We start from the raw sequence: 57,671 nt of genomic DNA, 5'->3' as shown, positions 1-57,671 counted from the left end.
GTTCACCGATCGGCGGCTCCTCGGCATTCGCCGTTTGCAGCCAACCTACCTTTCCTGCAAACCCCTTATCTCCGAGCGCTCCCCCTCCGAGAGAGGTAACGGCCAGTACAGCCGCAAGCGCCGATAGCGTTACCTTATTTCCAAGCTTCATGTCCTTCACCTCTGTTTGGGATGATTATGAAAAAAATCGTTTGGAAACTCTTCTTCCGAGCGCCGCATATAACGATGCCCTGGACTAGAATTGTAGAACCGGCATTCGTTCCTTCACGCCTTTGCTCAGGCTCGGACGGCCTACGGAATAATAGGCGAAATCCGTTCCGGCAAGGTGTTCTTCCTTGAACATGTTGCGCCCGTCGATTAGAATGGGCTGCTTCAGCACTCGCTGGAGCCTCGCCAAGTCGACGCCGGCAAACTCGTCCCATTCCGTCAGCAGAATCAAAGCGTCCGCTCCTTGCGCCGCCTCCTCCGCTTTATTGCACCATTCTACCCCCTCCTTTCCGAAGATCGCACGAAAGTTGGGCAGCGCGATCGGGTCGTACGCTTTCGCCTTCACGCCCCGGTCGACCAGATGCCGTATAATTTCGAGCGCCGGGGAATCCCGCACGTCGTCGGTATTCGGCTTGAACGCCAGCCCCCACACGCCGATCGTCTTGCCCGGCAGCTCGCTTCCGAAGATCGCCTCCAGCTTGCGGATCACGTTAAAGCGCTGGTCCTGGTTAACCTCCACGACGGAACGGAGCAGCTTGAACTCGTAATCGACATGCCCGGCGATCTGGATCAACGCGCGCGTATCCTTAGGAAAGCAGGAGCCCCCGTAGCCGATGCCGGCCTTCAGGAACGACGGCCCGATTCGCTTGTCGTAGCCCATGCCTTCCGCCACCTTCGTCACGTCCGCGCCGACCTTCTCGCAGATGTTGGCGATTTCGTTGATGAAGGAAATTTTCGTGGCGAGAAACGCATTCGACGCGTATTTGATCATTTCCGCGCTACGGATATCGGTCACAATAATCTGCTCGGTCAGCGGCTCGTGCAGCCGGATCATTTGCTCTGCCGCGCCTTCGCATTCCGCACCGACGATGATTCGATCGGGCCTGAGCGTGTCTTCGACGGCGGAGCCCTCGCGCAGGAATTCCGGCAACGAGACGCTGTCGAAGCGCATAATCGTGCGCGAACGCATCAGCTTCGCCAGGCGCTCGTTCGTACCGACCGGGACGGTGCTCTTGACGACTACGATTTTGTAGCCGTTCATCGCCTCGGCAATTTCGATCGCCGCTTGATCGATATAGGCAAGATTGGCCTCCCCGCTAGGGAGCGGAGGCGTGCCGACCGCGAGCATGATGATGTCGGAGCGGCGCACCGCGAACGCCAGGTCGGTCGTGAAGACGAGATGGCCTGCAAGCCTACTTTCGGCAGCCATCTCCTTCAGTCCCGGCTCGTAGATCGGAATGCCGCCGGAGTTCAGGACGGCGATCTTCTCCGGATCCTTGTCCACGCAGACGACCCGATGGCCAAGCTTTGCATAGCAAACGCCCGAGACGAGTCCGACGTAGCCGGTGCCGATTATCGCAATGTTCATACCCGCAACTCTCCTCTGTTTATGAAGTCGTGCCGTAAGGCCCATCGGGATGACGCAGAAGCGCCAACGCTCCCTCCGCCGCGCAAATCTGCAAAATCTCGTCCCAGTCGAACGCGAGCCGGACGATGTCCTCCTCGATTAGCTCGGATCCGGTCTGCACCTCGATGACGTCCAGCTCCTCCCCGGCCTCCGCCCTCAAGCTGTGTCTGCAGGCCCGCGGAATCTTCACGACGTCTCCCGGTTTCACCGAAAACCTCCTGCCGCCGAGCACCATCTCCCCGCGACCGGCGGCGATCGTCCACACCTCGTCCCTAAGCTCATGATATTGGTAGCTAAGGTTGCGGCCTGGCGCGACGCGGATGCGCTTCGTCAGCACTTCCGTTCCGTCCGGATATTTCAAGTAATCGAGCACTCGGTAGCCGCCCCAGCGTCGCTCCTCGTACATCGGGCGCTGCTCCGAATGCTTCATCACTTCCTTAATCAACGGGCTGGCCGCTTTGTCCGCTACCAGAATGCCATCCGGGCTGGCCGCAACGACAACGTCGGACAGGTTCAGCAGCGTGATCGGAATGTCCAGCTCGTTGACGATGTGCGTGTTGCGCGAATCGCCGGCGATCGTTCCGTTGCCGGTCAGCGGACTGTCGATCTCCTCGGTCAGCGTGTTCCAAGTGCCGAGGTCCTTCCAATCCCCCTCGTACGGCAGCGCCACGATCTGTCGGCTCCGCTCCGCGATCTCGTAGTCGAAGCTGATTTTCGGCAATCTGCCGTATTGCTTCAGCAGCTCGTCGTACTGAATCGGCAGCTCGTACGCGATTAGAATGTTGATCAGAAAATCGAGCTTAAACGCGAAAACCCCGCAGTTCCAAAGCGCAGCCCGGTCAATCATCGCTGCCGCTTCTTCTTGGCGGGGTTTTTCCTTAAAGCTGCTTACGTTGACGAACGGCTTGTCCGGCATAGCCCCGTCCTCCGGCTCCGGTACGATATAGCCGTATTTCTCGGAAGGAAACGTCGGCTTCACGCCCATGAGCGCCAGATCGGCGCCCGACTGTCGCAATGCGGGATCCAGCTCCTTCGTCTTAACAAAAAACGATTCCTCCACATACGGATCGACGGGCATAACGACGCATGTCTCGTTCAAGCCTACGCCTTTAACCGAGTACAAATATACGGCGGCCAAGGCGATCGCGGGAAACGTATCCCTTCTCTCCGGTTCGACGACGAGCTCGACCTCGCTGCCGAGCTGGCTCTGAATCATCTCCGTCTGCGACCTGCCGGTCGCGATCACCGCGTCGTCGCGGAGACCGGCCGCCGCAATCTGCCGCCATACCCGCTGGACCATCGATTCCCGTTCGCCCCTCCCGTTGTTCAGCACCTTCAGAAACTGCTTGGAACGGGACTCGTTCGACAGCGGCCAAAGTCGCTTGCCGGAGCCGCCGGATAGAAGCACGATTTTCATGGCATAGCCTCCAATCTTACGGTGGGAATTTCGTTCGTCCAAGTATGATAATAGCTGGAATTTTTGCCGTACGAGTTGTCGAGCAGGCCGTTGGGCTTATCCATCAGGCAGGACAGGATATGCCCGTGCAGCCTGGAGGTTTTCACTCGCCGATACGCACTAAAGCGCTTGATCGCCTTCTCCACCAAATAATCGCTGTACCTGTCCCAGATCGCATGCAGCGGCATCGCCCCGCTGCTTCTGGCCATCATTTTCCCGATCATCGAGATCGACTTTTTCTCCACCTTGTTGTACAGGGAGCTCCAGTCCAAGTAGTCGCCTTGAACGTTCGTCTCCAGCCGTCCCTGCTCCCCCGTCCGCTCGATGTCGGTCCGGAAAAAGCAGAGCAGCTCCTTGCCGGGGCTGGTCGTTGGCCGAATCGGCCACAGCTGGTGAGCCATATCGGGCGATAAGTAGATGGAGCAGCGGTCGAATTTCTTGGCCGCCATCGCGTAAGACGACGGGTCGCGGACGAACAGATGAACGTCCCTGTGCTTGTTGAACACGAGCGCCGACCGGTCGAACTGCTCCTCCTCCCTATAGAAAATCGTCTGCGGCAAAATAACGATGCGATGAAACGGATACTGGGCCACGATTTTCTCCCGCAGTCTCTGATGCACCGGGTACAGATCCCCGAAGTTGCCTCCGCCCTGCAGCACGATAATCTGATTTCCCGGAATGCTCAGCCTGTCAGGAAAATCAAGCACGCTGTACCGCGCCCTTACGCGAATGCCGTTGTCTCTAAAAAAAGCTTCCGCCCCTTTCATGATCAACAGATCGCCGCCGTTATTGTAAACGGGATAGTCGATGTAATAGATGCTCGATCCGGGAGGAATCGCCTGCAAAATTTGGCGAAGCCGCTCCTTCAGTCCGTCCATCGGATGAGCTATCCGTTCAGTTGGCATGTCCACTCTCTCCTTTGCGGCGTCCTCTCTCTCTGACCCGCTCGATCAGAAATCCAAAGTCGTTTTTGTCGAACAGTAAGCTGCCCGCCTTGACGCCAAATGCCATCCGCATCGCGATCAAAGTGACGGTCAAGCGAATCGCGGCCCCGATCAACAGCGCTAGCGCGATTCCGTTCAAGCCATACAGCGGGGTGAATACAAAAAACAATCCGATCGTGGCCGCCAGCGAAATCGCCTGTCTGACGAGCACGAGTCCGGGCCGTCCAGCCGCGTTGAACGCCGAGGCCAGAATCCAGGAGCCGCCTCCGATGATGCATTCGACGGACAGCAAATAGAAGGCGCCCTCCGCTTCCAGGAACGGCTCGCCGAACAGAAGTCCCATCATGAACCGCCCGATGAGCAGACTTGGCGCAAGCACGATCGCCATGACGAGCAGGGACAGCCGGAACGCCCGTCCTACGGTGTCCACGATCCGCGCGTTATCCAAACCGGTTACCCTCGGAAACACGACGCTGGAAACGGCGGTCTGCACGACGTTGAAGACGCGGGACAACGCGTAGACGACCGTATACAGGCCCAACTCCTTGGCCGTTAGCATCGAGAGGATGACGAGCTTGTCGAACTGGGAATACAGCGTGCCGAGCAGCTCTACGCCGAACACCTTGCTGCCGTAACCGAACAACGCTTTGGCTGCCCCGGTATTCCGCAGGCCGCCGAACCAGTCGATCCGCAGCGCGTCCCTCATGCCGTACAGCGACCAGACCAGGACGAGCGAGCTCGTCGCCAGAAACGCGGCTGCGGCGGAGACGAGGCTGAGCTGGCCCGCCGTCCATAGCGCGAGCAAACCGAGCAGATTAAACAGCGGGCCGTACAGCCGCACGCCGTTGTACACGTTGAAGCGGTTCATGCTCTGCGCCAGGGCCCCCACCAGATTGGCCGCGAGAATCGTCGGCAGCATCAGCGCCGTAAACCAGCGGGCCGCCCGCACGACCGGTTCGGGATAGTCGGCTAGCCAGATCGGAAGCCCCTGCCAGGCGACGAACCCCGCGACGAGACTGACGGGGATCTGGAACAGAAAGCCGGCCCTGACGAGCTCGCCCCCGCCGGCTTGCGATTGCTTCAGATTGTAAATGAGCGAGGTTGGTAGCCCGAAACCGACCAATCCCGCCAACAGCGTCGGCCAGAACAGGATGGCGGACAGCTCGCCCTTGCCGACGACGCCGAACATACGGGCGGTCACGATCGACGTCAGCGTGGCGATCACCATCATCAGAAAGTTGGTCGCGCTCGTGCGCAGCATCGTCTGGACGAGTCCGCCACCCTTCCACGTCCTTTTGAGCGCAAGCTGCGCCATCGCCTTAACTCCTGCCGCCATAGCGAAGAATGCCGACCAGCGCCCCGTTGCGGTAACACACCTTCACGATCTGCCGGATGAATCTCTTATATTGGAAAATCGACAGCAGCGACGTCCCGATCGCCTGAACCATGCGAACGGTATGCTTCAGAACGGCTGTCGCCCCCGCATCCCGCCGCTTGACCGCATCGCTCACCCCTTGCCAGAACATCCGCTTCAGAAACCATTTCCTCGTCGTGCGTTCCTTGGCGATCTTATGCCTGACCGAGGCGTAGGGCGTGTAGTAGACTTTGTATTTGTCGCGAAGCCGGGCGATAAGCTCGCTCTCCTCGCTCGACAGCAGGTTGCGGCCGACCCGGCCGAGATCCTCTCGGAACGGCTCGATTTCCTCAAAAACGCTGCTGCGGAACGCGACGTTCGCGCCGTAGGGAATCGCGGGAGCGGTCATCTCCACGACGACGTCGGAAAAATCGAGAATAGTGAAGACCGAGCGATGTTCCGCCGGAATCCAGCCCGGCTCCTCGTCTTCCCATAGCGGATCGATCTTGCCTCCGACGCAGCCGATCGCCGGATCCCTCGCGAAGACGTCGACGATATGCCGCGCCCATTGGCTTCCCGCCAGCGCGTCGTCGTCGAGAAACAGAATCAAATCCCCTTTCGCTTCGCGGATCGCCCGGTTGCGGGCCGTCGACAGCCCCAGCTTCGGCTCGTGCACATAGCGGATCCTCGCGCCGTGCAGCTGCCGCAAGCCATTCACCGTCTCTGCCGTATTGTCCGTCGAGCCGTTGTCCACGACGACAATCTCGAGCTCCTTCTTGTCGAAGTCCTGGACCAGAACGCTGCCGATCGCTTCCGCCGTATCCTTCGCCCGGTTGTGGGTGCAGATGGCCACCGTTACCTTCATCGTTCATCCCGCCCTTGATACACGTTTTTGATCCGCTCGGCGATCGGCCCCCATTCGAGCTGCCGCAGCGCCCGTTCGTAATCCGGCGACCTCCCTTCCTTGACGCTCCGCATAGCCGTCTCCATCGCTCCCGCCAATCCGCCGGCGATGCCGGGATCGTAGCGGATAACCATACCCTCCTCGAAATATTCGTCGATAAAGCCGTTGTCCGGCATGACGACCAGCTTTCTAAAGCTGAGTCCGAGAATCGCAGAGCCGGATGTCGTAATCTCCTTATAGGGCATCACCATGACATCGGCGGCTCCGAGCAAGTCGGCGACTTCCTCGTTCGGGATAAACCGCATATCCAGAACGAGATTCCGGGTATCCTTCACGTTACGAAGATATGCCTCCATCTCCCGGTCCGCCTTGCCCGCGATAATCAGGCAGGAGCTTTCCGTTTGGACCGCGCGATACGCTTCGATTAGCTCCTCGACGCCTTTGTAGGCTTTGATGGCTCCGAGGAATAGATAGACTTCGGCGTCTTTGCCGATGCCGTACAGCCGTCTAACGTCCGCGCCATTCGGCTTGTACACATCCGCGTAGTGGCCGTGCTTCACGACGGTCAGCTTGCTTGCCGGTACGGCGAATTCCGCCATCGCCTGCCGCTTGGCCGTTTCCGACGCGACAATCAGCCCGGAGCAGAATCGGCAGATCAGCGTTCGCATCGCGCGCTCCATCCGCCTATATTTCACCTCGTGGGGATACAGATTGTGCAGCGTCCAGATTAGCCGCACCCGCTTCGCCTTCAGAACGAGCAGCGTCGTCAGGAGAAGGGCGGACTTGGCGACGAACAGCAGCGGATTGCGATTCTGGTAGGCATGGTGCATCCAGTGCACGTGGACGACGTCTCCCGGCTTCGCCCGCGCCACCCGCAGCGCAAGCCTGCCGTGCGTCAGATCCATCACTTCCACCCCTGCGCCGCAAAGCGAATCGGTCAATAAATTGTTATACAAATTCAAATTGCTGTACTTGGGCCACATCCATACTCTCATCTCGTATACGCTCCTTGCGCGCTCCTGCGAATCCAGCCCTCCGGCACGGAGAGCTCGCGAATGACCTTGGCCGGAACGCCGCCGGCCAGCACGTTCGCGGGAATATCCCGCGTAACGACGCTGCCCGCGGCGATTACGCTGCCCGACCCGATCGTGACGCCGGGCAATACGATGCAGCCTCTGCCGATCCAGACGTTGTCCTCGACGACAATCGCCCGGCTCCCGGAACGGTCCTCCGCATCCACCGGGTGGAAGTTCGCGTCGATCAGATTGACCATCGGGCCGATGATCGTATGGCTGCCGATTCGAATCGAATCCGTGCAGCCGATATCCAACCCGTAATTGCAAAAGACGTTGTCGCCGATCCACAGCCTGGCCCCTTTGCCCACCGAGATGGACGACGGGAACGGCTTGGCGTGGAAGGAGACGCTTCGTCCGACGATCAGCTCTCCTTTGTTCGCGATCGACAGCTTGCCCGCGATCCGGCTCAAGCGCCCGGCCGAATCGGCCTTGACCGGAAACACGACAGCGCCCTTCAGCACGGCCAGCAGCTTACCGATGCGAATCTGACGAAACGGGATTCCCATACGCTACCCCGCCGACTCCGCCGCGATGCCCCCGGCCAACAGCGAACGATAGGCCGTCTCTACCTTTCTGGCGATCGCGTTCATATTAAACTCGTTCATAACAGCGGCATATCCCCGTTCGGCAAGCTCCTGATAGTCGACGGTTTTGCTGTAGACGAGTCGGATCGTCTGGTACAGCGCTTCGACGTCCCCGTCCTTGACGATCCAGCCGCCCTTCGTCTCTTCGACGATTTCCGGAGCTCCTCCGGAATCCGATACGATGACCGGCGTACGCACAAGCATCGATTCAATAATGACTCTTCCGAACGGTTCATTCAGCGAAAAGTTGATCGTCAGATCGCACTCCTTCATCACGTCCAGCGGTCTCGGGCTATATCCGTAAAAAACCACGTTCTCCTCCAGCCCGTAGTCGCGGACCTTGCGGACCAGATCGGCATAATAGCTCTCCGATCCGTCGACGGACGCGTCGCCCACGATCAGCAGCTTCCAGTTGTAGGCTTTGCCGTCGGCGAGCTTCTTGACGGCTTCGATCACGAGATCATATCTCTTCCATTCCACGATCCGTCCGAACATCCCGATAATGAGCGTATCGTCCTCCATGAACGCGCGGCTTTTCGGCATTCGCGCCGTCTCCGGATCGACGCCGTTGTATATGATCGTCTTGTTGGCGCCTTGGACGGAGCTCGCGACGAATCGCGAAATGCAGATCACCTGATCGAAAAACCGGGGCAGCACCCGATTGAACATACGCAGATGGGTGTAGTCCCTGTGGTGCCAGACGAGCTTGCTGCTCGCCATAAACTTCAGCGGGGCCGCGTACCACGGCGCTCGCCACCCGTTGGCGTGAATAATGTCGATCCGTTTTCTCTTCACGAACGCCCGCATGCGCAGAACGGTTTCCAGATAGCCGAAGCCGAGCCTCTTCTTAATGCTGTTAAGGCGCAGCGGAAAAAGCTCGTACTCCGTTCGAATCTCGTGCAAATAGGAAGCGTCGCCGGGGCAGAGCAAGTAAATCCGGTACTTGGATACGTCCAAATAATTGATCAGATGAATCAGGCTCTGCTCCGCGCCCCCCTTCTTGTCCGCATGGGTCACGAACAAAATATTCGTTCTGCCGCTGTTCATTCGCTTCACCCGCTTAGCTTGATATCCTGACATTTAACGATTGCAGATACCTTCTGAGAACTTCCTTGTGGTCGTATTGCCCGCGTATAAAATGCTGCGACGCCTCCAGCAAAGCTTGAGCTTTGGCAGGATCGGCAAGCAGCGTCCTGATGTGCCCGAGAAAATGCCGCGGCTCGTCAGCCAGCAGCATATGCTCGCCGTCGATCAGTCCGGTGCCCTCGCAGCCGACCGAGGTCGAGACGACCGGCAGGCCGTTCTGGATCGCTTCGATCGTCTTCAGCTTCACGCCCGCTCCGTTGCGCATCGGATTTACGAACAGATAACCGTTCGCGTAGATGTCCTCCAGGTTAGCCGGCGTGTCGTGAACTTCAACATTCGTCAGATCGTGCGCTTCGAGCCAGCCCAGCCCCTGGTTGCGGCTATTGCCGGCCACGACGAACTTGTAGCCCGGCACGTCCAGCAAACCCGGGTGAATATGCGCCAAATACCACTCGATCGCTTCCCGGTTGTTGGGCATGAACAGCGATCCGACGAACACGACGTGCCGCGTCCGAAACGAGCCGACCCGGAATGCCTCTCCGTCGACCGGGGGCGGCAAGAACAGGCTTTGGGCCGTCGGATCGAGCGCGCGGAACCGTTCGAACTCTTTGTTAGAGATGAACAGATACTTGTCGATCCTCGTCCGCATCTTTTTTTGCAACGCGGCGAATTTGCCGCTTTCCATCCGATAGTACAGCTTGTGAAGCAGGCTTGTGGCGCTCCTCGCCAGCGCCTTGAAATAGACCGCCTCGTCGTTGTGCACCCGCAGGATCGCCCTTTCGCGCCTAATCCGCGGATTGTCCAGGATCGGGTACACGTAGTCGCCCTCCAGCAGCACGTAATCGTAATCGTCCGCCAGCGGAATCCGGCCAAGCTCGGCCCTTGATTGAGCCTGCATCGGGGTAACGCGAAGCGCGTCGGCGAGCTTGCTCTTTCGCGGACAGAGCACGATCTCCTCGACGTAATTTCTGACGGCCTTGATGTCCGCGTCGTCAGGCTGCTGCTTGCCGCATACGACAAGGTGCAGCTTGCAGCCGAGCTCGGCGAGCGCCTTGATCCTTCCCCATGTATCCACCCTTAAGCCGTGGTTCGGAGGATACGGAAAATCGCTGCATACGAGCAATATTTTCATGTCTCCGCCCTCCTTGTCGTGGCATAGCTAATAAAAGCGAAAAACAACCAGATTTCGTATTTGATCTCCAGCGCGACGAAAAGCAGAGACAGCAGCACGAAAATCAATGCGGGAAACAGGATGGAACTGGTCTTCGCCTTCCCTAGCAGATTTGCGGCAAGTTGATAGAAGAAGACGACGGCCGCAATTCCTCCGAACATCACCCATTGGAAAAAACCCGACTTCACGCCCACATTCCGATCCGTGTCGGAATACTGCAGCAGTTCCCCCGCGTTGATCTGACCGATGCCGAACGTATCGTAATAAAACCGCGACATCACGCCGATCGCACCGTCCACGTACTGATTGAAATACATCAAATAAGCTCCCGTGCCCACGCCAAGCGGATGATGGGCGACGGTGGCCAGCGCGATGAGAATCGTGCCCATTCTCGTATAGGACGACGTGTAGTTCTCGATGTCATTGCTTAACGAGCCCAGCACTCCGGCGGAAAAATGGGTAACGAACAAGTACATCGCCCCAGCGGCCGCTAAGAGCAGAAGGAAGTTTCTCTTCTTCCGAAAATCCAGAAATTTCGCCATCGTGACGACGATCGTCAGCAGAACGACGATTAGAAACCCCTTCGAGCCCGTCACGAATAAATAAAACAGAAAAAAACCGGCGACGAACGCGAAGGACAGCGCTTTGGCCGGTCCGCTCAAATACCGGGATAAATAGACGATAATCGCCGAATAGACGACAACGATCGTACCGGTCGTGCTGCTCTCCGAGGTGAGCAGCCTGACCCGCCAGTAAGGTTGGCTACCCGCATGCAACGGCGCCAGCGCGTTCGGAATGCTTGCCAGCTCCGCCGCCATTATGACCGCCAGCAGAGCGACGACGGCGAAGAAGCAGGCGTAAAGCACGCGCCTGCTGGCAATCTTCGCGAACAGCAGCTGCATATGCCTGACGTAGAGCAAAATCAGCACGAAATAGGTCAGCACCTTGACCGCCTTACCCAGCAGGTTCTCCTGCCCGAAGCTGTAGCTGCCTTGCAAAAATTGCGCGAGCACGTAAGCGACGCTGATCAAGCTCAAATAAACGATAAAAACGAGCAAATACCGCTGCAGCTTCGAACCGTGCATCACCCGCTTATGCTTGGCGAGCAGCGCCGCCTCGCAGGCAACAAACAGCGGAAGCAGCAAAATGATCGGCGAGCGCCCGATTTCGCCGATGACATTGACTAACGGGAAATCCTGATAGACGGTCAGCAACAGCAAGAAAACGAGATACAGCGCCCAGAGCAACTGGTTGCCGCCGGTTTTGCCGTCCATGACCCCGGACATTGCCGGATCTTTGCGCATGTTTCATTCACCTGCTCTCCACTCCCGCGCTTAAACGTATTTCTTGACGGTTGCGGAATACCGTTCGTCCGGCCGGCTCAGAACCGCATCGTACAGCCGTTCGATCTGCTGATTCATGAGTCCGGAATGGAATTTCTCGTTGAAAATGAGCTCGCCTGCCTGCCCCATCTCCTCCAGCTTGCGCTTGTCCAGCGTCTGCAAGATACCGGCGAGCTGCTCCTTGCGCTCGAAATCGAATACGTACCCGTTCAGGCCGTGTCGAACAATCTCCGGAAGCGCGCCCCGGTTGCTGGCGATGACCGGCTTGCCGTTGCGCAGCGCCTCGATCGCGACGATGCCGAATCCCTCCCAGCGGGACGGAACGATAATGGCATCGCAGGCTTTCATGTAGCGGTCGATCTCCGAATGCTCCACCCAGCCGAGGCGGATCGCGTTGTCCGGATACCGGTGCTCGCTCTGTTTCAGCACGGAATCGCCGGCCAAATACAGGTCGATGTGCGGAAATCGCTGTTCGTTGAACACGTCGAGCAGAAGATCCAGCCCTTTCTGCCGATCAAAGCGCCCGACGAAGAGGAGGTTAATCTTGTCCGGTTTGACGGGAATGGGCGAGAATCCCGCATCGGCGGAGGCATCGGACACGCCGTTATACACGACGACCGATTTGCGCGGGGGCAGCCCATAATTCAGAGCCATCGCATATTCGTGCTTCGAGATGTGGATAATGGCGTCCGTTCGCAGCGACAGTATCTTCTCCGCCCATGCGAACAGCTTGCGCTTCCAGGATTTAGTATCCATCAGAAAAGCCCAGCCGTGCGAGCAATAGACGATGACGGGACGCTTCCTCTTGAAAAAAAATAGCGTTCGCAGAAAAACGCCCGCGAACGTCCCGTGCACATGTACAATATCCGGCTGAAGCTCGTGAATCTTTTTGCGAATCTCCATCATTGCTCTAAGAAAATAGGCCGGCTTCCGCCTGTAAGGATACAAAATGAGACGCTCGGGACTGATCTGCAGCGAATGTCGGTTGGAGTTATGCTCGGAGGCCATCAAATAAATGTCGTGATGACCGGCCTGGTGCTTCATGACCTCGTTAAGATGAGTTTCGACTCCGCCCTTCGTAAACTCGGACAGATGAAGGATTTTCGCCATTGTATCGCCTCCGTTGTCTGTTTAGAATGCGTCCCGGGAGCCGGCAACGGCCTTAAACGTTCTCAGCATGATTTTGAGATCGAACCAGAGACATCTCTTCTCGATATAGGCGATGTCAAGCTCGACCATTTCCTTAAAGCTGAGACTGCTTCTTCCGCTTACCTGCCACAATCCCGTACAGCCCGGCGTGACGGATAGCCGTCTTTTGTCGCGCTCCGTGTATTCCTCCACTTCCCTGGGTAGAGGGGGCCGGGGGCCGACGAGCGACATTTCGCCTTTGATCACGTTGAACAATTGCGGCAGCTCATCGATGCTCGTCTTGCGAATGAACCTGCCGATCTTTGTCACACGCGGATCTTCCTTCATTTTGAACATCGCGCCGTTGATCTCGTTGCGGTCGAGCAGCTCCTTCAGCTTGTCTTCCGCATCGGTATACATCGAGCGAAGCTTGTACATGCAAAAGGGTTTCCCGTCCTTGCCGATTCTCGTTTGGCGAAAAATAACCGGACCTTGCGGGTCCTCCCACTTGATCAACGCAGCGGCGACGGCCAGCATCGGACTTATCAGCACCAGCCCCGTCAGCGATCCGATCAGGTCGACGGTCCGCTTCATCGCGGAATAGAGGGAGAATGTCCTCCGCGTTTCCCGTTTGCGCAGGACAGTCGGGCGGTAATTCGAAGATGCTCCTCCTATCGCTTCGTCCCGGTAATGCGGACCGGTATTCATCAGGTATCGCCCCTTCCCGAAATTAATTGCTTCACCAGTTCGCGGTCCATGATCTCCTCCAGTTCTGTCATCAATACGTGCCTTAATTCGCGATTGCGCAGCGCGAAATTGATCGTCGTCATTATGAAGCCGATCTTCTCGCCCACGTCGTACCGGACGCCTTGGAAATCGTACGCGTAAACGCCCTGATCCTCGTTCAATTTCTGAATCGCGTCGGTTAGTTGGATTTCTCCGCCCGCGCCCAGCTCGTGCCGGCCCAAATATTCGAAAATTTCGGGCGTCAGCACGTACCGGCCCATAATGGCCAGATTGGAGGGAGCTTGTCCTTGAGGCGGCTTCTCCACGAAGCGGTTGACCCGGTACAGCTGCCCCGTCCTTTCGCCCGGATCGACGATGCCATAGCGGTGCGTCTGATCTACGCCTACCGTCTGCACGCCGATGATCGAACGACCCGTATGCTCGAACTGTTCGATCAACTGCCGGGTGCAAGGCACCTCGGCCTCTACGATATCGTCCCCGAGCAATACCGCGAACGGCTCGTCGCCGATGAAGTTGCGCGCGCACCATACGGCGTGTCCCAGCCCTTTGGGCTCTTTTTGCCGGATATAGTGCAGATTGACCTGGGAGGATTTGCGGACCTTCTCCAAAATGTCCAGCTTCCCTTTCTCCTCCAGCGTGTGCTCCAGCTCGAACGCGATGTCGAAATGGTCTTCGATCGCCCGTTTGCCTTTGCCTGTGACGACGATAATGTCCTCGACGCCGGACTCGATCGCTTCCTCGACGATATATTGGATGGTCGGCTTATCAACAATGGGAAGCATCTCTTTGGGCATCGCTTTCGTGGCCGGCAAAAAACGGGTGCCGAGACCTGCGGCGGGAATAATCGCTTTTTTCACTCTCACCATTTTGATCTCACCTATCCTTTTGATTTATGTCTGATTCAATGCCGAATCCGCTTCTCTGAACCTCTTCGTGATTAAAATTGGACTTTTGGACTTCCTTGCAAATCAGGGTTAAAAAGTTCGATTTTCAGCACCGAGAAGGTTGGATGAAGACCGGTGATGAGGAACGGAGTGTAGGCAAACCTACATGAGTACCGGAAGATCCGGCTGAATTCAAGATTCGACGCCGAATCTGCTTCCTCGAACCTCTTCGTGATCAAAATTGGACTTTTTGACTTCCTAACATGGGCATCGAACCCTTCCTCACGTCACACCCTCGACGATATACGTCTAAGGTCGGCTGACCCACAGCATGACCGAGTGCCTCCGGTGATAGAGGTGCAGGAGACATTACCTTACGTGCAAGCGTTCCTCGCCTAAAGCCTTCGCTCAGGCATCGTTTCGATCGCCGTAATAGTAGTAATAGCTATCCGAGTGTTTACGCGGAACGTTGTTGAGCACGACGCCGATCAATCTGGCCTTCACATGGTCCAGTGACGCTTTCGCTCTAAGCGCGACGTCTTTCTTCACTTTGCCTGCTTCGACGACGAGAATGACTCCGTCGCTCTGGGCGGCCGCAATCTGCGCGTCCGTTACGTACATCAGCGGAGGCGTGTCGATGATCACGACGTCGTATCGTTCCCTCGCGGTCTCCAGCAACGCGGCCATCCGCTTGGAAGCTAGCAATTCCGACGGATTCGGCGGCGTCGGACCGGCAGAGATGATCGCCAGATCGTCGGTATTTGTTTGCTGGATCACGTCCTGCAGTTCCTTTTGCCGGAATAGGGCGGTCGTTAGGCCGAGCCGGTTCGATTTTCCGAACAGATGATGCTGCGACGGCTTACGCATATCCGCATCGATCAGCAGCACCTTCTTGCTTGTCTGGGCGTAAGCGACGGCCAGATTGGCGCACGTCGTACTTTTGCCTTCTCCCGGCTTGGAAGAGGTGACCACGATCACTTGCAGCGTCTGGTCGATCGCCGAATACTCGACGTTGGTCCTCAGCATTCGGTACCCTTCGGAGATCGGGGATTTGGGATTCGCGTCCGTAATGACGCTCCACTTATAACGAGACATGGTTTTCCCTCCTGTTCGTTTGCAACTGCACTTTGCCGTTTCCTCGATCGGAAGAGTCCTTCTCTTTGAACCTCGGAATCGCGGTCAGCACCGGAACTTGGAACAGCGTTTCAATGTCCTCCTCCGTTTTGATCGTGTCGTCCAAATATTCCAGCAGGAAAGCGAGACCCACGCCGAGCATGAGCGACAGAAGGAGCGCGGCTGCGATGTTCATGTTCGGATTTGGAGCGACCGGACCGCGAGCTTCTTGGGGATCGGCAAAATCCAGAATGGACACGTTGTCGACCTTCATCAGCTCGGGGACCGATTTCTGGAAAACGACCGCCACAGCGTTGGCCGCCTTGGCCGCCCGCTCGTAGGAATGGTCGCGGACGGAGATCGACATGACCTGCGTTTCATTCACCGAGCTTACGCTCACCTTGCTGATCAGTTCGCCATACGACAGGTTCAGCTCTGGATAATCCTTGCTGACGCTTTTCATAATGCGCGGCGTCTTAATAATTTCTTTGTAGGTTTTGATGAGGCCGATGGTGGAATTGATGGAACCGACATCGATGCTGGGAAGCAAAGAGCTGCTTTCCTTGTACTGGTTGACGATCAGCTTGGCCGATGCCTGATATTGCGGCGCGATGAAGTAGTAGGAATAGATGCCGACGCTCAAGCAGACGACGGTTGCGATCAGGGCGATCAGGAGCAGTCTTTTTTTGACGATGAGCCAGTATTGTTTCAGTTCCATCTTTTTTCCTCCGTCGCTTGTAAGTTTTCTTGCTCTTCAGAATTCGAAAATCAGTTCGATTAGAATAATAAAATTTAAAAGTTATTCAAAACGAGAACTTTTGGGCCAATTAAAAACGACTGCATCGTCCTTTGATCGGAGCATGTCGTTTTTATCGGAGATCGTGCTGAAGGGAATAGAACGCAATTTCCCCGGCCCTGCATGATCGAAATGATCCGGACGAAGCGCCGCTCCATCCGACAAATCCATTCGTTTCACGAACAAACAAAATCGCCTATCCATCGTCGCAAGCTTGGCCGGAGTCGTTCATATCGGCCGCTTCCGGTCTATGCCACGCGACGTTCATAAAGTCTCTGATCGTTCCGCCATTCAAAATATACTCCACCATCGTCTTTGCGTCGGCCTCTATTCCAAGCTTCCCTAACGTCAGGGAAACAAGCTCGGCCACGTCGACCGTTCCATCCCGGGGATCGTATCCGGTGTAGGCCAGAAGCTCTTCCCACGACCACGCGCTTGCGGAGTCGTGTCGGCGGCTCAGAGAAGCGTCCTGCGAGAGTCTTTCCAAAAAAAGCTTAAGCCTCTCCTGCTTCTGCTTCAGCGCCGGATTCGAAACGTTCATCTCCAATCACCTTCGCTTGCGGTAGAAGTTTTGAACTTTTCTCCTCTAACCGATTCGTCATCGAGTCGTCGTCAACCGGGTTCGCCGCGATTTGAACTAAGTATGACATAGAAAATCGAAATTCAAGAGGGATTAAAGACATGATGCCTATTAGCCATTCCTGCTCATTTTTAGAAGTCGACCGCAACCGGAAAACCGACTATTCAGAGTGCCAAGGCGTCGTTTCGTTCAATGGAAGCGCTCTACTTCCGCGAGGTCCTATTCAGACTATAGACCCGCCGTTCAGAAACGAACCCGCTTTCGCCCGCCCTTGCCCAGTCAAGGATTTCGAATATTCGTGCCGATGGTTCAGACTCTAAGCCGAGAAAAAAGGCGATTTCAAACATGGGAAAAGAGGGACTTAGGACAGTCATTCGAAAATCTCTAGGAGGATTCAACCATTTTACGGAGGGATGCAACGTTTTACCCACTAAAAACATCGTCAATTTGGAATCGCTTACAATTGGATTGAAATCTAAAAAAATTCGGCAATTTGCCCGAATCTTCCCCTTCGCTTATTCCTTTTTTCATAATTTTCCTCCTATTCGGTCGTCATCTGTCGCCCGTTCGTCTTTTCGAGTCCCGATTGCTTCACCGGTTACTTGCTTCTCCAGCATTAATTTCGTTCCGATTATCACGATGACCCGGTAAAAAAGGAGAGCAAGCGTCTCAATAAAGTATCCGACGCCGTGGCCGACGGAGGACTATCGAAGGGCATGTCGTCGGCAACGCATCGGGCATTGCGCTTGTAATACGCCTCCCATGGTTCGCCCATGCGCTGGCGAATCGCCCCATAGGCCTCCCGCATTCGAAACCCCCTTCGCTCATGATGGTGGGCGTCCGACGACACAACGTGAATGAGCCCGCTCTCGCACAGCGTCCATGCGGCTTGCCGGACCTGCCTCCCGAAGTCGCCCAACAGCGAATGCGTCGTCATTTGCGCGCAGGCGCCGAGCTCGACCAGTTCGGCAAGCAGACGAGGATGCTTGACGATTTCCGCATTGCGCTCAGGATGCGCGATAATCGGCCGCAGGCGCAGCACGCCAAGCTCATGGATCAGCTCTTTCATATCCTTGGGGACGTGCGAGAAAGGCATTTCGATCAACACGTAAGCGGAATCGGCCAGCGTCAGCAGTTCCCCCCTATGCCATGCCTCCAGAAGGTCTCCATGCACGCGAATTTCCTGCCCCGGCGCGACCGTGACGGGAACGCCTGCATCCGCCAAACGCTCATTCGTTCGGTTAACGTGTGCCCGAACTTCCACAGCCGGGTTATCGTAACGACCGTTCGCATGATGAGGCGTAGAGATCAGCTTCGTTATGCCTTCGGCCGCGGCCGCTTTGGCCATGCTCAATGTATCGTTCCAATCCGCTGCCCCATCGTCAAGGCCCGGCAAAATATGCGTATGAATATCGATCATGCGAATCGTCGCCCCCTTAATCGAATGAATAGGGTCGGCTTGCCCCAGACAAACTCGACCCTATTCTAGCATATTGGCTCGCCCGAAGGAATGCGCGCGAAGTCGGAACCTCCGCACGCCCTGGCCATAAAAAAGGAGCGCCCGGGAGCGCCCCTATACGAACTATTCAGAGATTACAGACGAGCTTCCAAAGCCTTCTTCTGCTCTTCAAAGCCCGGCTTGCCGAGAAGCGCGAACATGTTCTTCTTGTACGCTTCGACGCCCGGCTGGTCGAACGGATTGACGCCAAGCAGGTAGCCGCTCACGCCGCACGCGATCTCGAAGAAGTACACCATGTAGCCGAATGTGTGCGGACTCATGTCCGGCAAGTTGACGATCAGGTTAGGCACGTTGCCGTCCGTATGGGCGAGCAGCGTTCCCAGGAACGCCTTCTTATTGACGAAATCAAGCGTTTGACCGGCCAGGAAGTTCAAGCCGTCCAGGTCGTCCGCGCTTTTCTCGATCGTGATCTGATCGGACACTTCGCCCACCTGAAGCACCGTCTCGAAAATAATCCGATTGCCTTCCTGAATAAATTGCCCCATCGAGTGCAGGTCGGTAGAGAAGTCGACGGAAGCCGGGTAAATGCCCTTGTAGTCCTTGCCTTCGCTCTCGCCGTACAGTTGCTTCCACCATTCGGAGACGAAGTGCAGACCCGGCTCGTAGTTGACGAGAATTTCGATCGCTTTGCCTTTGCGATAGAGCGCGTTGCGGACAGCCGCGTATTGGTACGCTTGGTTTTCGCTCAGGTTAGGGTTGTTGTATGTTGTAGCCGCGTCTTGCGCGCCCTTCATCATCGCTTCAATGTCGATGCCCGCCGTCGCGATCGGCAGCAAGCCGACTGCCGTCAGTACGGAGTAGCGGCCGCCGACGTCGTCCGGAATGACGAACGACTCGTAGCCTTCCTCGGTCGCCAGCACCTTCAATGCGCCGCGCGCCTTGTCCGTCGTTGCATAGATGCGCTTGCGCGCTTCTTCCTTGCCGTATTTGCTCTCCAGCGCTTCGCGGAAAATACGGAAGGCGATGGCCGGCTCGGTTGTCGTTCCGGATTTGGAGATGACGTTGATCGACCAGTCCTTGCCCTCCAACGCTTGCAGCAGGTGAGTAACATAAGTCGAGCTGATATTGTTGCCGGCGTAGAAAATTTGCGGAGTTTTGCGCTGCTCCTTGGACAGCGTATTGTAAAAGGAATGCTGCAGCATTTCGATTGCCGCGCGCGCGCCCAAGTAGGAGCCGCCGATGCCTATAACGATCAGCGCGTCCGAATCGGACTGGATTTTCTTCGCGGAGCTCTGAATGCGGGCGAATTCCTCTTTGTCGTAGTCGAACGGCAGGTTGATCCAGCCCAGATAGTCGGAACCCGCTCCGGTTCCGTTATGTAATTGCTCGTGAGCGAGCTTGACGGCCGGCGCCAGATTGTCGATCTCATGTTGACCGACGAATTGCAGCGCTTTGGAATAATCGAATTGAATCGTTTTGCTCATTGCTCTCTCCCTTTCTCTCTCGACCTCGAAGGGTCTGGGTCATGCATATTAGCTATAGGATACTGAATTATTGAACTTCATACAAGCAGGCTACGATGAAGGTTTGATGAAGATATGCCGATCTCGCCCCACATAAGAAAAAATGACTCTCCATAAGTCGCTTATGGAAAGTCATTTTACTTCAGCGCAATTTGTCGCAGCTTGCCGTCCAGCTCCCTCATCCGGTCATCGGGATGGGGAACGGGGAGCGCTTCGTTAACGATACTAAGAGAATAAGACGAAGCTCTGGCCGCCAGCTTCTTATCGCTCAACTGTGGAAAAAGCTCCAGAATCGCCTCGCGGCACTCTTGTCGCGCCAGCATTCCGCCGATGGCCACATCAATGCCGTAGCGGCCCGCGTCTCGCGCCTGCGGCACGGAATTGTCTTCATCGGACGAAAAATCTCCCAGCACCTCGCGCAGCCAGGAGACGCTGAGCGCAAACCATTCGGCGAACCGCGGGTTGACGTTCGAACGGTAGCCTCCCGACGTATGCGTCTTCGCCAACGACAGACCGTGGCCGCCGCTTTGGAAAATATGCGCCTCGAACGGAATGCCCTTCTCGTCCAGCGCCCGCATGAAGCTTATCGTATTTTCGACCGGAGCCGCAGTATCGTCGCAAGCCGCAAACAGAAATGCAGGCGGCGTCCGTTCGTCGATCTCACGATGCACGGACGGAATAGGAACGGCCAGCACCTCGCTCATCGAGGACAGAATGCACGGATAGCCCAGTAGGAGCGCATTCGGCCGAACGCGCCCCATCGTGCCGAGCGCGGCTGCCAGATGGCCGCCCGCCGAAAAGCCTATGGCCGCGATTCGTTCCGGATCCACGCCCCACCCGGCGCTCCTCATGCGGATGACGTCAAGCGCCTCTTCCGCGTCCAACAGCGGTTCGGGGAACTCGGTTCGCACGGAATAACGCAGCACGAACGCTTGAAAGCCTTCCGCCAAATACGCCATTGCGACCGGCTCGGCTTCGCGGTCCGAGAGGCCGCGATAGCCGCCGCCCGGAAATACGAGCACCGCCGGCCGAAGGGCCGCATTGCTCAGTTCGGGCGAAGCGTCGAGCAAGTAAGCCGTCAGCTTCACTTCCGCGCGTCCGCGCAACGCAATCGTTTCCGTCCTCATTTGCGCGGCGGCATCAGCCAGGCATGGGCGGGATCGTTGTGGAATTTCCACGTGCGAACCGGCCCGGCCATGACGTTCAAATAATAAACCTCGTAGCCTGGGGGCGCCGACACCGGATGATAGCCCTTGGGCACCAGAACCGTTTCGCCGTCGCGTACGGCCAGCGTCTCGTTCAACGTCAAGTCGTCGGTGTAGACGCGCTGCACGGCAAAGCCTTGCTCGGGCTGAACGTGGTAGTAGTACGTTTCCTCCAGCAGCGATTCGTCCGGCAACGCGTCCCGGTCGTGCTTGTGCGGCGGATAGCTGGACCAGTGACCGGCCGGCGTAAACACCTCCACGACAAGCAGGCTGTCGGCCGCTTCCGACTCAGGCAAAATATTATGAATCAGCCGCTCGGTAGAGCCGCTGCCGCGAAGCTCCACTCCGACGGCGTCGGGCTCGATCAGCCGCGCCGGAAGACGCGTCGTGCCGGGAGCGAGACATACGGCCAATTCCAGCTCTGTCAAAGCCGTAACCTCGTACGTATCGTCTGCAGGAACGTATACGGAATACGGCGGTATTTTCTCGAATACGCTCATCCGCTGTCCGATGCCTACCCATATTTCACGGTTGGTCCGAACGTCCGCTCTGCCGCTCAGCAGCACGAGACATGCTTCGTTGTCGCCCGTGCTCCGGCTCAGCGTCTGACCCGGAAGCAGGCGGAACACCTCGAAGCCGACGTATTTCCAGCCCGCCGAAGCCGGAGTTACGGCCAGCACGCGTCCATCCGCGCCAGGAGTAGATTCCGGCGTTACGATCAGCTTGCTCATTCGACATTCCCTCCCCGATCCTGTGCGACGGCTCCCGAGCTTACCATCGAGCAGTCACCATTTTTTTGCGCGTGTAAAATTCCACTCCGTCCGGCCCGTTGGCGTGCAGGTCGCCGTAGAACGACTTTTTCCAGCCCGAGAACGGGAAAAACGCCATAGGAGCGGGTACGCCAACGTTAATGCCGAGCATGCCGGCGTCGATCGTCTCGCGGAATTGCCTTACTGAGCTTCCGTTTACGGTGAACAGACAAGCGCCGTTAGCGAAGTCCGAGCGGTTGGCGATCTCGATAGCCTCGTCCAACGATTCCGCCCGCATAATCGACAGCACCGGAGCAAAAATTTCGTCGCGCCAAATGCTCATCTCGCAATTCACATCGTCGAAAATCGTCGGGCCGACAAAATAGCCCTCTCCGCCAACAGCCGCATCCTCGCGTCCGTCCCGCAGCAGCTTCGCTCCTTCTTGCTCGCCCGCAGCGATATAGCCAAGCGTTCTCTCCTTATGGGAGTCCCGAATGACCGGCCCGAGAAACACGCCCTGCTCCAAGCCGTTGCCGATCGTAATCGCATCCGCCGCCTGCTTCAGCTTGTCGGTGAGACGGTCGGCAATGTCGCCGACGGCCACGACGACCGCACAGGCCATGCAGCGCTCTCCCGCAGAGCCGAACGCTGCGCTCACGATCTGCGTAACGGCGGCGTCGAGGTCGGCGTCCGGCATAACGATCGAATGGTTTTTGGCGCCGGCCAGCGCCTGAACCCGTTTGCCGTTCGCGCTTGCCGTCTTGTGGACGTACTCCGCCACCGGCTGCGAGCCGACGAACGAGACGGCCGCAATGCCCGGATGCTCAAGAATGCCGTTAACGACGTCGCGTGCGCCATGTACGAGATTGAATACACCGTCCGGCAAGCCCGCTTCCGCGAACAGCTCGGCCAGCCGTTGGGCCAGCAGCGGAGTCCGCTCCGACGGCTTCAACACGAACGTATTGCCGCAAGCGATCGCGAGCGGGAACATCCAGCACGGCACCATCATCGGAAAATTAAACGGCGTAATGCCGCCGATCACGCCGATCGGATAACGGTACATGCCGGATTCCATGTTCGAGGCGATGTCGGGAAGCTGCTTGCCCATCATCAGCGTAGGCGCGCCGGCCGCGAACTCGACGCATTCGATGCCGCGCTGCACTTCGCCGTAGGCTTCCGCGTAGCTCTTGCCGTTCTCCTGCGTAATGATGCGCGCCAGTTCCTCCCAACGCTCCACGAGCAGCTGTTGGTACTTGAACAATACCCGCGCGCGCCGCGGAACCGGCGTGCGGCTCCATGTCCGGAACGCCTCTTGCGCTGCGCGAACTGCAGCATCGACCTCTTCCTTGCTGGAGATCGGCACGTTCGCAATGACTTCGCCCGTCGCCGGATTGTACACCGGCTCCGTTACTCCAGATTCGGACGGCACCCATTTGCCGCCGATATAGTTGCTAAGCGCCGCGGAACCGGCGGATTCGTTGTAATTGGTCATCGGTTTCATTCCTCTCTTCTTCTATACGTGCATTTAGGTAGCGGTAATCTCTCCACGTTCGCATCTGGCGATATAATCGTGAACCTGCTCGGCCGTAGGCATCGCGTCGGAGCAGCTATGGCTGGAGATGACGATACACGCGGCCGCGCTTCCGAACGACATGCAGCGCGCGATCTCCCAGCCCTGCATCAATCCGTACAGGAATCCGGCCGCATACGAATCGCCGGCGCCGAACGTTTTGACGACCTTCGCCGGATAGCTGACGGCGCGATGGGACGCGCCATCCTTCGTATAGGCGATGGAGCCTTCCTTACCGTGCTTGATGATGACGATTTTCGCCGCGTAGTTGAACCACTTGGCCGCCGTAATCTCGTCCAGACGCTCCGGATTGCGCTCGAACCGCTCCATCATGTCGAACTCTTCTCTCGTGCCGACGATGATGTCGCATTTTTCCGCAACCAGATTGTAATAGACGGCCGTCTCGGCATCCGACGACCACGTATAAGGACGATAATCGATATCGAAAGCAATCGCGACGCCATGCTTGCGCGCATAGTCGATCGCCAGAAACACCGCTTCCCGCGAAGGGCTTGCGGCCAGCGCCGTGCCGGATACGAGCAGCATTTTTGCGCCGGCAATCAATTCCTCCGGCACTTCCTCCGGCTGAAGCTTCAGGTCGGCGACATTGTCGCGATACATCAGAATACTGCAATCGCTCGGACTCTTGATCTCCGTAAACGCAAGCCCCGTCACCGCTCCGGTCCGATCCGTCGTCACCCCGGAGGTCGAGATGCCGTTGCGCTCCAGATAATCGGTAATAAAACGTCCCATCTGATCGTTGGCCACCTTGCCGACAAAACCGGTTTTCATCCCGAGACGGGCCATGCCAATGGCAATGTTGGCCGGCGATCCGCCGACGTATTTGGTGAACGTGGACGTCATTTCCATCGGGCGATTAATCTCATTGGCGTTCAGGTCGATGCACAGTCGGCCAATGGCTACGAAATCCGTCTGCTTGGAACTGTCGAATGTAATATAGCTCATAATGGCTCCTCCCCCGGCTCAGTAAGGTCCCGCTTCCCGGATTTTTGCTTTCATCGCTCCGTGCGCTTCCGCCACTTTATCCGATACCGATACCTCGGGAACGTCGACGCGCCACCACGATTCGTAACCGGACGTATTCGTTCCCGGTACGACGGGAATTTCGATCAGCGTCGAGATCGTCTCGGCTTTCGCCAGCCGCAGCGCCTCACGCAGCTCCTCGGCATTTCCGGCCTTATAGGCTTTAGCGCCAAGGCTACGGGCATGTGCGGCAAAATCGATCGGCATATAGTCGCCGGTCAGACGTCCTGTCTGCTGCGAGCGATAGCGGAACTCGTTGCCGAAGCCGTCGCTGCCGTGACCGCGCTGCAGATTGTGAATGCACTGGAAGCCGTGGTTGTCGAACAGCAGAACGGTAATTTTCCGGTTCTCTTGCAGACTCGTCACCAACTCCGAATGCAGCATGAGATAGCCGCCGTCGCCGACAAGCGCATAGACCTCCCGCTCCGGTTCGGCAAGCGCCGCGCCGAATGCGCCGCTGACCTCGTACCCCATACAGGAGAAGCCGTATTCCATGTGATAAGTTTTCGGCTCGGACGAGCGCCATACGCGGTGCAAATCTCCTGGCAGGCTGCCCGCAGCGCAGACGACAACCGAAGACGGTTCGATCGTCTCGTTAATGACTCCCAGCGCCCGCGTTTGGGATAGCCCGTCAGGATGCTCTTCCGCATACAACCGGTCGACTTCTGCGTCCCACTCCCGCTTGCGCGATTCTAATACGCCCGCATCATATGCAGTACGGTATCCTTGCGCCGTCAGCGTCTCGCGCAGCGCCGTCAACCCTTCGCGTGCGTCGGCGGTCAAGGCCGTTCCGCCAAGTTTGGCGGCATCGGAGCCGTTCGCGTTAATGCTCAACACCTTCGTTTCACCGAAGCGGAAAGCCGACTTCGACGACGTTGTGAAGTCGGAATAGCGCGTCCCGACGCCGATGATCAGATCCGCTTCCTTCGCTTGAAGGTTGGCGGACAGCGAGCCGGTCACGCCGATCGCTCCCAGGTTCAGCGGATGATTCCACGGCAGCGCGCTTTTGCCGGCCTGCGTCTCCGCGACCGGAATGCCCAGCGCCTCCGCGAATTCGCGCAGCTCCTGTGTCGCGTCCGAATAATGCACGCCGCCGCCCGCGATGATCAGCGGACGCTTGGCTTCCGCTACCAGGGAAGCTGCCAATTGCAGCGCCTCTTTCGAAGGAGGACGACGGTCGATGCGATGAACCCGTTTAGCGAAAAATTCCGCCGGGTAGTCGTAGGCTTCCGCCTGCACGTCTTGCGGCAAAGCCAGCGTCACCGCTCCAGTATCAGCCGGATCGGTCAGCACTCTCATCACCTGTTGTGCAGCCGTCATCAGCTGCTCCGGACGAACGATCCGGTCCCAGTACCGACTGACCGGCTTAAATGCATCTGCCGCGGACACCGTGTAATCGGAGGCGACTTCGAGCTGCTGCAGCACCGGGTCCGGTTGCCGCGAAGCGAAGTTGTCGCCGGGCAGCAGCAGCACCGGAATTCGGTTCACCGTTGCCGTTGCCGCAGCCGTCACCATGTTCAGTGCTCCAGGGCCGATGGACGACGTGCACGCATAGATCTGCAAGCGATTGCTCTGTTTGGCGAACGCCGTCGCCGCATGAACCATACCCTGCTCGTTCTTGCCCTGAACGTACTGCAGCTCCCCCGGAGCGCGCTCCAGCGCCTCGCCGATCCCCGTCACATTGCCGTGCCCGAAGATGCCCATGACGCCGCGAACGAACTTGCTCTCTCGCCCGTCTACCGACACATACTGATTGTCTAAAAAAGCAAGCAGCGCTTGCGCCATCGTTAATCGTACCGTTTTCATGTCCGTCTCCTTTCTTATTTCCGCTTCATTTATCGTTGATGCGTTCCGGATGCCACCGAGGATGAACTCCACAAGATAACGCCGGACTAGTTACGGTTTCCCAGAGCGTTGGACAGTTCGCCGACCTCTCATCCACGCTTCTTACGGTCTCCCAGACCGTTAGACAGTCCGCCGACCTCTCATCCACGCTTCTTACGGTCTCCCAGACCGTTAGACCGTCCGCCAGCCTCTCATCCACGCTTCTTACGGTCTCCCAGACCGTTAGACCGTCCGCAGACCTCTCATCCACGCTTCTTACGGTCTCCCAGACCGTTAGACCGTCCGCAGACCTCTCATCCGCGACTCTTACGGTCTCCCAGACCGTTAGACAGTTCGCCAGCCTCTCATCCACGCTTCTTACGGTCTCCCAGACCGTTAGACCGTCCGCAGACCTCTCATCCACGCTTCTTACGGTCTCCCAGACCGTTAGACCGTCCGCAGACCTCTCATCCGCGACTCTTACGGTCTCCCAGACCGTTAGACAGTCCGCCACCAGCTCAGCACGCTGCCTACTTCATCCTCGAGACATATTCGGCCAGCATCCGCGCTCCGAAGCCGGTTGCGCCGACGGCGTGTTGTCCTTTGGCCGACGAAGCTTCCTTCGTGCCGCTCATATCGATATGCGCCCATCTGAGGGAGGGATGAACAAACTTGCGCAAAAACAGCGCCGCCGTAATCGCGCCCGCCTCGCCGACCCGGCTGATGTTGCTCGTATCGGCGTAATCGCTGGCTAGATAAGCCTCGTATTCGTCAATGAGCGGAAGCTGCCAGACGCGCTCTCCGAATGGCTCGCCCGCTGCCCGTACATCCCGCGCAAGCTCATCGTCGCCGAGAATACCGGCCACTTTAGTGCCGAGGGCTCCTACAACGGAATAGGTTAACGTTGCCACGTCGATCGCCTGCTCTGCGCCAATGCAATGGGCGTAGATCAAGGCATCAGCCAGAACGAGTCGCCCTTCCGAGTCGGTGTTGCCGACCTGAACCGACAAGCCGTTCGCATAAGTAATGATCTCTCCGGGCAGCAGCGCGCGGCCCGAAGGGCTGTTCTCCGCCGCCGGCACCAGTACCGCCGCATTCACGGATGCACCGCTGCGGACAAGAATGTCGAGCGCGGCCAAAGTCGCCCCTGCTCCCGCCATATCCATCCGCATATCGCTGATATCATGATCGCGCTTCAAACTGATGCCTCCGGTATCGAAGGTAATGCCCTTGCCGACCAACGCAACTAAAGGCTTCGACGAGTCGGAGCAGTAGCGAACTTCGATAAAAACCGGCGGATGCTCGCTCCCCTTGCCTACGGCTGTCACTCCTGCGAAGCCCATTTGTTCCAATTGCTCGCCTTCGTACAGAGTCACTTGCGCCTCAGTATCGGTAAAACGCTCCTTCACCCTTGCCGCCAGGTCGAGTGGACGAAGACGGTTCGGCGGCTCGTTGATCAGATCGCGCGCCCAAATCGTGCTCTCCGCCCGTATGCTCCCGATACGAATCGCTTCCCTAAGCGCCGCGTCGTCGCCGACAGCAAGCCGGATCGTCGCAGCCGCGCGGGCCTTGGCGTCCTTCTTATACTTGTCGAAAGAATAAACGCCGAGCAGCGATCCTTCTACCCAAGCCTCTACCTCATCCGTTCCTCCATCGCAAGAAGGTCGCCCTGCAGTCAGCCCCGCAAATATCAAGACGGCCGTTAGCCGATTCTCGCGAACCAGCGCGCGGCCCGCTTCTCCTGCGGCATCCCGCAGCACATGCAGACCGTACTTGGCCGCTTCGCCTAAGCCGACGAAGAGAACGTCGGGCCGACCTTCTGCACCATAGAGCCAGGTCGTCGCATGTCTGTCCGCCATACGAGGCAGCAGCTTGGAAGAAGCCAGCCCCTCTGGCATCCGCTGAAGACTTTCCGCAAACACGGGAACGATCATCGTGTCGACTCCCACAGTATCGCCGTTCCCACCGGTTCCGCTCCCGACACCCGCAGCGCTTGCAGCGATCAGTTCGAAGTTCATCGCACGATCCCTCCGTCCGCTTCGACGATCCAGGTCTCGAAATCGCGGCGCCCTTCCGTCAGTTGAATCACGCGAGCGCCGCGCTGCAGCTTGCCGTAGCAGTTGTAGCCCGTTACTCGACCGTAACAGAGGCGAATGCCGTGAAGCGTGCCGCAATAATCGTTGTCGTGATCGTGGCCGACGAAGGTCCCCATCACATCGCCCATCTGCACCATGGCGCCGAACAAGCCGGTGTTGATTTTCGGACATTCGACCCGCTCTTCCTTCGTGCCCGTTGCCAGTCCGGCCTCCCACACCTCATCGTACTCTGGCACGGGAATGTGGAAAAAAGCGAGCGCCGGCAGCGGTGCCGCTGAGACAGCCTTTGAAACTGCCCCTGAGACTGGCCCTGAAACTGCCCCTACGTCTACAGCTGTCCCCGACCCTGTCGTTGCCTCCGGCCCTTCCACTGTCGTTGACCCTGCCGTTGTCTCCGGCCCTGCCACTGCCGCCGATCCTGTCGCAGCCCTCGCCTCGGGCCCGATTCCCGTTCCGGCCCGTTCCGCCAATTGTCGAGCCTGCTGCGTATACCAATTCACCTGGTCGGTGTGAATCCAGGCGTATCCGCCGATCGGCTCCGGAGCGTTAATGCCGGAATCGAAGAAGTAAAGGGCCGCAGCCACAGCCGCTTCGCCTTCGCTTCCTTGCACCGTTAATACATAATTGCCGGTCCCATGGATGTCAGCAGGGCCGGCAACGGAAAGGCATTTGTCATTTTCCTGCTGAATGGCCAGCAACTCTTCGTGAGTCACGCGCGCTTCGGCGTCATGATTGCCGAATACGGCCGCCCAAGGAAGCCCGGAGGCGACAACCGGCGCGAGCGCCCGGCGAAAGCTCGCTTTAGGATCGGGAACGCCGTGGCTCCAGATCATATCGCCGGTCAGCACGATCAAATCCGGCTTCTCCGAGGCGATGATCCGTTGGACGAGATCAGCCGTCTTGCCGTCGCTGATCCGGTCCTCCTCCTTGTCGTCCCCGAAATGCATATCCGTAAATTGGACAATTTTGAATTTGCCGTCCCCATTAAATTTCAAGCTCATTTTTCTCCTCCTCGGCGCTCGTGCTTCCCCTGTCGACGCTCATCCCTCTTGACCGCCTGCACTTCACTTTCGCGTCTGCAAACCGTCCCGTTAACTCACAGCTTCCCAACTGTCCGTCGTATGCCCGATTTTCTCCGCAATGAACTTTTCCAGCGAAGCCCCGTCCGACGTTCCCGTATTGCCTCCGTACTGGCTGACCGACATCGCCCCGCAGCCGTTGGCGTACAGCAGACTTTGCGCTGCGCTGCGTCCGGACAGAAAGCCGTAAATGTAGCCGGCGTTGAACGAATCCCCCGCTCCCGTCGTATCCCTTACAGTTACCGGAAAGCTGGAGCGGTACGTCGTCGATCCGGCGACTGCCGCAACGGCGCCCTTGGAGCCGAGCTTAAGCACAATATGGCGGCTGTGCCGAGTCAGCACCTGCAGACAATCCTCTATAGTGGAACAGCCCGTGTAGTTCATAGCCTCCACTTCGTTCATGAAAAAGACGTCCACCTCGCCCATCAGCTCAAAAATGCCGTTATACCACTCCCCGGTGTCATCCCAGCCTACGTCGATTGAGGTCGTCACACCCAGCGCCTTGAGTTTCCGGGTCATCTCCATGTAATCCCGATGGTTTTGGCTTCCACGATATCCGGTCAGATGAACGTGGCGACCGGCGGCAACGCTGTCCATATCCAGCTCCATCAGGCTCATCTCCGCGTTGGTGCCGGCATAAGAAATAAAAGAGCGATCCTTCTCTGGATTGATCGCGATGGAGATGCCGGTATTGTTCTTTTTGCTGGTACGAATATATCTGGTATCGATTCCATAACGAGAAAATTGACTCCGGACATATTGCCCGAAACCATCTTCTCCAAGAATCCCGTTAAATGCGATTTTTAATCCGAGCTTGGCCAGCGCCAAGCTGAACAAAGCCGCTCCCCCGCCGACATGCAACGTCATGTTGGGAACGAATACTTCCTGGCCGGGGCCGGGAATTTCCTCGCACCCCGCAACGACCAGATCGATGTTCGCATCGCCGATAACGATTGCGTCATATGATTTCACAGTTGTCACTTCCCCATTGGCTTGCTTATTCCTGTTCCAATCCTTTTATTTCGTCCGCTTGCCGTTCCTGGCTGCGCGAGCTCTCCCGAACGACCAGGCGATGCTCGAGCACAACGTCTCCGTCCGGAGGCGTATCGCCGGCAATCAACTTGAGCAGCACGTCCATCGTCACCCTGCCCATCTGGTGAATCGGTTGCTCCATCGAAGTCAGCGTTGGACGGACAAGCTCGGTCAATTGGCTTCCGTCGAAACCAATGATCGCAATATCTTCCGGCACTCGCAGATTATGATCCCGAATGCAGTTGATGGCGCCGACCGCCATGTCGTCGCTGACCGCGAATACCGCCGAAGGCGGACTGCCCGCGCTCAACATTTCCTTCATCTGGTCGTAGCCGCTCTGAACCTTGTAATCGCCAAAACGGATATGCTCGAACACCAGCTTCTTGCCGAAGTCCGACATCGCATTGCGATAGCCGCTGTACCGATTCTGGCCGGAGGTCACGTCCCGCATGTCTCCGCCGATAAATCCAATCGTCTCGTGCCCCTGCTCGATCAAATAACGCGTTGCATCATAAGAGGCGGCATAGTCGTCGACGATGACCGAAATAAACTTCTGATCCATCGGCTTAACGCTGGAGAAGATGACCGGCGTGTTGATTTTATGAATAAATGCGCGAATTTGCTCGTTTATTTTCTCGTGCATAATAATGATGCCTTCGACACGCATTTCCTGAAAAACGTTTAAATATTTGTACTCTTTGTCGATGTCCTCGCTGATGTTGCAGACAAGCAGATGGTATTCGTTGGCGCTCGCACGTTCCTCGATGCTGCTCAAAATCGTCGAATAAAAGCTGGATGTCAAGTCGGGCACGATGACTCCGATGAGGTTCGTCTTTTTGCGCACCAAGCTGCGGGCGATTTGACTCGGAGCGTATCCCAATTCTTCGATGACTCGGTTCACTTTCGCTTTGAGATCGTCTTTAACGTATTTCTCTCCGTTCAACACTCTGGACACGGTCGTCACAGATACGCCTGCCATCTTGGCCACATCTTTGATCTTAACCTGCATCTCATTCACCTCGTCGCAAACTAAAAAAGCATCCAACTGACATAATTCGCCGAAGCCGCCGCCAACTCCTTCCAACTTCCTACTAAATCATTCCTTTTCCACGAATAGCGGTTGAGAAAATGCGGAATATCCGCCTTCCAAATACACTGCCACGCGTACGTATCCTTCATTGCCTTGGCATTCGTACTGCGCCTGCGAAATTCGGCCGGTCGACTCCTTGAGCACTTTGCCGTCTTTGCCGAAGAACGTCACATATTTGTACATTTTGTCGAGCAGCTCGTTCGAGCGCAGATCCGCTACGATCGTATTGCCTTCGACCCGGATGCCTTCAAAGCCGTATCCCGTCGAGACGTAAAAGTTGCCGGCCTTGATCGCGCGAATGATCGCTTCTGTCGTGTTTTCTTCCGCCATGACGACATTCCAGGCGCGTTTCTCTTGGCCGTATACGTGGGAATCGTCGTTGCCGAAGCCCCATACCCGGTAGCCCGTGGAAAGAATCGCATCCCACTTGTCAAAAGCGATATCGTATTCCGGATTGCCGTCTCCGTTATATACTTCCACGCCGAGATAACGATCCATCGCCAGCATATCTTCCAGATTCCAATAGTTGGAGAAGAAACGATTCGGATGCACAAGCACCGCAAACCCGCCGTTCTCTACCGTCAGATCGACGAAACGCTGGTAATTTTCAATCGTAAACTCGTTGCTGTAGTCTTCCATGATCTTGTGGGGCGGCTGTACGAGAAGCATGTGCGTTTGGCGGCTGCTGACCTCGATCGCTTCGAATACGGTCGGAATTTCCCGTTTGCCCTCGTGCTTCGTAATTTTGTCGTGATCGGAAATGCCGAGAAAATCATACCCGCCATACATTTTATATACCGTTTCTAGCGGAAACCAGCCGTCGCTGTTCGTCGTGTGGTTGTGGAAGCTGCCCTTCAGCCATGTCCCTTGGTTCGTATAAGGGTTTGCTATTTTCATCGCGAATTCCCCCCGCTCTCTGTTCCGAGTTCAAATACCGGTTATTCCTTCATGGAGCCGATCATAATACCTTTGGCAAAATATCGTTGAACAAAAGGATAAATCATAATGATTGGCGTTACAACGACAATAATCATCGCCATCTTCAGAGAGTTGCCCGTCACCTGGATGCGGTCGATCAGATGATAGGAGCCTGCCGCCTGTTCCAGCGTTTCGCGCATGGCTTCCGCGCTCATGAGCATTTCCTGCATCAGCGTCGTCAGCGGACGAAGATTGGCCGATCTCACGTAGAACGCTCCCGTAAACCAGTCGTTCCAGTGGCCAACTGCGTTAAACAACGCAATAACGGCAAGAACCGGTCGGCTCAAAGGCAGGATGATGCGAGTGAAAATCGTGAAATCGTTGTATCCGTCAATCCGAGCCGACTCCTCCAGGCTCACGTGGATCTGTTGGAAAAAGGTACGGAAAATGATCAGGTTCCAAGCGCTGTACAGACCCGGGATAACGTACACCCAGATGTTATTGGTCAAGTAGAGAGATTTCAGCAACATGTAATACGGGATAATGCCGCCGCCGAACAGCATGGTGAAAAACACAAGCATCGTCAGAAATTTTCCGCCGGGAATCGTCTTGCTCTTCAGCGCATACGCCGCCATCGCCGTCAGAAATACGCTTGCGACCGTACCGACAACGGTACGGAAAATCGAGATGCCAAATGCGGTGGCGATATTCGACGACTCGAACACCTTCTCGAAGTTTTCCAGCGACCAAATGCGCGGCCAGAAGTAAATGCCGCCTCTTTCCGCATCCCTGCCCGGATTAAATGCCAGAGCCGTAATGTTCAAGAAAGGAAGAATGATCGACAAGCACAGCGCAACAATCAGGGCGTAGTTGATAAATTTGAACAGTTTCTCGCTTGTACTTGTCTTATAAAATTCGTTACCCACGTACTCCCCTCCTCTGGAAAGGCAGGCGGTTTTATCCGACCGGATAAAACCGCCCTGCTTGATAACTTGCGTTATTCTGAATTAGAATGCGCGATACGAAATCTTCGTGTGCGGATCTGCGTGCTTCTGATCAAGCAGTTTCAGATAGTCGTCCAGTCCGGCAGCCTGCATTTGCTTCAGAGCGCTGTCGATAACTGCTTTTCCTGCTTCCGGAGTTTTGCTGTAGTAAGCTTTAACCAGGCTGTCTTTGTAGTTGTCGAACGCCGCTTTCAGCTCGTTGCCTCTGGCGAATTCGCCCAGGAACGCGTTTGGAGAATAAGCGTCGAAGACGTTGGCGTTCGCGCGCTTCGCGTCCCAGTCCCAATACTTCGCGATTTCCAGCGCGCCTTGGCTCGTCGAGTCCTGCAGCTTATCGCCATACTCCATTTCTCCGAAGTCGGCCATCCAGTCGATGTCGGTGCTGCCGAGCAATTCGCCCCAGTAGTTCTTAACGCCGCCGAAGCCAAGCGCTTTGGCTGCATTCGAGTCATTCGTGCGTAGATCCATAACTTCTTGCTTCACGAGAGGGTTGCCGTCAGCGCCTAACGTATAGTCGCGGCCTTCCAGACCGTATTTCCACAGAAGCTTGCCTTCGCGCGTAGCCAAATAATCCGCGAACTTCATAATGTCTTCCGGATTTTTCGTCGTCGACGGAATCGCCCACGCCGAGTAGCCCGATTTGAATGCGACCTGCATTTGATACTCGCCGTCAATGCCGTTCAAAGGACCCAGCGGCAGATAGTGCATATCTTGGTTGAAATCTTGATAGTTGTGCATGTTGGCGATAATTCCCCATGTGCCGTTAAGCGCGCCTTCCGTCGATTGCGATTCGTCCAGCGTGAAGAATTCCGGGTGAATCAGCTTTTCCGAGAGCAGCTTTTGCACATATTCGACTTTCTTCATCACAAGCGGGTTTTGCGCCTCGTGCTGCATCTTGCCGGATTCGTCCGGACGGATCCATTGATTCTCTTCGCCCCACTCCAGATCGCCGAACAGCTTGCCGATTTCCTGTCCGCCCCAGTAGTTCGGGCCGATCGGAACTACGTCTTTGCCGTTGCTGTCTTTGAAGCCGCCTTGTTTGATCTTCTTCGCCAGCTCGTAAAGCTGATCCGTCGTCTTGATCGTGCGTGGATCAACGCCCAGCGCGTCAGCGATGTCTTTGCGAATGTATGGTCCTCCGGCATATTTGCGGGAGTCGTAACCGCCCTCGCGGTTGACGTTCATGTGAATGAAATAAGTAGAGCCGTTGAATTCCGGACGGAACATAACGCCGTATTTCGTATCGTTAGGCAGAAAATCTTCCTGCAAATATTTGCTGTATACTTTCGTATCTTTCATGAGCGGAGTCAGGTCGGTGAATACGCCTTCACGCGCCGCCTTCAGCACGACCGGCATTTCCGGGCGTCCGCTGTTGTTCAAGTAGAACGCGATGAAATCCGGCAAGTCGTTGGCTGCGATGCCCGCAATGAGTCCGTCGATCGATTTGCTGGCTTTCATGATCTCGATCTCGAAGTCGATACCTGTTCTTTTCTTGATTTCGGCTTTGATCTCCGGGTTCATATCTTCCGTGTAATCGTCGGTGCCCATGAATACGAGCCCTTTGATTTTACGATCGGCGATCCAGGTTGCCGGTTTGTCTGCCGGAGCGACCGAAGCGTCGCCGCTCGGACTGCTGCTTGCATTGCTTCCGCCGTTATTGCTGTTGGAACAGCCCGTGATCAGCATCGTCGCTGCCAGCGGAAGCGCCAAAAACTTCGCCCATTTCTTATTCACGCGTATTTCCCCTTTTCGCTAATTTGTTTTATGAAATACGTCTAAAGACGTTTTCCACCACTGAGAACTTGTCGAATGGAATCGTTACCACAATGCGGTATCGGATACCTTGCGAGAAATTTTGTTCGCTAGTACGACCAGAATCAATCCGATTACCCCTTGCATCATGCCGACTGCCGTTGCGTAGCCATATTGCCCGCCCTGCAAGCCTATTTGAATAATGTAGGTATCAAGTATATCCGCTAGATGCATATTCCCCGGCGTTCGCAGCAGGTAAAGCTGATCGAAACCGGCGGACAAAATGTTACCCAGCGACAAAATGAACAGGATGACAATGGTCGGCGTAATCGACGGAATCGTAATGCTCCACACTTCCCGCAGTTTGCCGGCGCCGTCAATCTTGGCCGCCTCGTACATGTCGGGATTTACTCCGGCGATGGCTGCCATGTAGATGATCGAGTCCCAACCGATCGACTTCCACAGATGACTTCCGAACATGATCTGGTAGAAGTAGTCCGGTTCCATCATGAAGAAGGTGCTTCCGTCTCCGCCCATTCCGGAGATAAACTGGTTAAGCAAACCTGTGTCGGGAGCGAGAATGCGTTGGACCAAACCAACGACGACGACCCAGGAAATAAAGTGCGGCAAGTAAAGAATGCTTTGAGAAATATTTTTGAACCATTTGTTCCGAATCTCGTTAAACATCAAGGCGAGAATGATCGGGAACGGCAGGTACAGAAACAGCTTCATTCCGCTAATAATCAGCGTGTTCTTGATTAACATTCCGCTTTGATAGGAATTAAAGAAGGTCTGGAAGTAATCGAAGCCGACCCACGGACTTCCTAAAATCCCTTTGTTGAACTTGTAATCCTTAAAGGCAAGGAGCAGCCCGCCCATCGGAATGTAGTTGAAAATGATAAAGAAAACGATACAAGGCAACACCATCATGTATAGGTACCGGTGCTTCAGTATTTCCTTCCAGAGCCTCCGTTTTGGAGCCTGCAGCGCCGGCGCGGCGTTCGTTTGCTTCATTGGCGGGAATCACCTTCTTTTCGAAATTTCGTCTGGTATCGATTCCATAATGAGTTTCAAAAACTTTATTAGCTCCCCGTTCGATCCTCCCCCTTTACAGAATTACCGGTTGTTGAACGTCCTGCAAAAGCTTTTCTCCCCTGAAAATGGAACTACTGTCAAAGAGATCGTAGCTGATTTGGAGACTCCGTACAACCCCATTCGGTTAACCGAATGTAAAAACTGTGTAAAAGCGGCGAAAAACTAATTCTTTGGAAATTCAAACCGGAAGCTTTCGCCTGTCTGAGCCTCGTACTCCTCTTTTCTGAAATCGTTACCAGTCGCTTGTTAAAAAATTGCGCTTTGTTTTAGAAAGCGCTTTCCATGAGTGAATTATATCAAATAATTCTCCTCTTGGCTACAGGTATTTTTAATTTTTTGCGCCATTCGCAAGCTCCAGCAGCAGCCTCGGCGCTCTCGTCGTTATGGCGTCTACGCCCATGCCGAGAAACCACTCCATGAGCGGACGTTCGTTAATCGTATAGACCCATACCTTCAGTCCTGCGGCATGCGCATATTTCACGATCGGGGGCAGACAGGTAAAGCCGTTCATGTTCAGGCCGGCGTATCCGCCGCGCCGCGCTTCCGCGCAAACCGCTTCCGCAAAGTCCCCGTAGCGTTCCATCTGCTCCATCGTCAGCCAATCGGGCGTATTCTGCATCACTTGAATGTCGGGATACAGCTCTGTTATGCGATCCGAGCACCCCGTAATAAACGTGCGTTTTTGCGCCTCGAATTCCCGAATCAGTCTGACGGTCGGCTCGATGCTGTCGGCCGATTTCAGATCCAGATTCAGCTTTGTTCCTTGAGGATCGGAGGCTTGCAGCACCTGCTCCAGGGTAGCGATTTCGTGCTCTGCATAAATCGGGTCGAGCAGGCCCCGAACGCTCGAATCGTTCAACTGTTCGTAGGCGTGCGTGCGCAAATAGGGCGAATCGTCATGAAGCAGGATGGCGCGTCCCTCGCGGGTAACGCGCACGTCCACTTCGACGATGTCGGCGCCCAGCTCCATTCCTTCATAGAAAGAAGCCATCGTATTATCGGGATGAATCCCGCAGCCCGTATGGGCGGCAACCATCGTTCGGCGCATAGCCTATCTTCCTTTCGTCAATCGAATGCTCCTTGGCGCATCAAGCCGTGCACGAACTCTGCGAACAGGCTGTTCGACCAAGCAAACCACGGCCGAGTGTAGAGCTGAGGATCGTCGGCGTGAAAGCCTTCATGCATAAAGCCGGTGTCTGCATCCGTCGCCAGCAACGTATCGAGCAGCCGCACAGCCTCCTGCGGGTCGCGGGAAGTCAGTCCCTGCATAGAGAGGGCGATGTGCCAAATATAGCGATGCGGCGTATGCGGACTTCCGATGCCGCTCGCAGCCGTACCTTCATAATAATACGGATTGTCCTCGCTGAGAATAAAACGTCTCGTATTGCGATACACCGGGTCGTCCGCTGAACGATATCCGAGATACGGAATCGACAGCAAGCTAGGTACGTTGGCGTCGTCCATCAAATGATGGTTGCCGTATCCGTCCGTTTCGTAGGCGTAGATTTTCCCGTATTTCGGGTGAAAGAGCGTGCCGTAAGCTTCGATACCGAACTCGATCTCCTCTTTCAGCCGCTCCGCCTTGCGGCGCAGCCTTTCGTCCCGGTACACCTGGTCCGCAATTTCGGCCATGTATCCGAGAACGACGGCAGCGAACATATTGGAGGGAACCAAGTACCCGAACGTGCAAGCGTCGTCGCTCGGCCTAAAGCCCGACCAGGTCATGCCGGTGTAATTTACCGGCATGCCTTTGCCACCGTTGCGAAGCGTATCGGTCGGCGGGCAATCGAATCGCTGAAACCGATAGGAAGATTGCGCGTCGTGATGCTGTTCCGTCTCCCATAGCTGCAAAATGCGGCGGAGAGCGGAACGGTACTGCTCGTCGAACATCGCGGTCCGCCCCGTCGCCTTCCAGTACAAATAGCTGAGCTGCACCGGATAACAGAGCGAATCGATCTCGTATTTGCGCTCCCACACCCACGGATTAAGATCGGTGAGGTCTTCGTCGTAGCGCTCGTCGTTCGGGCTTTCGTTAAACGCATTGGCGTACGGATCGATGCCGACATACATCATCTGCCGACGCACGACTCCTTCGATCATAGCGCCAAGCTCGGCATCCTCCGCAGCCAGCGGAATGTAATGCCTTACCTGGGCGCTGGAATCGCGCAGCCACATCGCGGGAATATCGCCGGTAATGACGAATGTCGAGCCGTCCTCCATCCGTTTGGTCGTCGTCTCCAGCGTGCTGGCGAAGCAGCGCTTGAACATGCCCAGCAGCTTCGGACGGCCGGCAAGCTTCTTGTCCGCTTCCGCGAACAGTCTCTGCATCGCCTCCGGATAACGGCTGTAATCGTCGTTCATGCTTCGTTCCTCCTTCATCTAAGCCCGAATGTCGAGCTTAAACGTTCTGAGCTCGTACGGCAGCAGATTGAACTCAACGCGATCGGCGGCTTGCGGCTCGCCAATCGGTCGTTCCATCAGGTCGCATTCCTGCCAGGAGACGACATTCAGATCGCTGGTCAGGACGACTTTCTCCCGCATGCCGGAATAATCGTGCAGCCGGACGATCAGACTGTCCGAGTCCTCCGCCTTCTTGACCGCGTCGATCATAACGTTATCGGAGGACACACGGAGCAGGGAAGCTTCCGCTTTCGCCGTAGCGCCTGCGCCGGTGCGCAGTGGGTTGTTGAGCGCCCACGCCTCTTTGACCGTGCCGCCCTCGTACCAGTCTCCTTGATGCGGGAGCAGCGCATACGTGAATTCGTGATGTCCTCTGTCCGCATCGGGATCGGGTTCGATCGCCGACTTGATCAGGCTCAGGCGCATCGTATGCCCCTTGATGTCATAGCCGTATTTGCAATCGTTGAGCAGACTGACGCCGTAGCCGCGCTCGGACAGATCGGCCCACTGGTGGCCGACCGACTCGAATCTCGCCCAGTCCCAGCTCGTATTCCAGTGCGTCGGACGCTTGACGTTGCCGAATTGAATGTCGTAGGTCGCCTCAGTCGAGCGCACCGCGACCGGGAACGCCGCCTTCAAGAGCTGCTGCCGCTCCTGCCAGTCGACCTCTGTCGCGAAGTCGATGCGTCTGGAGTCCGCATATACATGCAGCACCTGCGAAATCGTGGAATTCATATACTTCCAGACAAAGCGAACGGAAGCCGAAAGCGAGCCGTTGTGAATCAGCTCAACCGATTGCAGCTCGGTCACCTCGCGCATTTTCTGCTGATAGTAAATATCGATGTCCCACGCGTCGAACATAAGCGGCTTGTCCTCGAACACCTGAAGCACGTTGCCGCGCTCTCCGTCCGCCAGCACCTGCTTGCCTGCGGCCTTATCCCATACTCCGGTTAATTGGCCGGCTTCGTTCCAGTCGATCCGATAATGCGGCGTGTCGATGCCGGATTGTTCGAAGCGGAACGCTGTCTCTTGAGAGCCCTTGTCGGCGGATGGCCGGAACCCGATCGTCGCATAGCCCATTGCCGGCGTTTCCACCTTGACGTTCCAACGATCTCCTTTGCGCTCTGCGGGAAGGATCCGGCCTTGCGCGTCGATCCACTCTCCGTCTGCCGCGCCTTCAGGCAACGTCACTTCGGCCAGGTCGCTGCGCGTCCACGGCGAGGAGTTGAATACCGTTACCGCTTTCGCCTTCTGCGCAAGAACGGCGTTCGTCGCGTGCGCCCAAGCCGAGTCGACCGTCTGCTTCGCCTCGGCATACTCCTTCGTGCTGTCCTCGTACACTTCCTTGATGGAGGAGCCGGGAATGATATCGTGGAACTGATTGCGCAAAATAATTTTCCAGCCTGCGTTTAAGTCGGCTTGGCGATAAGCGGACCAATCTCCGTTCAGAAGGCTCGCGAAAGCGCCCAACCATTCCGCCTCGCGGTAGCCCAGCTCCAGCTTGCGGTTCATCCGCTTGTTATACGCTTGGCTCGTATATGTGCCCCGGTGGAATTCCAGGTACAGCTCGCCGTCCCAAGTGTGAACGTACTGATCGGTGTTGGCGACGCGTTCTTGAAGGCCTTGGAAGTAAGCGTCGGCCGTTCCGGTCTTCACATGGGGCAGCCCCGGCATTTCGTCCAATCTGCGGCGCATCTCCAGCATTTCGCGGTTGACGCCTCCGCCTCCGTCTCCGTAGCCGTACGACAGCAGCAGCTCTTCGTTGATATTTTTATCGCGGTAGTTGTCCCAGATGCCCTTGACCATTTGCGCTTCGACGACCCCGTTGTAAGTATAGTAAGGGCTGTCGTGCTCGTCGGGCGTCGTAATGAAATGGGTGAGCACCTCGGAGCCGTCGATGCCGCGCCAGCGGAACGTATCGTGCGGCATCCGGTTGAACTGGCTCCAGCTGATTTTGGTCGTCATAAACGTATCGATGCCGGATTTCTTCAAAATTTGCGGCAAAGCCCAGCTATAGCCGAATACGTCAGGCAACCACAAATAGCGGCATTCCGAGCCGAATTCCTCGCGGAACAGACGGGTTCCGAACAGCAACTGGCGCACGAGCGATTCGCCGGACGTCAGGTTGCAATCGGCTTCCAGCCACATGCCCCCGGCCGCTTCCCAGCGGCCTTCCTGGACACGCTCCTTGATTTTCTCGTAGATTTCCGGAAAATCGTTCTTCACGTATTCGTAGAGCTGAGGCTGCGTTTGCAAAAAGACATAGTCCGGGAACAGCTCCATCAACCGCAGCACGGTCGAGAACGAACGGGCGCATTTCTCGCGAGTATGCTTGAGCCGCCACAGCCACGCCACGTCGATGTGCGTATGGCCGATGCAAGTCACCGTAACGCGGGAATGCTTTTCGATAGCGGCCACATCAGAGCGAAGCGAATCGCGAGCCTCGCTCACCGAAGAGTAAAACGCTTCCGAACGAGGATAGGACCAGTCGATTTTAAGCAGCGAGCGATCCAGCGCGTTCACAAGCTGAATGCGGTCGGGATGGTTGGCGTCCAGCGTCTTGATCGTCTCGAGCGCAGCGCGCGCCGTATAGTAATAATCGTCCGTTGCCTCATCCAGCCAGCAAAGCTCGGCCACCTGGATCGTATGTTTGCGCGGCTTCGGCGGGCCTCCGCCTTCAAGCCCCGACCACAGCCGGATATCGATCCGAATGTCGGTTCCGACCGTCTCCTGCGGGAAAAAGACTTCCGTGTGGTTGGAATCGACGCCTTGATATGGCGCGCCGTTCAAGTAGAACAACGATTCGAATCCCGAGTTGTTGCCTCCTCCGGTCTCGCCGAAGTCAAAGCGGCCAATCACTTTGCGTCCAGCCCACTGCTGCGGAACAGTCGCGGTATGCGAAAGCCATGCATATCTGTCTCGTCCGACCCAAGTCTCTCCGAGCCGGATCGTCTCGCTCCCCTCAGCTTGAGGAGGCTTGGGAGCGACTTCGCCGCTCTCGTCCTCCGTCCAGCGGAAAGCTTCGATCGCAATTGCGTCCCGATACCTCGTCGCTTCCAGCTCCTGCAGACGTTCCTTAATTTTCGATTCCGTTAACAGCATAGTTCAAGCTCCTTTCCATCCGACCGCCCGGCTGCATTCATGCCGTCATATCCAGCGTTTCGAAACCGACGACGCCTTCCATGCCGACCAACGCGGCGATCACTTCCTCGTATTTCTTTACCTTCTTTAATTTGACCTGAATGCGCAGAATCAAGCAGCGTCCGCTCGGCGCATCGGACTGCTCTTCGTTGTCCACGGTCAGCTTGTTGATCTGCAGCCCGCTCCGATTCAGGTAAGCCAGCACGGCACCCAGGCCCGCCGACTTTCTGTCCATTTTGATTTGTACTTCCCGTATTTTCTTCGTTCGTGAGAACAGCTTTTCTACCTTGTTCAGGACAAACAAACTGATCACCACCAGACAGGTCGATATGATCGCGCAGTAGTAAAATCCCGCTCCGGCCGACAGCCCGATCGCCGCGGATACCCACAGCGACGCCGCCGTCGTCAGACCCGACACGGTCAACCCCGTGCGCATAATCGTTCCCGCTCCGAGAAAACCGATGCCGCTGATGACCTGCGCGGCCAGTCGGGCCGGGTCCATCCGCACGTTCGGTTCCGAAGCGAACGAGGAGAAGCCGTATGCGGATAGCAGCACGATGATCGCGGAACCCATCGTCACGAGAATATGCGTCCGGAAGCCGGCGGAATGACCGCCAAGCTCCCGTTCCAGTCCAATCAATCCGCCTAATACGAGGGCAAGCAGTATTCTAAGGGTCAGCTCCCAGCTGCTAATCTGCCATACTTTAGGATCGAATATCAGTTCCACACCGCTCAACATCGATCACGGCAGCCTCTTCGTCAAATATTCCAAGCTGTTCGCCAGACTGTCGAGCGGACTTCCCGGGCAGTAGTCCTGTTCGACGGCATACCATTCGACGCCGTTCGCCTCGCCCCAGCGAAGGATCGGAGCGAAATCGATAACTCCGCTGCCGATTTCCGCGAAATACCGCCGATCGTCCGCAGTCATATCCTTGAGGTGAAGAATCGGCATCCGATTGGCATATTTGCTAATGTATTGGAGCGGATCAAGGTCCGCCTTCTTGACCCAGTAAGTATCGATCTCCGCGTAGATCGGACGTTCGGCGTCCAAATCCAGCACATAGTCGAGAGCGTAGCGCCCGTCGATCTCCGTATGAAATTCAAAGTCGTGATTATGGTAGCCGACGCGGAAGCCAAGATGAGACACTTTCTCCGAAACGGCCAGCAAATCCCTGCGCACAGTACGGTAGCCATCTTCATTCTGCAGTCGATCCGGCAGCGAATGGCAGATGAAGTCCTTCGTATCGAACAGCCTCGCTTCTTCAAGCACAGCTTCCAAGTCGTTGTTCATCCGTTCCAACCCGACATGCATGCCTGCCGTCTTAAGCCCGAGCTCCCGCATGGCCTCTGCAATTTCCTTCGGATCGTTGCCGTGCAGACCGTCGATTTGAACGGCCGCCCAGCCCATCTTCTTCAGCTCTCTCAACGTCCCGATAAAATCGCGTTTGAGCTCGTTTCTCACCGTAAACAGCTGTGCCGCAAGCTTCTCTCTCATTACGCCAGCTCCTCTCTCTCCAGGTTCAGCCATTCCAGCTGCTCCCCGGTTAACTCAATATTCATCGCCTGCAAGGAATCGTTAAGCTCGGATTGACTGCGTGGGCCGATGATAGCTCCGGTCGGGAAGGGACGATTGAGCACGAACGCTAAGGCGATCTGATTTGAGGAAACGCCTTTCATCTCAGCCAGCTTAACCGCTCTGCGATATCGCTCCCAATTGTCTTCGTTGTAATACACTCTGACCATCTCCGCATTGGAACGGTCCTCAGGAGAGAACAGTCCGGCGAAAAATCCGCCCGCCTGCGCCGACCACGACAGCAACGGCAGCTGATTCGCCTTATGCCAGTCGCTGGTCGCCTCGTCCGCCGATACGCAACCTTCCCAGCGAGGCTCGTTGGCTTTAGCCAAGCTCAGGTTGACGCTGTTGAACATAAAGCCCTTTAAGCCGTGGCTGGCGGCGTATTCGTTCGCTTCCTTGATTCGCAAATAAGTCCAGTTCGAAGCGCCGATCGCCCGCACCGTTCCTGCTTCGAGATGCCGGTTCAGCTCTTCGATAACCGGCCCTACGGGAACGGAAGGATCGTCCCGATGCAGCGCATACAAGTCGATGCGATCGGTGCCAAGCCGCTCCAAACTCTCGGATAGATCCTTGCGGATCGCTTCGGAAGTAACTCTGGCTCCCGGGCTGCCGTCGTCATGGTGGGCTCCTTTGGTCAGAATGACCACCCGATCCCGATTTCCCGTCTCCCGCAGCCATTGTCCGACGATCTTTTCCGCCTCGCGATATTGATGCGCCGTATCGATTGCCGTACCTCCCGCCGCCACGAACTGATCCAGCATCTCCGTGCTGCCCCACTTCTTGATGTCTCCCGTGCCGATCATAAGCTGCGACAGCTTGATTCCGTTCACCTCGACGAACTTCATCCGGTTCCCCTCCAGCAATAATTTTAGTTGTGTTTCGCAATGTGGTATCGATTCCATACTGATATTATTATCGATACCCAACGATTCTGGTATCGATTCCATAACAAACGCTTACATATCTGACTATAGTCCGTATTATAGTCTATCGTATTCTCGGAAGACAAGTAGGAAATTTCTAATTTGCTTGTTTTTCCTATCGGTCGGCGAGTGATGGAGCAAATTAGGCAGCGAGACGACATTAATCCCCAGCGTATACAGGACTCGAATGAGTTTTCCACACAATGCGACGAGCGACTGTTTCTTCTGAAGCGGGCTTCTGACCTCGTATCGTGAAATAGCGGTGTAGCGCCTGATACTCTACGTTCTTCGGTACCATTGGTTCCTATCCAGCTGAATGGCAAAGGGGGTTCTTCTTGACAACGGATAAACAAGTAAAGCTACATCGGCGTCCTTGGACGTCAATGAAGCTTTTTTGTGATCCAGCTGATTACCGGATTCTTGCGGTAGACCTATGGGGTGAAGCATAGTAATAATAGCAACTTAAATACGTCGCATCCAACTTCGTTTTACCTCTTTTCTTGAATTCAGGATGCGCTTCATGATTGGGATTTACCGATAATGCCGAGAAATATTCCTGTGTATAATCGAGTTTCACTACACAGGATGTTGTAAAATGTATGGCATCATTCCCTCTGCAGCGCAGCATGCCAATTCGTGCCCCTCCATTGGGCAGGTCATCTTTACGAATAATCGCAGCATAGTGATCGGATTGTAATTTTGAAAAACCCCATGAGTAACCGTAAAGATCTTCAATCCCCAAATATTCCATGGACGGTTTTAAATCTTCATTCATATAGAATTCCATGTTGGCTTCGCACAGAATCTCACCCTGATGGCAGTTCGGATGATCCCCTTCGATTTGAAACCAATGCGCGACGATGACGCCGGGACGGTCGATAGAACAAACCTCTAAGATTTCATCCGGTATCGTCAGATTTCCACTTCTATAATCCGTATATAAGTAGCCAGTATGCTCGGGCAATGCGCTTAGCTGTTGTTCCCACTGAATATCGGTGTACCCCATTAAATCCGTTGTCGTCGGATTCTCTAATTCAACTCGAATGGACTTTCTAAACGGCATCGGGATCCGAAAATTATGTGAGTACATGACCTTCGAAAAATATACGGTGTTGTAATAGTCTGCACCATAGTCTACATCACCCAAAAAATCAACGAACGGAAGTTCAATAGAAGGTGTTTCTTCATCATCGTACCAAACCCTGAATATGACCTCCCGCATTGCGCGATTATCTCTTGGCAATGTCATTTCGACATCTGTAATTACTTTTCGATCATTATAGTTAGAAGCATGAATAGAACAAACGACACCCGGGCCTTCTGCATGAAGAATGGTTACTCGACTACCTGCTAACAATTCCTGTTGCTCCGGATGCTTATCGTAAGGCCATGTCGATGAGCTCAGTCTACTTTGCTTCATTCCAATCTGAGATAGCTGCTTCCAATCATACATCGGATGTTTTCCCCCTAATCCATTATGTTCACTTAGGTGTATAATCAAAAACGACCATTTGATGACATTCTAACTTAGGAACCTTAAGCTCAACTTGTGTCCCTAACTGAACGAATGAAATTTCTTGTCCTTGCGGCACCAGATAAACCCGATTTACGGTCTCCATAATACTTACTCTTACATCGACATCATAGAGAGGCGGCAGGTCATCAATGACCAGTGTCCTACCCCGTTGGATCGGCGTCGCATATAGCAGATGCAGCACATACCTGTCGTTGGCCTGTTGTTTGACAAAGCGTGCTCGGCCCGAGCTTGGCATGTTTACCTGCATCACTGCATTTTGATAAACCAGCTTTAATGCCTGTAAGAAGTAATCCCGATGAAACTGCGCTCCATGATCGTAATAGAGCTTGCAAACAGAGTGCGCAAGGTAAACGACATTCCCTTTACGAATGACCCCCGGCTGGTTGGATGCTTCTAATTGGTAAGGCGTATTTTGATGAGAGCAATACTGTGCATAGGTCCGGTTAAAATAAGGTTTTAAAACAGATGCTAGAACTTCTCCATCCGTCATCGTTAATTGTTCGGCACCTTCGTAGCAGAGGACCGGACTTTTCACCAGCCCTTCCCAGCCCGGTTCATGTAATCGCAAATAGTCGTCTTCAAACATCGACGGTCCTTCATATTCCGCACCGATATCGATCAAGAATCGATTCTTCTCAACATTAAGCCCGCTTTTCCCTGTTAAAAAGAGACTGCCGCCTTGTTGGAGATAAGCATGGAAACGTTCCGCTTGTTTAGAGTCCAGTAAGATACAGTCAGGCAGGATGACGGTATCAAAGCGGCTTAAATCTTCGTTATCCAGTACGATGTCGAAATCGAGCTGTCCCTCAAGAAGCATCTTAACTAGTCCCTCATCGGACTTTACTTCTCGCGAGAGTACGATCCCTAATCGCGTCGTTTCGGTGATGTCGTAACACCAAGGCTCGATTTGTTCCACGTATTGATAAGCTTCGCCGATTAAACGGTACGTTTCCATATCCATTTCACCTGAGGGGTGCAATTGATCTCCAATACTGCAACGCGCTCCATAAGTAAGTAATGCCGCGACTTCATAGCGAAGCGCATTCTTCGACTTAAAGCCACCGAATTCCCCCCAAGAGGTATGGAACTTGCCCGTCATTCCCAAATAATCTTTGCCGCTTCGCGCGAAATACTTCGCTCTAGAAGGCATTTTATCGTATCCCCCCCAGGTGGTCGGGAGATCCTCTAATTCAAAGTGGGTTTGCCCATCGTGCCATTCCGGCTCATAAGGCGAAGCACTGCCATTAAAAAAGATAGAAGCATCAGAGTGTTTTTCTCGGATGACTTTTGTACACCCAGACATGAAGCGCTGCCATTTCAGCTTATGGTAGAGTCTGGCGCTTATCTCGCTAGTCGGATCTAGACCTGACTCAACCATGCCGGCTTTACAGGTATCACACCAGCACAACGACCAAAAGCAAATGTCATAGAACAGTCCATCCACTTCATAGGCATCGCAAACCTCTTTCGTTTGGGCATAGATTAAATCTGCATAGCCTCCGCTTGGACACAAAAACTTCCACGATACTTCGGGCCGTTTATCCTCCCGCTTCGCTTGCGGATCAATTCCAATCGATACCAATGAACCATCTTGATTTTTTACGACCCAATCCGGGTGTGCTTCCGCATCATTGGCAGAAAATCCTACCGTTATATAAATGGGTGCCCGAACGCCAATCTCGTGAGCCGCTTCAATTTGTGCCCCTAATAAATCCATTTGCAGTGTTGGATGTATTTTCCCGGCATGTGTTGGATAATAGGACCAGCCGTGATGGCACTTAGCAAAGACGGTAATGGAATTAACCTTCCCCGCTAGAAGAGCTTGCTGAAATTGTTGTTTATCGAATCTTTCCCCTACCTGAGGTATCCATTCCGAAGTATGAAAGTCGAGATGCACTTGCCTGCTTGCCAGACGATTCATAGAGATCCTCCCGATTACTTATTCTTTAGTTATTCACGTATTTGGTGTTTAAATAGCTAATAATATGGATTCGTTCTGCGTCAGTAAGCGCCTTATCGTAGATAAATATTTCCGTAATATCCCCATGGATTGTTCCTGAGCCATTCTCGCCAAGTTCAAATCCCGACCAATTGTTTGGAGCTGTCTGCGTTTTAGGTGCGGGTACGTTATAGTCGTCTATATAGATCGATCCTTTTCCTGCAACGGAATTATAGGTGTATACCCATCTTTGAAAAACATCCTTAGAATAATTACCTCTCTTATAGGTTGAACTAGCTGGTTCGATTCTTGTCGCAATATCTGTCCCCGCATAGAGTCCGCCATTCGCATCGGCATGCATAACAAATTGCCCCCATGCCCCTGTCGCCAACAATTTCTGGTTGTAATTGTTCAACGAAGCAGGCCGCAGCATGAAAATGACCGTAAAGTCGTTCATAGCCCCCGTTAGACCGGGTATGGATAGAAAATCATTCACACCATCAAACCGGATAACCGGTTTTCCATTAATTACATTATCCACCCACAACGGCTTGTTGGTTGTATTGGTTTGAACCGCATGATTCCCCTCTCCCGATAAATCCTCCCATGTGCCGACATATCCACTTGTGTCCTTTTCCAAGCCTGCATCGGCTCGTAACCAAAGCTTTAAATTGCTCTTAGCCGGAGGATTGAAGCCTTGATCATAAACCTTAAGCGAATCAATAACCATCGCGCTTCCGGATTTCATAACGCCCTTTATTGTATGAAGACCATTCGACAATTCACCTGAGGAAAAAACAGTCTGCTGTACCATCGACCCAGGGCTGTAGCAGCTCACTGTTTCGATAAAACTACCGTCGATATAGATATCAATATCGCCTCGGTCAAAGTACTTCTCGCTAATCAAATCTATTCCCGTTCCGGTAAATGTAAACTCAAAGTAATCATTGATCATATTCGTATAATGCACATCATCCAAATAATTACCGTACCCGCGATCCGTGCTGTAAACCCATGAGCCTGTATACTTTATATCCGACACATTATCATTTACCGGTACGTTAAATTCAGGATTGTCTACCGTTCCGAAAATTTCAAGATTGCTGATTCCGAGCTGTATCCCCGCTTGTCCGCTATTATCCGGCTTGACAGCTTCAATCATCACATATCTGGCAGACACAGGCTTAAAGGTTGTTGTCACTATGCCGCCAGATGCACCTGAAATGACAGCTGCAGTTGTATAGTTGGTTCCATCAATCGAAACCTTCACATTATATTCAGTGGCGTAGAGCGTAACATCTGCTATCGGCACTTGCGGAAATGTGACGACTACTTTATTGACATTTTTCACACTGCCTAAATTAATAAGCTCTTTCCACTTCCATTGACCGAATGCTTGCGCATACGTGCTTGCATAACCATCTACTGCCCGACAAGCATCAGAACCCGGGTGTACAGTTGCATAGGAATCATCCATATAGAAGGCATAACATGGTTTTTGATAAGCAAGATCGCCTAATGCAGGCTCAGGCGGAGCTGCTAGCGGAACATAGGCGTCTGCTGTTACACCCGCATGATTTACAATAGCTTGTGCGGCCGCCGGTCGAGTACCTGTATAATAGTTTGTATTGCTTATGGAACTCTTTGTACCGTTATTGATTAGGTTGGTAGAATTCGTATAGTTATTGTTAACCGTAATATGATTAATTGAAGGATGCCAGATATACAACCAATTCGCAGTTCCCATATTTTCTATGACATTGTTCATAACCTTGATATAACCCGAACCTTCGTCCGGATAAATCCCGCCATAGGAATGATTCATATTCGATATATAATTACCTTCAATCACAGTATCCGGTTGGGTGTTTAAGGTATAGATCCCCCCGCCATCTCGCATTTTTTTCATATAATCGCTAATTTTATTCCACGCAATCCTGTTGGATCCGAGAGTAAACTCGTCCCACATGACACCTCCCCAGCCGTCCCAGCCCATGGAGATTCCAGTGTATGGAATATGACTAATATCATTATGCTGAACATCTATCTGCTTCCCAAAAAACACTGTAATCGCAGGAGATGACCAGTATTCGTTGGATACATGGGATATGACATTGTTTCTAACTAAAATATTCGTGCACAAGCCTTCTTGCAAAGCGGTATCGATATGACGGTGAAGCCATGTGCCAATAATGACTGCATCCGCAGATGTATCCGTAATGTTATTGTTCGTGATTTCTGAATTCTGTACATCGTTTGCCATTTTAATGCCAGCAGCACCCAAATGTTTTAAGGTATTGCTGTCCAGCACAATTTGGTTCGCATGTTCCACCACGATCGCTGCAGGTGGAATTACGCCATTCGTCGTAAATGCAGTTTGATCCACTTCATTTGCCCAGAAGCTCGCTTGCAGAGGCGCTACACCTTGCGTTGAGGCTCTTAATGACGTTGTATGCATAAAAGTTAGTCCTTGTATTTCGATATCTTGAGCCTGTGATGTAATCGAAGAGCCTTCAATTGATAATAGAGTCTCCACAGTCTCCTTTGGGACGTACACTTCCGCAGACTCCATATTTTCCCCAGGTTTAGGCCAGTAATATAGCGTCGAAGTCGTTTGATTGAAATACCATTCGCCGGCTTCATCCAGCAATTCTTTTGCATTTTCAATATAAAAAGGATCTGTCACTGCAATGCTATTAAATACTGCATTCATGGTCATAGCCCAATCAAAGTAGGGTTGCTGCATAAGGACCACTTTTTGACCCGATTCCCCAGCAATCACCTGGTCAACTGGAAGACGAGTATTCACCCATTCGCGTGTCCAATTCAATTCAACATGATCAGGATTATCGTAAAATCCTACTACGCTATCACTTACAATAAATCCATTAATTTTAGATGCCTCATCATAATGATAGGCTAAAGCTGTACTCACTCCCGATGAACGCGCTCTTTGTGCCCTTTCTCCATTTACATAAAGCTGTCTAAAATTCGAAACTGAAGATACCGTTGCTTTGTAGATGCCGCCTGAATCCAGGGTCCACCCCGTTACGGGTACACCTCCTGTGAGTACAGGAAGCTCTGTTGGATAGGCTTTGTAGATCACTTTGTACCCATTCGAACCCGAATCAAGTTCATTGAGTTCTATCGTATTGCTTAAGCTGTATGTACCGCCGCGCAGGTATACAAGGATATCGCCTGTCATTTCATGATTTATGGTTCTTACAACATCTCTAGCCTGCTGAATGGTTTTGAAAGGGGCGCTTAACGTGCCAGGATTACTGTCGCTTCCGTTAGGCGATACATAATAGGTTGCTTGTATGGGGACGTTGCCATAACTAGGTTTTATGAGAATGCTGCTGCTTAATAGTAAAAATAGGCCAATGACAATGATCCTAATCCCATTTTTCATGCTATACATCCTCCGATTTTTGTATTTCAATCAGCCTGGGAGAGCTTTCCCAGGCTGATGATCAGAAACACGCATCTATTACTTGCCGGCTATCCACGCATCCAATTGTTTCTGCTTTTCGGCAATAACCTTATCCGATCCCGCTTCCTTAAGCTTACTAATAAATTCCGGCAAAATGGTTGCGGGGTCCACACTGCCGCTTTCCAAAGCTAACGCATATTGTGTGACAACTGAATTCAATTGCGCCAGTTCCGATTTAACGCTTTCAGGATCAAAGCTGAATCCCAAAGTTGGTGATACGTCTGCACCCAGGTTCATTTCTTCACTCGCTTCCCAAGCGCCAACCTGGGACGAATCTGTATAATAACCGTTAAACTGGTTTCCAAACATCCAGTCTGTCAATGGGTTATAGCCCGTATTGTCTGGACTTCTTGCAATCAGGTTGTCGGATACCTTTGTATAATGTACGCCTTCAATGCCATGACAAATGATATTGTAAAGTTCTTTATTCGTGTTGATGAGCTCCAAGAACATCATGGCACGTTCGGGATTTTTAGATGTTTTACTAATCGCTGTCATCGTCGCATTTGCTTTATTCGTTGTGATCAAGGCTTTCGTCAAAGATTTGGCTAACACAGGCTGGCCCCATTTTGCCTGATCCTCAACTTCAACGCCTGGCTTAATCGGATAAGAAATAACCCCAGAGAATGAACCCGATTTCAAAATTTCATTAGAAAATTTAAGCGTAGCTTGGTCTTTACGAATTAAACCTTTTGTATACCAAGAACGCATAAGCTCTACGAATTGTTTATACTCTTCTGATTCAAATTGATTAAGTACAGTCAGACTGGCATCATCCATGCGGACCACACCTGGACTTCCATCATCGCCAATGTTGTCAAAACCGCCGATTGCAGCCCCGGGAACAAATATATAAGGACTATTTGTCTCACCCTGCGATACCTGAGTTAAAAACGGTTCTAAATCAGCGACGGATTGGATGCTGTCCAAATCTAGATTGTATTTCTCTGCCAAGTCCTTTCTTACCTCAAAACCAACCTGAGCCGCAACAATTTGCCAGTTGATTGCACCATAGATTTGTCCACCTACTTTAGCTGCATCCCAAATTTTTTCTGGAATCGTCTTCTTCAGTGTCGGCGCATATTGCTCCAACAACTCATCCAATGGAAGGTAAGCCCCTTTTGCAACCCCTTGATAAAAATTCCCTACCCAAGGTGCGACAAACGCCAAATCATATTCTTCTCCCCCCGCCTGCATCACATTCATTTTTTGAGTATAGCTCGCCCAGTCAATCGTAACGAGCTTAATCGCTGCATTAATTTTTTCCTTCGTAATTTTGTTCATTGCTTCTTCAATTAACTCCACGTCTTTCTGAGGTGTCCCCGGGTAATACCAAGTCAACTCTACGGGCGGAAGCTTTGAAGGATCTGCTGCTTCATTCGGTTCTTGAGTTGATTGTTGCGCTGACGGACTCGCGGAACTCTCTGAACTTTTTGGATTCGTTGTGCCCCCACATGCAGATAATGCCATTGTCAAACAAATAAGTGCGGCTAGCAGAACTACAGTCGATCTTCTAATCATGCAAACTACCTCCTCATGGATGTCGCACCGGTATTTGCCGGTGATTCCTTTGTACCTGATTTAGCTTTGGAAATAGAAGCATGAAATAAAAAGAAACATGCATAATTTAATGGTTTATCGCCGTTAAAAAGTAATCATTATATAAAAAGTATGGAATCTCTCGATTATTTCTGACCAAGATGTCTTTTTCTATATTCGCTTACGGAAACGCCCATTCTGTTTTTGAACTTGGTGTAAAAGTAGCTCTTATTTTCAATCCCTACTTTGTCCATAATTTCTGTCAGCGGTGAGTCTGAATGCTCCAGTTGTTTAATAACCTGCTGGATTCTCACCTCGTTAATATAATCAGCAACAGACTGACCCGTCGCATCACGAAATATTTTGCCCAGATAGACTCTGGACAATTTGATTTCCTCCGCAATTACGTTCAAGCTCAAATTAGGATCCCTATATCGGTTCTCAATGATTTGGATGACACTGTTTATAACGAGTTGTCCTCGGCCTGTCGATTTAAGCTCAATACCGAGATCGATTTGTTTAAAGAGCAGAACAAAGCGATTTTTCACCTCATCCAACGTTTCGGCGTTAATAATTTCTCTCGTGAAATACTGGAAATCGACATCGAACTTCGCCGGACTATTATTCTGAAGGGTCATAATTCGATTATTAAGCACGTAAATAAAGTGAATCAGGGCTGAAATAATTTGATTATACGTCATTTGCTTCAGCATAAGGATCAGTTCATCATAGGACTGAATCGCCAAGTTCAGATTGCCGCCGGTTAGCTCAGCGATAATCTTATCTTCCAACGCTTGCGTAGAAGCTTCAAATTGAGAATTGCAATTCGGCAACATGCTCTTATTAATCACACTTTGATAACCATAAACAAAACGGTACTTGATTAATTCCTGTAATTCCAAAAACTCTTCATTAATTTCCGTGATATGATCTCGGTAACCACCAATTGCAGCAGTAATCGATAGCTTCAAATTTTGTGCAGACCAGGATTGCAATTGCTTTAATAAGCTCGCTACTCGATCGATATAGTGTTCTTCAGAGGCTTCCGTTGGATTAAGAAGAATGACCAGGTATTCCCCCTCCATATCGACGACCTCCAGCTTTTCATACGATGCCATGATTTCCACAGCCGTATTATGAATCCCATATCGAAGCAACGATTGATCTCCTCGCGAATACGTCTGAATCAATTCGCTGTAGTGATCAATTCGCAACAGAATCATTGCATAGATTTCATCCGTTGTCAGCTTCACCTCATAATCCAGAAAAGACAAAGAAACGGAGTTCAACGAAGGTTGACCGTTATACATCAAATAATTTCGAAGCATCTCAGATTTTCTATGGCGCTTCACTTCCAAATCTAAATATTTATTTTGATGAAAGGTCTCTGCGAACGATTCTGATAGGAAAACAAGCTCGCCTCGATCTCGCGCTTGTTCTCCTGATTTCGTTAAATGAGTCACTCTTCCTACCAATTGGCGAATCGGGCTTGAAACTTGACGCGACACCAAGAAAGCAGACAATATCCCTAAGACTAACATAATGCTGCATACAAGTATCGTCGTCCACTTGATCTTATATAACGGAGCATAGATTTGCTGATAGGGTACCAACTCTATAAATCTCCATCCCAATTGGTCAGACTTAGCATAAGTAATCCTCATGTCCTGACCCTCCACCTGAGCCTTGAAGTTTCCAGACTCGGAATCGGACTGCAGCACTTTATCGATAAACCCATTTTCGGCCAGACTGGCCCCTTTCGCTTGATCATCGGAACCGATAACGATTTCGCCCTTCTCATCTACAATGATCAATCGACCCTGATCGGTTTTCTTCTTGGAGAGCAGAGATTTAATTATATTTTGCAAGTACTCCGCCTTTATATTCAGCACGACCGCACCTTGAATTTCATTATCCACAGATTGCAGATCATAAATAATGTACGTGAACACATCTACCACATTTTCTTGGATGACTCCATTTATGCTTAGCTTTGTCGAGCGCGGAATCGGCATTAAGCTCCTGGACTCCAACGCTCGCTGCTTCATGAGTTCACGAATTCCCGTATCGAAAAACTGATCACTAGGCATAGCGACATCCATACCCACTGTAGACAAATACACATTCAGCTTCTCATTATAGACATAGATCGAGTAGATAAAAGAGTTCGTGTCGGACCAAGTTCTCAGTTGACTTACGCCTTGCACCATATCTGAATAGTCGATTTGCTCCTGGTACATATATTGAATCACTTTCGCATCATTAAATAACGTATACGCCGTATTTCTCGCGGAATCATGCATATAGTTCGCGCTATAGCTAATTTGAGATAACGTTTTTTGACTCATGTTTTCAACTGTCTGTGTCACAACCTTTTCGACATAAACATAAATGGCTGTGGACACCGTTGAAATAATGAAGACGAGAACGAGTGTAAAGGATAAGAGCATTCGTGTAAAATAGGTTCGTGGCAAGCTCCATCTCTTCATATACAATCTTCCCTACCCTTTCACAGAACCGATTGTAATCCCTCTCACAAAGTAGCGTTGAATGGACAGAAACACAATCGTCATTGGGGCCACGGTAAGTACGACTGTAGCCATCTTTAACGATTCAGTAGGCATCACCGCGTTAATCGTTTGTCCGCCAACTTGACTGAGGTTCGCAACCTCCATCGCATTTCTCAATACATTATATAGTAAGTACTGTAATGGAAGCTGTTTTCTGTCGTCAATAAAAAGCAACGCCTGAAACCAATCATTCCAATAGCTCATCACCAAGAACAAGCCGATCGTTGCAAATACAGGCGTCGACAACGGGATCATAATACGGAAAAATATTCGGTATTCCCCTGCCCCTTCAATTCTAGCCGCCTCGATTAAGGCTTCCGGGATTTGAACGAAAAATGTCCGCATTATAAGTACGTTCCATGCATTCACCATTAAAGGCAAAATGAGCGCCCATAGCGTTCCCTTTAAATCATATACATTGGCTACCAATATATAGTATGGGACGAGCCCCCCATTAAACAGCATAGTGAAGAAAACATAAAAGTTTAAGGGACCTCTCCATATAAATTCCCTGCGGGATAAGGTGTACGCAATCAAAGAAGTGATTAACAAGCCTCCTGCTGCCCCACTCGCTGTGATCACGATTGTAACGCCATAAGCACGCAATAAATCTTCAGGATATTGAAAAATCAATTTGTAAGCAGTCCAACTAAAGTCCGTGGGGAAAATTTGAAAGCCTTCTTTAATAATCGTCATCTCATCTGAAACGGAGGATGAAAGTATAATGATAAAAGGTATAATACAGCAGATAGCAATCAAACTTAAAATGACGGAAAGGATCGTTCTCGGTACACCAGTGCGTATCCATTTAGCCACGATTAATTAACCTCCGCTTAAAATAATGCGTTCTCGTTGTCCATCTTCCGAACGATATAATTCGTTAAAATCACCAAGACAAATCCAACAATAGACTGATAAAACCCCGCGGCTGAGGCCATGCCAACATCGCCTGTGACTTGAAGCGTACGGAATACATAGGTATCAATGACATCCGTAACAGGCTGAAGCAACCCTGAGTGACCCGTTAAAAAGTAAAAGAGTCCGAAATCAGCATAGAAAATTTTTCCGATTGCCAGAATCGTTAAAATAATGACAAGAGGTTTGATATGCGGGAGCGTAATATACCAAATCTGTCTTAATTTATTGGCGCCATCGATTTCCGCCGCTTCGTAGTATTCACGGCTAATCCCGAGTATGGCAGCTAAATAAATAATAGAGTTGAACCCGACCCCTTTCCAAGCACTGATGATGACCAGTATTAACGGCCAATAAGTCCCATCCGTGTACCAATCCACTGGGCGAAGATGAAAGCTTTCAAGAATGGGATTCAACAAACCGTTCTGCGCATTAAATAACGCATAGGTGAATGATGAGACGACAATCCACGAGATAAAGTAGGGAATTAAATAGCTGGACTGCAGCGCCCCCCGAAACCATTTCTTCTTAACCTCGTTTAGAAGCAAAGCCAACCCTATCGCCATAATCGTCCCGCTTATAATAAATAAGGAATTATAAAAAAGCGTATTCCGCGTAATGGTCCAAGCCGCTCCGGAAGAAAATAAAAACTCGAAATTTTTCAAACCCATCCATTCACTTCCGAGTATGCCTTGATCATACTTGTAATCTTTAAAAGCGATCACTACTCCAAACATAGGCGCGTACGAAAAAGCTAGAAAAAATAAAATTCCGGGAAATGCCATGGATGTCAGCGGCAAATTTTTTTTGAGTTGACGCATGACATTTATCGTACCGGTCGTCTTCATCACTAGGTCCTCCATCTCAAATGTTGTAAACCTCATCTTCCGCTACAAAGGGCTATAGATAAAGAAGAAAAGGCTAAGAACCTCGTGAAATTTAAACGTCGCTTCATGTAAAAATGAATCATTCTATTAAAAACTAATGATAATAATCGATAGAAAGCTTACATCATTTCATCCTGATGCGGGATGGAAGTGGGGTACTTACGCTGAAGCTAAGGAAATGCAAACATCCACAACCTCGTGCGGTTGTGGATGTTTGCATGATAACCCTAATGCTTCAATTGAGATCAACTTGGACGAATCATCGTACAAGCGAAACAAAATATAAAAAAAAGCCCGCCGGAGTCAAGCCGACTTGCCAGGCTTGACTGCCGACGGGCTTCTTTAGACGCTGCAGCGAGATCGGCCTCCTAACGTCTCGTAACCCATCTGCCGTTCGTAAAATCCGGAAACGCCACAGGATGCCCGCCCAAGGAAATCGAATCCTCGGACAACGCGGAAATACTCATCCATACGGCCATATCGTACACATCGATCGGAGTCGGCTTGCCGGTTTTAACGGATTCGAAGAA

Annotated in this window: 47 protein-coding genes and 1 pseudogene (2 of these 48 cut by a window edge); all 48 read right to left on the bottom strand. The window is 53.4% G+C overall.

Annotated features, from left to right (window positions below; translation table 11 throughout):
* On the bottom strand, window positions 1-151 hold the 5' end (the start) of the coding sequence (locus DFP98_RS16300; RefSeq protein WP_116061671.1) for a hypothetical protein. 2,381 nt of this gene lie to the left of the window's left edge; 151 of the gene's 2,532 nt are visible here — the first part of the coding sequence; the start codon lies at window positions 149-151; its stop codon lies beyond the left edge, outside the window.
* Window positions 152-235: 84 nt separating this feature from the next.
* Window positions 236-1,576: a UDP-glucose dehydrogenase family protein gene (locus DFP98_RS16295; protein ID WP_116061670.1), complete on the bottom strand. Its 1,341-nt coding sequence runs from the start codon at window positions 1,574-1,576 to the stop codon at window positions 236-238.
* A gap of 19 nt (window positions 1,577-1,595) precedes the next feature.
* Window positions 1,596-3,032 (bottom strand): sugar phosphate nucleotidyltransferase, encoded by a 1,437-nt coding sequence (locus tag DFP98_RS16290; protein WP_116061669.1) that lies wholly within the window; start codon window positions 3,030-3,032, stop codon window positions 1,596-1,598.
* Window positions 3,029-3,976: a polysaccharide pyruvyl transferase family protein gene (locus tag DFP98_RS16285; protein WP_116061668.1), complete on the bottom strand. Its 948-nt coding sequence runs from the start codon at window positions 3,974-3,976 to the stop codon at window positions 3,029-3,031. The genes DFP98_RS16290 and DFP98_RS16285 overlap by 4 nt, the downstream gene beginning before the upstream one ends.
* Window positions 3,966-5,330 carry a lipopolysaccharide biosynthesis protein gene (locus DFP98_RS16280; protein ID WP_116061667.1) on the bottom strand — a complete coding sequence of 455 codons (1,365 nt, stop codon included), beginning with the start codon at window positions 5,328-5,330 and terminating at the stop codon, window positions 3,966-3,968. The genes DFP98_RS16285 and DFP98_RS16280 overlap by 11 nt, the downstream gene beginning before the upstream one ends.
* Before the next feature lie 4 nt (window positions 5,331-5,334).
* The gene (locus tag DFP98_RS16275; RefSeq protein WP_116061666.1) at window positions 5,335-6,234 is read right to left on the bottom strand and encodes a glycosyltransferase family 2 protein; all 900 of its coding nucleotides are present in this window, start codon (window positions 6,232-6,234) and stop codon (window positions 5,335-5,337) included.
* Entirely contained in the window at window positions 6,231-7,268 is a 1,038-nt protein-coding gene (locus tag DFP98_RS16270) for a glycosyltransferase family 4 protein (RefSeq protein ID WP_116061665.1), read from the bottom strand. Before DFP98_RS16270 ends, DFP98_RS16275 begins: the two co-directional genes overlap by 4 nt.
* Window positions 7,265-7,855, bottom strand: a complete 591-nt coding sequence (locus tag DFP98_RS16265) for a DapH/DapD/GlmU-related protein (protein ID WP_116061664.1) — start codon at window positions 7,853-7,855, stop codon at window positions 7,265-7,267. Before DFP98_RS16265 ends, DFP98_RS16270 begins: the two co-directional genes overlap by 4 nt.
* 3 nt (window positions 7,856-7,858) lie before the next feature.
* Entirely contained in the window at window positions 7,859-8,980 is a 1,122-nt protein-coding gene (locus tag DFP98_RS16260; protein WP_220377116.1) for a glycosyltransferase, read from the bottom strand.
* A 13-nt stretch (window positions 8,981-8,993) separates the two neighbouring features.
* Window positions 8,994-10,151: a glycosyltransferase family 4 protein gene (locus DFP98_RS16255; RefSeq protein ID WP_116061662.1), complete on the bottom strand. Its 1,158-nt coding sequence runs from the start codon at window positions 10,149-10,151 to the stop codon at window positions 8,994-8,996.
* On the bottom strand, window positions 10,148-11,494 hold the full coding sequence (locus DFP98_RS16250) for a hypothetical protein (protein ID WP_116061661.1): 1,347 nt from the start codon (window positions 11,492-11,494) through the stop codon (window positions 10,148-10,150). The genes DFP98_RS16255 and DFP98_RS16250 overlap by 4 nt, the downstream gene beginning before the upstream one ends.
* Before the next feature lie 30 nt (window positions 11,495-11,524).
* Window positions 11,525-12,643 (bottom strand): glycosyltransferase, encoded by a 1,119-nt coding sequence (locus DFP98_RS16245; protein WP_116061660.1) that lies wholly within the window; start codon window positions 12,641-12,643, stop codon window positions 11,525-11,527.
* 21 nt (window positions 12,644-12,664) lie between these two features.
* Window positions 12,665-13,369: a sugar transferase gene (locus DFP98_RS16240; protein ID WP_116061659.1), complete on the bottom strand. Its 705-nt coding sequence runs from the start codon at window positions 13,367-13,369 to the stop codon at window positions 12,665-12,667.
* Window positions 13,369-14,274 (bottom strand): UTP--glucose-1-phosphate uridylyltransferase GalU, encoded by a 906-nt coding sequence (gene galU, locus DFP98_RS16235; RefSeq protein ID WP_116061658.1) that lies wholly within the window; start codon window positions 14,272-14,274, stop codon window positions 13,369-13,371. The genes DFP98_RS16240 and galU overlap by 1 nt, the downstream gene beginning before the upstream one ends.
* A gap of 426 nt (window positions 14,275-14,700) precedes the next feature.
* Complete coding sequence (locus DFP98_RS16230; RefSeq protein ID WP_116061657.1) at window positions 14,701-15,387, bottom strand: CpsD/CapB family tyrosine-protein kinase; 687 nt, start codon at window positions 15,385-15,387, stop codon at window positions 14,701-14,703.
* Window positions 15,374-16,123, bottom strand: coding sequence for a YveK family protein (locus DFP98_RS16225; RefSeq protein WP_116061656.1), 750 nt, complete (start codon window positions 16,121-16,123; stop codon window positions 15,374-15,376). The genes DFP98_RS16230 and DFP98_RS16225 overlap by 14 nt, the downstream gene beginning before the upstream one ends.
* Before the next feature lie 274 nt (window positions 16,124-16,397).
* Window positions 16,398-16,742 carry a hypothetical protein gene (locus DFP98_RS16215; RefSeq protein WP_147310207.1) on the bottom strand — a complete coding sequence of 115 codons (345 nt, stop codon included), beginning with the start codon at window positions 16,740-16,742 and terminating at the stop codon, window positions 16,398-16,400.
* A 673-nt stretch (window positions 16,743-17,415) separates the two neighbouring features.
* Entirely contained in the window at window positions 17,416-18,201 is a 786-nt protein-coding gene (locus DFP98_RS16210) for a tyrosine-protein phosphatase (RefSeq protein ID WP_116061653.1), read from the bottom strand.
* 173 nt (window positions 18,202-18,374) lie between these two features.
* On the bottom strand, window positions 18,375-19,724 hold the full coding sequence (locus tag DFP98_RS16205; RefSeq protein ID WP_116061652.1) for a glucose-6-phosphate isomerase: 1,350 nt from the start codon (window positions 19,722-19,724) through the stop codon (window positions 18,375-18,377).
* 176 nt (window positions 19,725-19,900) lie between these two features.
* Window positions 19,901-20,869 (bottom strand): alpha/beta hydrolase, encoded by a 969-nt coding sequence (locus DFP98_RS16200; protein WP_246016564.1) that lies wholly within the window; start codon window positions 20,867-20,869, stop codon window positions 19,901-19,903.
* 17 nt (window positions 20,870-20,886) lie between these two features.
* Complete coding sequence (iolB, locus tag DFP98_RS16195) at window positions 20,887-21,699, bottom strand: 5-deoxy-glucuronate isomerase (RefSeq protein WP_116061650.1); 813 nt, start codon at window positions 21,697-21,699, stop codon at window positions 20,887-20,889.
* A gap of 40 nt (window positions 21,700-21,739) precedes the next feature.
* Window positions 21,740-23,209: a CoA-acylating methylmalonate-semialdehyde dehydrogenase gene (locus tag DFP98_RS16190; protein ID WP_116061749.1), complete on the bottom strand. Its 1,470-nt coding sequence runs from the start codon at window positions 23,207-23,209 to the stop codon at window positions 21,740-21,742.
* A 33-nt stretch (window positions 23,210-23,242) separates the two neighbouring features.
* Window positions 23,243-24,253 (bottom strand): 5-dehydro-2-deoxygluconokinase, encoded by a 1,011-nt coding sequence (gene iolC, locus DFP98_RS16185; RefSeq protein ID WP_116061649.1) that lies wholly within the window; start codon window positions 24,251-24,253, stop codon window positions 23,243-23,245.
* A gap of 18 nt (window positions 24,254-24,271) precedes the next feature.
* Window positions 24,272-26,137: a 3D-(3,5/4)-trihydroxycyclohexane-1,2-dione acylhydrolase (decyclizing) gene (gene iolD / locus DFP98_RS16180; RefSeq protein ID WP_116061648.1), complete on the bottom strand. Its 1,866-nt coding sequence runs from the start codon at window positions 26,135-26,137 to the stop codon at window positions 24,272-24,274.
* 25 nt (window positions 26,138-26,162) lie between these two features.
* Window positions 26,163-26,669 carry a hypothetical protein gene (locus tag DFP98_RS16175; RefSeq protein ID WP_116061647.1) on the bottom strand — a complete coding sequence of 169 codons (507 nt, stop codon included), beginning with the start codon at window positions 26,667-26,669 and terminating at the stop codon, window positions 26,163-26,165.
* Between the two features lie 16 nt (window positions 26,670-26,685).
* A complete protein-coding gene (locus tag DFP98_RS16170) occupies window positions 26,686-28,173 on the bottom strand; it encodes a leucyl aminopeptidase family protein (protein WP_116061646.1) in 1,488 nt (495 codons plus the stop codon).
* Window positions 28,170-29,252 carry a metallophosphoesterase family protein gene (locus DFP98_RS16165; protein WP_116061645.1) on the bottom strand — a complete coding sequence of 361 codons (1,083 nt, stop codon included), beginning with the start codon at window positions 29,250-29,252 and terminating at the stop codon, window positions 28,170-28,172. Before DFP98_RS16165 ends, DFP98_RS16170 begins: the two co-directional genes overlap by 4 nt.
* A gap of 90 nt (window positions 29,253-29,342) precedes the next feature.
* Window positions 29,343-30,302, bottom strand: coding sequence for a carbohydrate kinase family protein (locus DFP98_RS16160; protein WP_116061644.1), 960 nt, complete (start codon window positions 30,300-30,302; stop codon window positions 29,343-29,345).
* Between the two features lie 25 nt (window positions 30,303-30,327).
* On the bottom strand, window positions 30,328-31,371 hold the full coding sequence (locus DFP98_RS16155; RefSeq protein ID WP_116061748.1) for a LacI family DNA-binding transcriptional regulator: 1,044 nt from the start codon (window positions 31,369-31,371) through the stop codon (window positions 30,328-30,330).
* Window positions 31,372-31,458: 87 nt separating this feature from the next.
* Window positions 31,459-32,349 (bottom strand): CehA/McbA family metallohydrolase, encoded by an 891-nt coding sequence (locus DFP98_RS16150; protein ID WP_116061643.1) that lies wholly within the window; start codon window positions 32,347-32,349, stop codon window positions 31,459-31,461.
* A gap of 41 nt (window positions 32,350-32,390) precedes the next feature.
* Window positions 32,391-33,296, bottom strand: coding sequence for a carbohydrate ABC transporter permease (locus tag DFP98_RS16145; RefSeq protein ID WP_116061642.1), 906 nt, complete (start codon window positions 33,294-33,296; stop codon window positions 32,391-32,393).
* 81 nt (window positions 33,297-33,377) lie between these two features.
* Window positions 33,378-35,108 (bottom strand): extracellular solute-binding protein, encoded by a 1,731-nt coding sequence (locus tag DFP98_RS16140; protein ID WP_246016563.1) that lies wholly within the window; start codon window positions 35,106-35,108, stop codon window positions 33,378-33,380.
* A gap of 84 nt (window positions 35,109-35,192) precedes the next feature.
* Window positions 35,193-36,140: an ABC transporter permease gene (locus DFP98_RS16135; RefSeq protein ID WP_116061641.1), complete on the bottom strand. Its 948-nt coding sequence runs from the start codon at window positions 36,138-36,140 to the stop codon at window positions 35,193-35,195.
* A 409-nt stretch (window positions 36,141-36,549) separates the two neighbouring features.
* The gene (locus DFP98_RS16130; protein WP_116061640.1) at window positions 36,550-37,269 is read right to left on the bottom strand and encodes a glycerophosphodiester phosphodiesterase; all 720 of its coding nucleotides are present in this window, start codon (window positions 37,267-37,269) and stop codon (window positions 36,550-36,552) included.
* Window positions 37,270-37,286: 17 nt separating this feature from the next.
* Complete coding sequence (locus tag DFP98_RS16125; RefSeq protein ID WP_116061639.1) at window positions 37,287-38,582, bottom strand: glycoside hydrolase family 125 protein; 1,296 nt, start codon at window positions 38,580-38,582, stop codon at window positions 37,287-37,289.
* Window positions 38,583-38,600: 18 nt separating this feature from the next.
* The gene (locus tag DFP98_RS16120) at window positions 38,601-41,723 is read right to left on the bottom strand and encodes an alpha-mannosidase (protein ID WP_116061638.1); all 3,123 of its coding nucleotides are present in this window, start codon (window positions 41,721-41,723) and stop codon (window positions 38,601-38,603) included.
* A 37-nt stretch (window positions 41,724-41,760) separates the two neighbouring features.
* The gene (locus DFP98_RS16115) at window positions 41,761-42,501 is read right to left on the bottom strand and encodes an MgtC/SapB family protein (RefSeq protein ID WP_116061637.1); all 741 of its coding nucleotides are present in this window, start codon (window positions 42,499-42,501) and stop codon (window positions 41,761-41,763) included.
* Window positions 42,502-42,504: 3 nt separating this feature from the next.
* Window positions 42,505-43,257, bottom strand: coding sequence for a sugar phosphate isomerase/epimerase family protein (locus DFP98_RS16110; RefSeq protein ID WP_116061636.1), 753 nt, complete (start codon window positions 43,255-43,257; stop codon window positions 42,505-42,507).
* Window positions 43,257-44,183 (bottom strand): aldo/keto reductase, encoded by a 927-nt coding sequence (locus tag DFP98_RS16105; protein WP_116061635.1) that lies wholly within the window; start codon window positions 44,181-44,183, stop codon window positions 43,257-43,259. Before DFP98_RS16105 ends, DFP98_RS16110 begins: the two co-directional genes overlap by 1 nt.
* Window positions 44,184-44,318: 135 nt before the next feature.
* Window positions 44,319-44,562 (bottom strand): annotated as a pseudogene (locus DFP98_RS40235) (hypothetical protein); the annotation flags it as partial.
* Window positions 44,563-44,670: 108 nt separating this feature from the next.
* Entirely contained in the window at window positions 44,671-45,714 is a 1,044-nt protein-coding gene (locus DFP98_RS16095; protein ID WP_116061634.1) for a DUF2961 domain-containing protein, read from the bottom strand.
* A 28-nt stretch (window positions 45,715-45,742) separates the two neighbouring features.
* Entirely contained in the window at window positions 45,743-47,719 is a 1,977-nt protein-coding gene (locus DFP98_RS16090) for a beta-galactosidase trimerization domain-containing protein (RefSeq protein WP_116061633.1), read from the bottom strand.
* 25 nt (window positions 47,720-47,744) lie between these two features.
* Window positions 47,745-51,149: a galactose-binding domain-containing protein gene (locus DFP98_RS16085; RefSeq protein ID WP_181917726.1), complete on the bottom strand. Its 3,405-nt coding sequence runs from the start codon at window positions 51,147-51,149 to the stop codon at window positions 47,745-47,747.
* Between the two features lie 78 nt (window positions 51,150-51,227).
* A complete protein-coding gene (locus DFP98_RS16080; RefSeq protein WP_116061631.1) occupies window positions 51,228-52,751 on the bottom strand; it encodes an ABC transporter substrate-binding protein in 1,524 nt (507 codons plus the stop codon).
* Window positions 52,752-52,915: 164 nt separating this feature from the next.
* Complete coding sequence (locus tag DFP98_RS16075; RefSeq protein WP_116061630.1) at window positions 52,916-55,258, bottom strand: AraC family transcriptional regulator; 2,343 nt, start codon at window positions 55,256-55,258, stop codon at window positions 52,916-52,918.
* A 12-nt stretch (window positions 55,259-55,270) separates the two neighbouring features.
* The gene (locus DFP98_RS16070; RefSeq protein ID WP_116061629.1) at window positions 55,271-56,155 is read right to left on the bottom strand and encodes a carbohydrate ABC transporter permease; all 885 of its coding nucleotides are present in this window, start codon (window positions 56,153-56,155) and stop codon (window positions 55,271-55,273) included.
* A 17-nt stretch (window positions 56,156-56,172) separates the two neighbouring features.
* Window positions 56,173-57,102, bottom strand: coding sequence for an ABC transporter permease (locus DFP98_RS16065; RefSeq protein ID WP_246016562.1), 930 nt, complete (start codon window positions 57,100-57,102; stop codon window positions 56,173-56,175).
* A 407-nt stretch (window positions 57,103-57,509) separates the two neighbouring features.
* Window positions 57,510-57,671, bottom strand: partial view of a Gfo/Idh/MocA family protein gene (locus DFP98_RS16060; RefSeq protein WP_116061628.1) — the 3' portion only. The gene runs 1,038 nt beyond the window's last position; 162 of the gene's 1,200 nt are visible here — the last part of the coding sequence; its start codon lies beyond the right edge, outside the window; its stop codon occupies window positions 57,510-57,512.

Source organism: Cohnella phaseoli (genome assembly GCF_003386235.1).
Taxonomy (GTDB): domain Bacteria; phylum Bacillota; class Bacilli; order Paenibacillales; family Paenibacillaceae; genus Cohnella; species Cohnella phaseoli.
Note: the sequence above shows the minus strand (reverse complement) of the source record. Positions and strands in the feature narration are given on the sequence as shown.

Bases quoted from the DNA above. Each gene is read 5' to 3' on its own strand.
- DFP98_RS16255 (WP_116061662.1), bottom strand. From the start codon at position 10,151: ATGAAAATATTGCTCGTATGCAGCGATTTTCCGTATCCTCCGAACCAC.
- DFP98_RS16280 (WP_116061667.1), bottom strand. From the start codon at position 5,330: ATGGCGCAGCTTGCGCTCAAAAGGACGTGGAAGGGTGGCGGACTCGTC.
- DFP98_RS16085 (WP_181917726.1), bottom strand. From the start codon at position 51,149: ATGAAAAATGGGATTAGGATCATTGTCATTGGCCTATTTTTACTATTA.
- DFP98_RS16275 (WP_116061666.1), bottom strand. From the start codon at position 6,234: ATGAAGGTAACGGTGGCCATCTGCACCCACAACCGGGCGAAGGATACG.
- DFP98_RS16270 (WP_116061665.1), bottom strand. From the start codon at position 7,268: ATGAGAGTATGGATGTGGCCCAAGTACAGCAATTTGAATTTGTATAAC.
- DFP98_RS16115 (WP_116061637.1), bottom strand. From the start codon at position 42,501: ATGTTGAGCGGTGTGGAACTGATATTCGATCCTAAAGTATGGCAGATT.
- DFP98_RS16240 (WP_116061659.1), bottom strand. From the start codon at position 13,369: ATGAATACCGGTCCGCATTACCGGGACGAAGCGATAGGAGGAGCATCT.
- DFP98_RS16190 (WP_116061749.1), bottom strand. From the start codon at position 23,209: ATGACCAATTACAACGAATCCGCCGGTTCCGCGGCGCTTAGCAACTAT.
- DFP98_RS16110 (WP_116061636.1), bottom strand. From the start codon at position 43,257: ATGAGAGAGAAGCTTGCGGCACAGCTGTTTACGGTGAGAAACGAGCTC.
- DFP98_RS16080 (WP_116061631.1), bottom strand. From the start codon at position 52,751: ATGATTAGAAGATCGACTGTAGTTCTGCTAGCCGCACTTATTTGTTTG.
- DFP98_RS16150 (WP_116061643.1), bottom strand. From the start codon at position 32,349: ATGAAAATAGCAAACCCTTATACGAACCAAGGGACATGGCTGAAGGGC.
- DFP98_RS16090 (WP_116061633.1), bottom strand. From the start codon at position 47,719: ATGAATCGTCTGGCAAGCAGGCAAGTGCATCTCGACTTTCATACTTCG.
- DFP98_RS16210 (WP_116061653.1), bottom strand. From the start codon at position 18,201: ATGATCGATATTCATACGCATATTTTGCCGGGCCTTGACGATGGGGCA.
- DFP98_RS16065 (WP_246016562.1), bottom strand. From the start codon at position 57,102: ATGAAGACGACCGGTACGATAAATGTCATGCGTCAACTCAAAAAAAAT.
- DFP98_RS16075 (WP_116061630.1), bottom strand. From the start codon at position 55,258: ATGAAGAGATGGAGCTTGCCACGAACCTATTTTACACGAATGCTCTTA.
- iolD (WP_116061648.1), bottom strand. From the start codon at position 26,137: ATGAAAACGGTACGATTAACGATGGCGCAAGCGCTGCTTGCTTTTTTA.
- DFP98_RS16225 (WP_116061656.1), bottom strand. From the start codon at position 16,123: ATGGAACTGAAACAATACTGGCTCATCGTCAAAAAAAGACTGCTCCTG.
- DFP98_RS16105 (WP_116061635.1), bottom strand. From the start codon at position 44,183: ATGAAGTTCGTCGAGGTGAACGGAATCAAGCTGTCGCAGCTTATGATC.
- DFP98_RS16265 (WP_116061664.1), bottom strand. From the start codon at position 7,855: ATGGGAATCCCGTTTCGTCAGATTCGCATCGGTAAGCTGCTGGCCGTG.
- DFP98_RS16165 (WP_116061645.1), bottom strand. From the start codon at position 29,252: ATGAGCTTGAAATTTAATGGGGACGGCAAATTCAAAATTGTCCAATTT.
- DFP98_RS16215 (WP_147310207.1), bottom strand. From the start codon at position 16,742: ATGAACGTTTCGAATCCGGCGCTGAAGCAGAAGCAGGAGAGGCTTAAG.
- iolB (WP_116061650.1), bottom strand. From the start codon at position 21,699: ATGAGCAAGCTGATCGTAACGCCGGAATCTACTCCTGGCGCGGATGGA.
- galU (WP_116061658.1), bottom strand. From the start codon at position 14,274: ATGGTGAGAGTGAAAAAAGCGATTATTCCCGCCGCAGGTCTCGGCACC.
- DFP98_RS16120 (WP_116061638.1), bottom strand. From the start codon at position 41,723: ATGCTGTTAACGGAATCGAAAATTAAGGAACGTCTGCAGGAGCTGGAA.
- DFP98_RS16250 (WP_116061661.1), bottom strand. From the start codon at position 11,494: ATGCGCAAAGATCCGGCAATGTCCGGGGTCATGGACGGCAAAACCGGC.
- iolC (WP_116061649.1), bottom strand. From the start codon at position 24,253: ATGAGCTATATTACATTCGACAGTTCCAAGCAGACGGATTTCGTAGCC.
- DFP98_RS16095 (WP_116061634.1), bottom strand. From the start codon at position 45,714: ATGTATGATTGGAAGCAGCTATCTCAGATTGGAATGAAGCAAAGTAGA.
- DFP98_RS16155 (WP_116061748.1), bottom strand. From the start codon at position 31,371: ATGCAGGTTAAGATCAAAGATGTGGCCAAGATGGCAGGCGTATCTGTG.
- DFP98_RS16170 (WP_116061646.1), bottom strand. From the start codon at position 28,173: ATGAACTTCGAACTGATCGCTGCAAGCGCTGCGGGTGTCGGGAGCGGA.
- DFP98_RS16205 (WP_116061652.1), bottom strand. From the start codon at position 19,724: ATGAGCAAAACGATTCAATTCGATTATTCCAAAGCGCTGCAATTCGTC.
- DFP98_RS16245 (WP_116061660.1), bottom strand. From the start codon at position 12,643: ATGGCGAAAATCCTTCATCTGTCCGAGTTTACGAAGGGCGGAGTCGAA.
- DFP98_RS16285 (WP_116061668.1), bottom strand. From the start codon at position 3,976: ATGCCAACTGAACGGATAGCTCATCCGATGGACGGACTGAAGGAGCGG.
- DFP98_RS16295 (WP_116061670.1), bottom strand. From the start codon at position 1,576: ATGAACATTGCGATAATCGGCACCGGCTACGTCGGACTCGTCTCGGGC.
- DFP98_RS16125 (WP_116061639.1), bottom strand. From the start codon at position 38,582: ATGAACGACGATTACAGCCGTTATCCGGAGGCGATGCAGAGACTGTTC.
- DFP98_RS16135 (WP_116061641.1), bottom strand. From the start codon at position 36,140: ATGAAGCAAACGAACGCCGCGCCGGCGCTGCAGGCTCCAAAACGGAGG.
- DFP98_RS16290 (WP_116061669.1), bottom strand. From the start codon at position 3,032: ATGAAAATCGTGCTTCTATCCGGCGGCTCCGGCAAGCGACTTTGGCCG.
- DFP98_RS16230 (WP_116061657.1), bottom strand. From the start codon at position 15,387: ATGTCTCGTTATAAGTGGAGCGTCATTACGGACGCGAATCCCAAATCC.
- DFP98_RS16260 (WP_220377116.1), bottom strand. From the start codon at position 8,980: ATGAACAGCGGCAGAACGAATATTTTGTTCGTGACCCATGCGGACAAG.
- DFP98_RS16130 (WP_116061640.1), bottom strand. From the start codon at position 37,269: ATGCGCCGAACGATGGTTGCCGCCCATACGGGCTGCGGGATTCATCCC.